Source organism: Streptococcus sp. SP1, assembly GCF_030440005.1.
GTDB classification, from domain to species: Bacteria; Bacillota; Bacilli; order Lactobacillales; family Streptococcaceae; genus Streptococcus; species Streptococcus parasanguinis.
Genome location: NZ_JAQFJJ010000004.1, coordinates 57,672 through 115,342 on the forward strand (window position 1 = coordinate 57,672; position 57,671 = coordinate 115,342).

Sequence of the window (57,671 nt, forward strand, 5' to 3'; positions counted from 1 at the left end):
TTCATGGAATATCGACTCGCTTAATGCTGCATTGACTAGTGATTCAGCACGCGCTAAACTTTCTCAAGAAGTCCTTCAAACCTTGGTCGCTGAGGATGCGGATATCATTGCCATTCAAGAAACCAAGTTATCCGCCAAAGGACCTACCAAAAAACACCTTGAAATCCTTGAGGAACTCTTCCCTGGCTACGAAAACACCTGGCGCTCTTCTCAAGAACCGGCTCGTAAAGGCTACGCTGGAACCATGTTCCTCTATAAAAAAGAGCTCACACCAGTTGTGACTTTCCCAGAAATCGGAGCTCCTTCGACCATGGACTTGGAAGGTCGGATCATTACACTAGAATTTGATCACTTTTTCGTGACTCAGGTCTACACACCAAACGCTGGTGATGGTCTCAAACGTTTGGAAGAACGTCAAGTCTGGGATGTCAAATATGCGAAATACTTGGCTGAACTAGACAAGCAAAAGCCTGTCCTTGCAACCGGTGACTACAACGTTGCTCACAAGGAAATCGACCTTGCTAACCCTGCCAGCAACCGTCGTTCACCAGGTTTCACAGACGAAGAACGCGAAGGATTTACAAATCTTTTGGCCAAAGGATTTACAGATACCTTCCGCCACCTCCACGGCGATGTGCCGGAGCGTTACACTTGGTGGGCGCAACGCAGCAAGACTTCAAAAATCAACAATACAGGCTGGAGAATCGACTATTGGCTCACAAGTAACCGTGTGACAGACAAAATTACCAAGTCAGATATGATCGACTCAGGCGCTCGTCAAGATCATACACCAATTGTATTAGAAATTGATTTGTAAGGATGTTCTTTATGAATTTCAATGCAGTGATTCCTGAGTTTATTGTATCGAATATAGAGCAGTCCCGTTCCTTCTACTGTGATTTACTGGGTTTTACCATCGAATACGGGCGACCAGAAGAGAACTTCCTTTTTCTTTCTCTCGAAGATTGCCAGCTAATGATAGAGGAGGGAACAAAGGAGGAGCTAGCTGAACTGACTTATCCATTTGGTCGTGGAGTCAATATCTCCTTTGGCATAAAAGATGTCCCTAGACTCTATCAAAAATTGCTAGAATCTAACTATCCTATTCATCGTCCATTGACCAAAAGAGAATTTCGTGTTGGTGAACAGTATATCTATCCTCATGAATTTTCAGTTTTAGATCCAGATGGCTATTTTTTAAGATTTAGTGAATAGAATAATCATCACCCGTCTATGAGCTATAACCAAAAATCTATTATTTGGGGTGCAGTTCAATAGCGGGTGATTTATTTATCTTTCATCTTAAAAAATGAGACAGACTGACTTTCGAGACATAAAAAAAAACGGAGCCTTCACATGACGGCTCCGACTTTTTTATCTTCATTGATAGACCAATGATTGATTTTTTTATTTTTTCTTCTCAATGTGATCTTTGAGATCTTCTTGAGCTTTTTTATTGGATTCTGCTTTTTTCTTCAACCATTCTTCTTTGGCCTTGTTAAAGTCTTTGGTTGTGACAACATCTTTGGACATTTCAAGGTATTTGTAGAATGTTCCTGTTCCTTTTGTACCAACCCATGAAGCAGCACGACTGTATGGTACGGTCCGTTGAAGCATTGGAGAACCACCATTTGAAACAGTTGGAAGCGTAATCGCACTATCCGTCAACCAAGCTTGTGCTGCTGCATATTTTTCGTAGCGTTTTGCTTGATCCAACAATTCAGCATCCGCATCTTTTAACATGTTGGCGTATTGGTCCAAACCAACTGCTGCAATGGCTGGGTTGTTTGTTCCCGCATCTATACCAAAATAGTATGAAACTGAACCATTGACTGGGCTGATACTTTCGAGATAAGTGGATGGATCTTGGTAGTCAGGGGCCCAACCACCGCCTGAGATATCGTAATCTCTCGCAGCTGCTGTATCACTGAAATAGGTGATATTTTGGAAATCATCATCCGAAACCTTTTGAAGGTCCACAACGACATTGTCTGCACCAAGCGCTGACTCTACAGATTGTTTGAAGGAGCTAGCTTGTTGGACCATGCTGTTGTCCACTTGGCTGACAATATAGTCCAAATGAATTGGGAATTGAACTCCTTGTTTTTGCAATTCAGCTTTAGCTTTCGCAAATGAAGCCTTGGCTTTTTCTGGGCTGTAAAGGCTTGTTTGACCATCGTCCAGATTCACACCCTTCCATTGGTCTCCATAGGTAACCAATTGTTTTTCAACGACTTTACCAAAATCTTCTCCATTGATTTGGACATAGGTTGGTGGCACCAAGGTACTACGAAGGGTATTTTCAGCCGCATCAGCCCCGGATACTTGTGCTGCATAAGATTTACGGTCAAATGCAAAGTTTACCGCTTGACGGAAATCCTTGTTCAGGATTGCTTTCTTGGTAGAAGCTTTTTGTTCATCCGTTGTTTTGGCAGTGTGGTCATACTTTTGACGGTCCAAGTTGAATCCAAGATAGTAGGATGTTCCTAATTGTAAACCGTAGACAATGTTGTCGCCAAAGTTTTTCTTAACGCTCTTGTAAGTCGAGCTGTTTGGCATAACAGATGCAAAGGAATATTGACCTTTTTCAAAGTTTTTAATGATAGAATCTGGGTTTGATCCATCGTTAAAGGTCAATTTGACATTATCGATATGAACATTTTTCGCATCGTAATAGTCTTTGTTCTTGACCAATTCAATCTCAGATTTTGAAGTCAATGATTTCAAGTAATATGGACCATTGTATAAGATGCTGCTAGGTTTCAAAGAACCAAAATCTTTTCCTTGAGATTTCAAGAAATCCGCATTGACTGGGAAAAGAACACCTGAGGTTGTTTTTGAGTTCCAGAAGCTTTCTGGACGGACCAAAGTATATTGGATGGTGTGGTCGTCTAAGGCTTTGACTCCAACTGTGTTAAAGTCTTTGGTTTCCCCTTTTACATAGGCATCCAAACCTTTGATCGAATTTTGAATCAAGAAGAGACCTTCTGATTTAGACTCAACCGCGTGTTTGATCCCTGTAACAAAGTCTTGAGCCGTTACAGCACCATATTCTTCTCCTTCACTCGTATACCATTTGGCATCCTTACGAAGTTTGTAAGTATAGGTTAATCCATCTTCAGAGACAGTCCAATCTTCTGCTAGACTTGGCACAAAGTTTCCGTATTGGTCGTTTTCAAGAAGACCATCTACAAGGTTACTTGTGACATCTGAAGTTGTTGTACGAGTTGCAGCGATGTAATCCAAGGTATTTGGATCCGCTGAATAGACGAATGAGTAGGTTGCTTGATTGCTACTACCACCACCACACGCTGCTAAGAGAAAGGCACCTGCAACAGAAACTCCTGCAAGAGCTAACAGTTTTTTTGCTTTCATCACTATCTCCTTATGTTAGATTTTCTACCATTATACACTATTTCTTTTAAAAAACCAAATTTATTTTAAAAAAGTTCGTTATTTCTGAATGAATATAATAAGATGTCAAGAAAAAGCATCTTGAAATCAATCTCAAAAAAGCTGGATAGGCGAATCTAGGCACCTACCACCACAGATTTGCAAAACTGAATCTTTCAATCCTTTTAATAAATATACGTTCAGCCTAAAAAAGAACCTCTGCTCGAACGAGCAGAGGAACTGATTCCTAATCAAAATGATAGAGTTGTGGGTACTGGTCACATTCAGGATTTTTAGGATGGCAGATAGCCCGTCCAAAATAAATCATGGCTTGATGGGCAGCTAGCCATTCGCTCTTTGGCAGAACATCCATGACCCGCTTTTCAACTTCCAATGGCGTCGCTGATTTCTTGACAATATCATGGTGCTTGCAGATCCGCTCCACATGGGTATCGACAGCAAAGGCTGGAATACCAAATCCTACACTCATAACGACATTTGCTGTCTTGCGACCTACTCCTGTCAGGCTTTCTAACTCTTCGCGAGTCTGAGGCACTTGACCATCAAAGTTATCTAGCAATTGCTGGGCACATTTTTTGAGAAATTTGGCCTTATTTCGATAGAGGCCTAATTTAGAAATATGCTTGGCGATAGCGGCTTCACTGGCTGCTGCCATAGCTTGTGGGGTTGGAAAAGCCGCAAACAAACCTGGTGTCGCTTTGTTAACAGCCGCGTCTGTCGTCTGAGCTGAGAGCATGACTGCTACTAGTAATTCAAAATGGTTGCGAAAATCCAAACTTGGCTTAGCATCTGGAAAGAGAGCAATAATTTCTTCAATCACATGGCGTGCCCGTTTCTTTGATAAAACCATAATTTCTCCTTTACATTACTAGACTTTATTATAGCATGAAAGCACCCTATTTCTAAAAAAATCAGCTTCAAAAAAAGAAGAGGGACTGGAAATGAAATTGAATCGAACTTCATTATTCGTCCCACTTCTATCATAAGATATTCCTTGGCTCTATTGTTTATTTTACACCAATCTCTTTAAGAAGGTAATCAAGGTTTGAGCAGAGCGTTCGCCAGCCTCCACGATAAATTCATCAAAAGAGATATTGGCTGCGTGATCTGCCGTATCACTCATAGCTCGAATGACCATGAAAGGACGTCCAGCTGCGTGTGCGGCTTGGGCAACGGCTGCCCCTTCCATCTCAACTGCCAAGACTTCTGGGAAATGCTCCCGAATCGCTGCGACTTTTTCTTCACTTGCGATAAAGCTATCTCCTGTTGTAATCAAGCCAACATGCGTGGTTGCAGCTTCTTCTTCCAGAACTTTTTTCATTTCTGATACAAAATAGCGACTGGATTCAAAGTAAAGTGGTTGACCTGCCATTTGACCATACTTATAGCCAAAGGCTGTCACATCCACATCATGATAGGCCAATTTATTCGCAAGAACGATATCTCCAACAGCCATTCCCGGTGCGACTGCTCCTGCAGATCCTGTATTGATAATGGCTTCCACTTTGAAATCATTGGCCAAGACGGCTACACTCATGGCAGACATGACTTTTCCGATGCCACTTTCAACCAAAACGACTTCATGGCGACCAATCGATCCTGTATAGTAGACTTTTCCAAGACGCAGATGCTTTTCCCCATTTTCAAGGGCTTCAACCAGAATCTTTAACTCCTGGGGCATGGCTGCGATAATTCCAATTTTCATATCCATTCTCTCCTTGTGACGACCTTACAGACGCCAAATAGCAATGATCAAGGCAATGAGGAGCACAATGATCCAGAACAAAATCTTATTGAGTTTGGATTGGACCACACTTTGTTTACGCTCTTCAATGCGACGACTCTTGGTCACAGTGGGCTCCACTTGGATCTGCAAGGTATCCTGTGAATAGCTCTCCTGCGGGCGCTCCCTACGGCTTTCTCTCATAGGTCGTTCGTAGCCAAATCCCCTGTGGTCTGTCCGAATAATCTTCGTCTCTTCAGCATCGACCATTTTAGGATCCGAAATGTCCTCACCTCGCCTCGCTCGTTCAATCATTTCATCGGTTAATAAAGGTTTTCCCATCGGATCCTCCTCTATTTATTGATTAAGTCCCAATATTGGATAGCCATGATGGTCTTGGCATCACAGATTTCACCAGACAGGATCAAATCTTTCGCTTCCTTCAAGGTCACTTCTAATAACTCTAAGGTCTCATCCGCATCTTGTGGACGTGGATTTTCCACCTTTTTCAAGTTGGTCGCACCATAAAGTTTGATTCGCTCATTACAAAATCCAATGGCAGAATAAAAATCATACAATAACTCTAGATCCGCTGTATAGCCAATTTCTTCTTCCAACTCACGCAGAGCAGCCGATTTAGGATCTGCATTTTCTCCCTTTTCTAACTTCCCTGCTGGAATCTCCACCGAGGTCCTTTCAATCGCCTTGCGGTACTGCTTGACCAAGATCGTTTTCCCATCTTCTGTGATCGGCAAAACCGCTACTGCTCCGTTATGGAAGATTAAATCACGCTGCGCTTGGCCTTTTCCAGCGGGTAGTTCTACTTGATCAGTGACCACTTGGAAAATTGGCCCCTGATAAATCTCCTTGCGCTCAATGGTTTTTTCTTCAAATTGCATGAGAATCTCCTATTTATTTTTAGGATGGTGTGGCAAGCGAAGGGCATACTCTTCTTTATTCACTTGACGGCCACGACCAATCGCAATCGCATCAGCTGGTACATCCTTGGTAATGGTTGATCCAGCACCGACTAAGGAATTGTCGCCTAATTCAACTGGCGCAATAATCGTCGAATTGGAGCCGACAAAGACATTGTTTCCAATCGTCGTTTTAAACTTATGTTGGCCATCGTAATTCACTGTGATAGTTCCTGCACCAAAGTTAACGTTGCTACCGACTTCACAGTTGCCGATGTAGGTCAAATGACCTGCTTTGGTATTTTCGCCAATAGATGAACCTTTGACTTCGACAAAGTTCCCAATATGGACATCTTTGGCGAGGCTAGAACCTGGACGAATATGAGCGTATGGTCCTACCGTTACGCCATCTGCTACCGTGCTTTCTTCAATCATGGAGTTGGTAATAACGGCACCTGCACCAATTTCACTATCCACAATATAGGTTCCATTGGTTAAGACGGTTTCAGCCCCAATCTTTGTGTGCCCTTTTAGGGTAACATTGGCTTCGATTTGCACTTCTGGTGCGATCTCAACATCGACATCGATATAGGCCGCATCCGGGTTGACAAAGCTCACCCCATTAACCATGTGGGCTTGGTTAATACGACGACGCATGATGCCTTCTGCTGTCGCAAGGGCCACGCGGTCATTGACCCCAAGACTTTCATCAAAGTCTTTAAGCGTATAGGCCCCGACTTTTTCACCTGCTTCTCGGAAAATACCGATCACGTCCGTGATATAGTATTCGCCTTGGGCATTGTTAGTGTTGATATTTTTCAACGCTTCAAAGAGGCGCGCATTGTCAAAGACATAAGTCCCTGTATTGATTTCCTTGATTTGCTTTTCAAAATCTGTCGCATCCTTTTGCTCGACAATTCGAAGCACTTCCGCATTGTCATTACGAACAATCCGACCATAGCCAAATGGATTGGCTGCTTCGGCTGTCAAAATGGTTGCCACATTCTTGTGGTTGATATGAAAGTCGATCAAGTGTTTGAGGCTTTCACCCGTAATCAAAGGTGTATCTCCTGCGATGACAAGAGTATGGCCTTCAAGACCTTCCAAGACTGGCTCTGCCATCATTACCGCATGACCAGTTCCCAATTGTTCGGTTTGTTTAACAAATTCTGTTTGTCCAGCTAGGACTTGCTCCACCAATTCCGCCTTGTGGCCCACAACCGTTACCGTCTTCTCAGGTGAGATGGCTCCAACACTACGGAAGACATGCTCCAACATTGAGATCCCTGCAACCTTGTGAAGAACCTTAGGCAAATCTGACTTCATACGGGTACCTTTCCCCGCTGCTAAAATAATGGCATAATTTGGCATAACATTTCTCTTTTCTGTACAATATCGCTTATATTATACCATTTTTTAGCCCTTTTGGAAAATAAGACCCAAACCAAAAAACTCTCCTATAAGGAAAGCTCGAATGTAGACAAACTATTTTTTAGTAAGATAAGTAACGTTACTCTACAAATCAGTAATAATAGTTTTAATTTTAAAAATTAATCAAAAATATACTAAAACTTTCCGCTGTGAGAAAAGTGCTTGAAATACAATCATTTCAAGCACTCGGGAGTTTTGAGAGTAAAACAGTTTGGGAAACTGTTTTAGCCTGAGCCCAGAAATTAAGGAGCGAAGAGGCTCAAAACTAATTGAACACGGGCTGCGGATTGTGTCAAAAAGATAAGTTCTCCTAGAATCTAAAGATTCTAGGAGAACTTCCTATTTTAACTGTATCCGCAGATGCTCTTTGTATCTTAATAAGTCATGGAACTTCGAGGAAGTTCGCTGACGTCCGTACTCACCTAAGGAAAGTTTTCAAATTGATTTTGTCTTCAATAATGACTCTCCTAAAAGGAGAGCGTATCTATAATGGATAAACCTTACGAAATTCTTCTAAAACCACCTTGCTGTCAGGGGTAAAAGTCAGTCCGGCCTCGCTCATCCACTCGGTGAAAACCTCCTCATGAACCTGACGCCAATAGGCTAGAGATTTGTCTCCTTCACCTTCCTTATAGGCATGGTCGGCTGAAACCTGATGAAAAGGCTGAACGGAAACCTTTGTAATTTCAATAATGCAGACAGCTTGATCCTTACTGTCTAAAACAACATCAAAAGTTCCTTCTTGTGGAAGGGGTTCGTCCTCTACTGCATAGAGATCGTAGGCTGAGGCTGTTGCTGTTTTTTCGCCTTTAAAGACCAGTTCCGCTAAAAGGTCTGGTTCCACTCCAAAAGCCCAGGCATCTATCTCATCTCCGATAGAGGGGTTGATTTGCTTGTAGGTATTCCACATTTCTTGAGGTGTCATTTCTTCTCCTTCTTTTCTTTTACCTTCCAATTTCTATAGCTTGTCAGTTCTAATTCTGGAAATCCTCGTAACTCTGCCTTCACCTTTAATACTAAGGGTGAGACATTTTCTTCGGTAATTTCTTCCCAATTCAACCAAATGGCATTGGCTGAATCATTGCTTCCATCAAGAACCTCCTGAGGAAGGGATTGTTGAGAGCTCTCGAAATCGAGTACGATATCATAAAAGGCCATGATATGATGTACAGCAAAATCTTTCCCATCTTCTTGAACCAGCACGTCATAAATCCTAGGATTTGAATAATGACTTAGCGTATAACCTGTCTCTTCCAAAACTTCTCTCTTGAGGGTTTCAGTCAACCCTTCACCTGCTTCCTGACTACCACCCGGTAGATCAAAACGATGTTGATAAGGGCCTCTTGTTTTTTCAATGCAGAGCAGTTTCCCGTCTTGAAGACAGACTCCGTATACACCAAAGTGATTTTTAATTTCCATATTCTACTCTTTCTAAAAGTTAAAGATTGCTAGCTCACTTTATCCCTTAAAAGGAAAGAGGCTATAGATTTCATGCTCCTTGATATACTTCTTCAGTATCTCCGTATTCTCTTCGATTTTTGCCTGGATATCTGTCTTTTCACAAGTTAACTCAGTAATAAAGAGGTAAATTTTCAATAAATCTGTCAAGTATAGCAGACGGCGTTCCATTTCTGATTCAAGACTTAAAGAGTGCTCGATTTTTGCAAGCTTTTGATCCAAGCTATCACCATTCAAAAATCTCTGATGAACTCTCCTTCTTATTTTTTGAGTTGATTCTTCCCCCTGTTCTAATGGAGATAAAAGGATTTTTTTATAGTCGAATACTTTATTTTCTGCCTCTCTTTCCAGATAGGCCAATAAAACCAGAGAGCTATCAACAAAAGTCCAAGTGTTATAATTCCCTTCAAATGGAACTTGTATGATACTATCTAATAATTCCTTAGCTATTTCCTCTTGACCATTCAGATAAAGTAAATAGGCCAGATGATTTAGCGATTCGAGATAGCTAGCTTGGGTTTTCTTATTCTTTTTTAAAATTTTATCTAAATAGAGATGTAGGTCTGGATGTTTTTCCAGTTGTTCAACTATTTCCGATAGCTTCATCTGAAATCCTTTCTATTCTTTTTTAAAATTTAAAGAGATTTTAGTCAACTAATCCAACTCTGCTCGGCTAAACAAGTCTTTCATAGTGTTGGTATCATCACAAACTCTTTCAATCCAAGTGCAAATCTAGCTAAGGCGTCTACCTTGGAAGAATAAGCACAAAACATACTTCCTTCTGGATCAAAGTCGATAGCTTTACTTAATTCAGGCATTTTTTCTCCAAATCCAGAGATGCCAAATCGTAGCTATTTCCTTCAAATCCCTCCTCTTCTCGAGTGTCAAACAATTCTAGTCTGTATTCTACATCACGGTAATAAATGAGCGACCCTCGAACATTTTGAGGATTCTCATCATAAACATGCAAGTTAAAAGGGGCAATTATTCATTTATGTTTTCGCATCCCTTCTCCTTTTTAATCTCACTCTTCAACAAAGGAGTTCAAAAAAACCTCAAAAGATGGCCATTGACCATACACCTCAGCTGTTTCTTCTAAAATATAGAAGTAAACCATACCATAATCTTCTTCCCTTAGAGAAAGAGCATAGTTGCCAGAACCAGGATCATAGGCGAAATGGAGAAGGTCTGTAGCCCTAAATCCTGCAGGCACAGCCTCATCGTCATACCATGTAAGAGACTTCCTCATCTCCTCAAGTGAATCAAAGGAATTAAAAGGAAAGAGATGATGTTCATCGTGGACACCCATTACTTGGGGCTGGCCACCGTTGTGCTTGAGATAAAAATCCATCATAGATTTTGGTAATTTCTTTCCAAGAATCTCCTCAAATTGTAAAAAATCTTCGCTTGAAATAGCTGGATCTGTGTCTGTTAATACTAGCATCTCGTCTCCTTTTGAGTCTCTCTTCCCAAAGGCTTTTTTTATTTGACCTCCATATTACAGGTCCCTTTTAGGCTATCATACCATAAGATTCCTTTTCCATAAAGCTAAAATAGAAAATGAGCCCAGTGGTTTTACTAGACTCATTTTATCCTTATTATTTTACTTTTTCAACCCATATTGACCGCTCAATCAACCGTCTTAGACAGAAGTCTTGCCCTTCTTCTTGAACCAGCACGTCATAACCCCTAGGATTTGAGTAACGGCTAAGGGTATAGCCCGTCTCTTCCAGAACTTCTCTCTTGAGGGTTTCTGTCAACCCCTCACCGAGTTCCTGACTACCACCCGGTAGATCAAAACGATGTTGATAGGGGCCTCTAGTTTTTTCAATGCAGAACAGTTTCCCCTCTTGAAGACAGACTCCGTAGACGCCAAAATGATTTTTGATTTCCATCAAATCCTCCTACTTTCATTCAAAGCTCAGTCGATAGTGAAACCAGTATAGCTATTCTTTTTGCAACACCATCTCTTATTGACCCTAATCATTTCTTCTCTATTGATTTAATACCTTTTCAATATCAATTTTAGTAATTTTTCTAGATACCAATAATCCTGCAAAAACTGAAGTGAGTATCCCTATTAATACCGGGAACAACAATCTGGTAAGTTCAATATCTAGTGGTAATCCACTCAAAAAGATGATCAAATAAGAAATAGCAATTCCTATCACCAATCCCGCGCTTGTACCTCTTACTCCCATCATAAAGCTTTCAAATAAATATATTCTTTTTATCTGTCGATCAGATGCACCGATGATTTTAAAAGTTGCGATCTGTTTATGATTCTCCTGAATGGTAATGGCTAGAATATTGATGATATTAATAATCGCTACAATAGAGATAAGAACTATGATTAAGAGGATAAAAAGGTCGATGTAGGAAAACCATCTGGATAGCATATTGATAACATCCTGTTGTGTTGCTACAACAACATCTAATCCTGTTCCTGATAAAGATTGTTTTAAATTTTCATTTTTTAAAACATTCTTTTCTATCTTGTTTGCCACTTCATTTAAATCGGTTCCATTTTTTACAGTAGCATTCAGATAGTAATACTTATTTGATGAAACGCTACTACTATTTACATTGATTGCCATCATTTGATTTATTTCTGTTGGCAAGGTAGAAAATAACTGCGCTTCTTGCTTGTCTATAATGCCAGAAATTACAAACTTTTCATAATGATTATCAATCTTAATAGTCACCGTATCTCCGACATTCATTGATGTAGCCTTGTGTACGGAATCTCCGATTAATATTTCATTGTCCTTCTCTGGAAATTTCCCTTCAGCAATTCTAATATTCAGGTTTTTTAAATACTTTTCTTCTAGACAATGGATAGTATTGGAAACCGATGTTTTGCCATTTTGGAATTTGATATCATCCGTAAATAATAGTTTTACACCAGTAATATTTTTTACTTCATCTATTTTTTTTACTCGATCAATATCTTCATTAGAAAATAAAGGCAAAGCTTTATAATTCAGAGAATTTTCTTTATTACCAAAGGCAACAGTAACAACATTTTTATTTGCTACAGTCATTTCTTTAATCATTTTATTATAGAAAGAATTAGAAATGAGCATCACTAAAACAATTAGCAAAACAGAGATCGCTATTGACAGTCGAACTAATCTATATCTTCGTTTGTTAACTTCTAAATCTCTTTTAGCAATGAATAATATGGAATGATTCATTTTATCATCTCCTTACGTACTCAATTTTGCCATCAACAACTGTGCAAATAGACTGCATACTATTCGCCACCTTATCACTATGAGTTACTGTTATAATCGTGATACCTAACTCCTCATTGATCCGCTTCAACAATTCTATTATATTTTGTTCGTTAGCAGCGTCTAAATTACCAGTAGGTTCATCTGCTATCAATATTTCTGGATTATTAATAAGAGCTCTTGCCAAAGCAACTCTTTGTTTTTCACCTCCACTAATCTTATCAATACTCTTGCTTAACATTTCCTTTGAAAGACCTAAAGTGTTACAAATTTCGTTAATGTTATTCTCTCCATTTTCAAAAAAATATCTTGGAAGTAGAATATTCTCTTCCACCGTGAAACCTGAAATCAAATTAAAGTTTTGGAAGACACAGCCAATATTCCTACGCCTTACCTTACTCAAATTTTTCATATCTAAAATGGAACTACCACAGACTAAGATATCCCCCTCATTTAAACTGGTAATCCCTAATATTAATTTAACAAGAGTAGTTTTTCCTAATCCAGAACGGCCAACTATTGCAGTTGTGCTACCTTTTTTAAATTCAAAATTACAATTTTTGAAAATATATCTGACATCCGATCCATCACTAAAACATTTAGTAACATTCACTAATTTAATCATGATTTCACCTTCATTCCATAATGACTTAGCAAATCAATTGTACTATACGTTTCTTCTAAAACAATCTCTTAAGGTTTCAGATAGCCCATTCAAAAAGTTCTTCTGAACTTACCCTCAGTTATCTTCATAATTGTTATTATCCCTGTCTTTTTTTGGTGAAATAGGCTAGATCTCCATCGTTACCAATCATAAAGAAATCTGATTCATCCTGATCACTCTGGTAGGTTTAATTTCGTTCAGTAAGATCTTCTTTAGCATAGAGGTAAATACCTGTCTCACCACTATCCTAACTTAATTGTTCATCTAGGTTTGATCCTCTTTCAGTAAGGAAAAAACAATTACATTTCTTAGCAAGATTTCAACTCTTGCTTTTTCATCCCCCTACTTCAAGCTCCATCCGCCATCAATGGTCAGGAGTTGTCCCTGCATAGCAGAAGCCTTCCCGCTAGCCAAAAAGAGGCTGACTTCGGCTACTTCTTCTGGTTCTATCCAGCGCTTGATAGGCGTCTCACTGGCTACCCAGTCAGCCAAACCACCTGGTTCAAAGTCAGCTACTGTCATGCCTGTTTTGACGGCTCCTGGCGCGATGCCAAAGACCTGAATCCCAGCTTCTGCATAATCCAGGGCCAACTGCTTGGTAAAGCCCGCTAGAGCATGCTTGGAGGAAGTATAAGCGTGACCGCCTCCACCAGCTAGACTAGATGCAATGGAGCACATATTGATGATGATACCTCGCTTCTTCTCCAACATTTGAGTCAGATAATGCCGTGTCAGCTCCACCGGAGTCACATAGTTAATCTCAAAAATCTCCTGAATCTCCTGAGCACTTTGCTCAAGAAGCGGTTTGTAATCATCCAAAACCCCAGCCGTATTGCACAAGACCTCTACCTCAGGACACCAGTCAAAAATCGGCGTCAAATCAAGAGTTAAGTCCCTCTGCAAGAAATGGAAATCACCTGCTAACTGGGGATCCGCTCCCTGGTCCACCCCATAGACCTGGTAGCCCTTTTCTAGAAAGAGTCGAGCTTGAGCCAGACCAATCCCGGAACTCACGCCTGTAATCAAGACTCTTTTAGTCATGGACTTCCACCCAATCTGTCGCTAAGACATCACAAGGGGTTGGACTCCACATAGAGAAGCCTTCCCCTTCACCAGAAACGTTAATGAGGAAATAAGGCGTCACTTCTAGAGCCACTCCATTTTGCTCGATGGTATCAAAAAGCTGCACATAGTTCTCAGCTCCACCCCAACCTGTACGTACATATTTTTTCTTAGCCTTTAAGCCTGGTAAAATCTCTTCAAATGTCATGATGTTCTCCTTTGTTATCTAGTTAACTTTCTCCCTTTATTATACCAAAAAAAGAGCTTTCTCTATGTAAAAAGCCAGAGTTCTACTACTCTAGCTTTCATCTTTTATTGATTTTCTTCTGAATGGCGATACCCATAACCGAAATAAATTCCAACCCCGATCAAGAGAGCAACTCCGAAGGCCAGCCAGGTCGATAGGGAATACTGGGTCATAAAGGACAGACAGACCACAATCGATAGGATTGGCAAGACTGGAACCAAGGGCGTTTTAAATTCACCAGGTCCAGGGGCCCCGTGTTCCTTACGCAATTTCAAGAGGGCAAAGGCCAACATAACCAGGTAAGCCAAGGTACAGATATTTAAGAAGGAAGCGATACTGGCTAGCGGGAAGACTCCACCAGCAATGGCAGCCATCGAGCCAGCTACTAGTGTTGCATTTTTGGGAATTCTAGTTTTTGGATCGAGCTGTTTCATAGCTTTTGGCAAGAGCCCATCCCGCGCCAAACTGTAAATCATCCGTGAGAGGGCAAAGGTCATGGAAATGCAGACGGTAATCAGGGTCAAAATAGCGACCAGTGATACATAATTCCCAGCCCAGCCGGCTCCTACCTGACGGAGGGCAAAGGCTACTGCATCATCTACATTTAAGTTCTTAAAAGGAACCATACCGGTCAAAACCAGGGTGACCAAAATATAAAGAACCGTTGTGATCAAAAGACTAAGGACAATGCCGCGAGGAACGTTCTTTTGTGGTTCCTTGATTTCGTCGACCGCCATGGAAATGGACTCAAAACCAAGAAAGGCAAAGAACATGAGCGAAGCTCCAGCCATAATCCCTGTCTGACCACCATAGATTTCGCCAAATCCATAAGGGGCAAAGTTTGCCCAGTTGCCAGGGTTTAGATGAAAAATCCCGACAAGGACAAACAAGGCAAGAGCAGAAAACTTGAGTAAGACCAGCAGGGAATTAAAGCGTAAAACCGCTTTTGCATTCATAAGAACTAAGGCTGTGACGAGGACCATGACCAAAATAGGCAAGAGATCCACATAAGTTCCCTTAGCTGGATCAAAAGTCCCGTTTAAAGCCGTCGGCAGGCTCCAGCCAAGATTGGCCAACAAGCCCTTGAAATACGCGGCCCAACCTGAAGCCACCCCTGATACAGCTGTCATAAATTCCATCACGGTCAACCAACCGGCAATCCAGGCTGGAAACTCTCCAAAGATGGCATAGAGGTAACTATAGGCCCCACCAGTTGAAGGGATGCGAGACGCAAATTCAGCAAAGAAAAGGCCAGATAAGCCAACGCAAAAAGCCGCAATCACAATCGAAATGATCAAGGCTGGACCAGCTAAATTCGCGGCTGCAGTCCCAGTAATCGTGAAGATCCCTGTCCCCACCATGGCACCAATTCCTAAAATAATCAAATCCCATAAACGTAAATGGCGATTTAGACCGGGGTGTACTTGCCCAAGTCCCTTTTTTCGAAATAGATTCATGCATATTCTCCCATCTAATGAGTTTATTCTATCATACTTGGACAAGAAAGGGGAGACTCTTTTTCCCCCTTTTCTTACTATTTATCACTTTCCGTCCTATTCTTTTTCAAAGCACGAATCGTAAACCAATAATAAATAACCAACCCAAAGACGATGATCACTGTGGGCAGAAGAACCGTCATACCAAGATTCTGAACTCCTTGTGCCAAGGTCCAGCGATGTAAGAATCCAACCACTAAAAAGGCGACGATAGGAAAGATGAAAGCTCGTCCAAACTCTTCTTTCCATTGCCAAAGAATGAGAGCTCCGCTAGACCCTGTCATGAGAAGAGCATCCCAAGGACTAGGGACTACAAACCATGCAAGAGCTGGCAAGAAACGGACCCCCACTATTTCACCAACAAAATAGAATCCTAGAACTAGAACCAATGCTACATAAATTGCTTTTTTCGCTTTTTCTTCCGCAAAAATGAGGCGACGAAGGAGATAGAAGATTATCCCAACAGCTAGGAGTCCCAAAATGATGTCGGTTAAATAGACTAGTGGCTTGAGCACAAGGACCGCTTGAGAAGCAAAATCACTTAGGAGGCGATAAAAAATCACAATACCTGAAAAGATAGCCCCATATTTCAAAACAGACCGCGTCGATTCTTTGGGCATATTTTCGATGATTTGGTCTGCCATTCCCTTTGGATCAAGGCCAAAATAATCCTTTGCCGTGAGGCCATCTCCGCTTGCTTGCGAAAAGTCAAGTGCTAGATTATAGACCTGCTCTCTTAAGGCTTTCTCCTCATATAAGAAACCTGCAAGATTGAAATAATCCCAGAGATCTTGGAAATAAACTTGATCCTCTTGGCTAAAGGTTTGCATCAAGGCCTGCGTTTCTTCAAAATACATTGCTGATTTCATGCTTCTTCCTTCTTTCTTTGGAGACAAAATACAACAAGGGTCAGGACTAGTCCCATGAGAGGAAGGAGCCAGCCTATTAAATGAGCAGTTTCCTGATTCACAAGACGAATCCAGCATCCAGTAACTAAGAAAGTCAGGCCCATGACTAGTAGACTCGACATCAAACGCTCCCTGCTTCTATAGGCCATAACTGCAAACCCAAGTAAGACTAAGACAGCAAGAGCAATCCCCCAACCATCTGACAAGAGGATACTCCCAATGTGGCCAAAATGGATCGAAAATAGTCGTACGATGTTCAGAAACACCATCAGGCTGATCACACTGATAAACATAGCCCAAGACCACTCCATTTCACCATAGCTCTGTTTGGACCAAAGCCACGTGATGAACTGGCTGAACACCAAGAAATTGAGTAGAATGACAACATAGGTTAAAGGTTCGATTTTCAGTGGTGTCATCCAGGTAAAATCCATTAAATAACGCATGCCAACCAAGATCACTCCAAGTATAAAAACTAGTCCCACATAAGATCCTAAAGAGCGTTTAGGCAAATCTGAAAGAACTTGATCCACCATCGCTCGTGGATCCTTTCCAAAATAATCCACCGCCCGAATGCCTTCTTTTTCAGCAACTTTCAGGTCGCAAACCATATTGTAGAGTTGTTCACCGAGCGCTTCATCATCATAAAAATAGGACTTGGCCCCAATATAGGCCACCATTTTTTTCACATAGACTTGATCCTCTTTGTTTAGATGACTCAATTCATCTGACATTTTTTCTGTATAACTTTCTACCATTCTTCTCCATCCTTCTTGATACGTTCTACTTTTGTGACTAGCTCCTGCCACTGGTCCCAAAATTCCCCTAAGCGCTCTCTTCCAGCATCACTGAGTGAAAAATACTTACGATCAGGACCATCTGGAGACGGCCTCATTTCCCCATGAATAACCCCTTGTTTTTCTAATTTTTGAAGCAGGGGATAAATGGTCCCAGCGACAATCTTATCAAATCCCATCTCTTTGAGACTTTGGATCAATTCATAGCCATAGATAGCCTTTTTAGAAATAATCTCCAGCACACAGCCCTCCAAGACTCCCTTTAGTAATTGGGACTCTTTCATCCTTCTCACCTCTTTCTTCACATTTTTTACTAGTTTGTTTTACATACTAGCTGTTTCACTATCAGTATACTCTTTCCAAGCTAGTATGTAAAGCATAATAGTAAATTTTTCAAAAAAATTTTTATTCCTTAAAAATCCCTTAAAATCAAGGTTTCTCTGTATACTCGTGTGTAAATATACAAAAAAAGTTCAAAAAACACTTTATTTTGTAGATTGATTGGAGTATAATAATTTAAATTATTCAAAAGGAGACACGAATATGAAAAAATCGAAGCTTGCTCTTTTAGCAGGTGTCGCCGCGGCTTCAACGCTTTTCCTTGCTGCATGTGGCTCATCTTCTAATGCGTCAAAAGGGACGACCTACAACTACGTGTATGGTACAGACCCTGATACCTTGAACTATTTGACTTCAAATCGTGCAACTACAAGCGACATTACTACCAACTTGGTCGATGGTTTGTTCGAAAACGACCAATACGGTAACCTAGTGCCTGCTCTTGCAGAAGACTGGTCCGTTTCAAAAGACGGTCTGACTTATACTTACAAGCTTCGAAAAGATGCGAAGTGGTATGATTCAGAAGGAAATAAATACGCTGACGTCACTGCACAAGATTTCGTGACATCTCTAAAATACGTAGCAGATAAAAAATCTGATGCTCTTTACTTGGTTCAAAACTCAGTCAAAGGCTTGGATGACTATGTAAACGGGAAAACAAAAGACTTCTCAACTGTTGGGGTAAAAGCTGTTGATGATCACACTCTTCAATATACTTTGAACCAACCTGAATCTTTCTGGAATTCTAAATTGACCACTGCTACTATGATGCCAGTCAATGAAAAATTCTTGGAATCAGCTGGTAAAGACTTTGGTAGCGTAAAACCAAGTGGTATCCTCTACAACGGTCCATACATTTTGAAATCATTCACTTCAAAATCACAAATTGAGTTGGATAAAAACCCTGAATACTACGACAAGAAAAATGTTCACATCGATACGGTTAAATTGACTTACTTCGATGGATCAGACCAAGACTATCTTGCTCGTAACTTCTCAGACGGTAACTTAACTTCTGCCCGTCTCTTCCCAACGAGTTCAACTTACACTACGATTCAAAAGAAATTCAAGGATAACATCGTTTATTCACCACAAGATGCGGTTGTCTACTATGCTTACTTCAACGTCAACCGTCAAAACTACGGTCATACTAAGAAGACTTCTGACGAACAAAAGAACAGCACCAAGACAGCTCTTCAAAACAAGAACTTCCGTCAAGCCTTGAACTTTGCTTTGGATAGAACCTCATATAGTGCTCAATCAAACGGTAAAGATGGAGCAACTAAAACCCTTCGTACCCTACTAGTTCCACCTACATTTGTGCAAGCCAACGGAAAAGACTTCGGTACGCTCGTTGAAGAAAAACTTGCCGCAACAGGAGATGAGTGGAAAGGTGTGAGCTTTGCCGATGCTCAAGATAGCTTGCACAATGCGGATAAAGCCAAAGCAGAACTTGCAAAAGCAAAATCTGAATTGCAATCACAAGGTGTTCAATTCCCAATCCATATCGACTATGTCGTAGACCAATCTTCTAGCTCACTTGTCCAACAAGCAGACTCCATGAAGAGCTCTATTGAGACAGCTCTTGGTAAAGACAATGTCGTGATCGATGTACAAAAATTGTCTACAGATGATGCAGATAACGCGACTTACTTCGCACAATCAGCAGACCAAAAAGACTTCGACTTGGATATCACTGGTTGGGGACCTGACTTCCAAGACCCATCCACTTACTTGGATATCTTGAACCCAACAGATGGTTCAACCTTGACTGGTATGGGACTTGATCCTAAGAAAGACCAAGCGCTCATCGAAAAAGTTGGTTTGAACCAATACAAAGAATTATTGGATGCTGCTAATGCTGAAAAATTGGATACCAATGCACGTTATGAAAAATACGCTGCTGCTCAAGCATGGTTAACAGAAAATGCAATTGTTCTTCCAATCTACTCTAAGGGTGGAGTTCCATCTATCACGAAGGTAACACCATTCTCAGGCGCTCGTTCTTCAATCGGTATCAAGGGAGATTCAAACTTCTATAAATACCAAAAACTTCAAGATAAGACAGTCACAACTGCTGACTACGAAAAAGCTTATAAGAATTGGTTGAAAGAAAAAGAAGAATCAAACAAAAAAGCGCAAGAAGAACTTGCAAAACACGTGAAATAATCACGAAAGAAAACACCGGGGATAAAATCCTCGGTGTTTTTTGTGCTAACAAAATGTTGTATGTTTCATCTTATTTCTAATCTTTTATAGACTCGAACGCTATCTCACGACAATCTTCCGATAACTTCTAGAAGTCAGAAGAAAGACGAGAACATAAGAGATGAAAAAGACAGCACAGATGGAAAGAGTTGTTTGAAGAACCAAGCCCGCATTTGTCGCTCCTAGGATGGCAACGATTTTTGCAATCATCTTGTAGGCCACTCCTAGGTACAGGAAGGAGAAGAATAACGGAAGGAAAAAGACGGTGAGTATCTGTTTGCGAATCGTGGTGGACGTTTGCTTTTGGTCCAATCCTACTTGTTGCAAGATCACAAAATTATCTCGATCCTCATAGCCCTCTGAAATCTGTTTGTAGTAAACCACGAGAACCGTAGCCAATAGAAAGATCACAGATAGGAAAATCCCGATAAAGAGGAGAGTCCCTGCTGATTCACGCCACTCTTTCTCTATGCTGTATCGTTCATATCCACCAAAAAGAGTCGCACCATATTGACTCATTTTGTCTGTCGAATAAAGTTCTTTGATCAAATCAGAGATAAAATCTTGGTTATCTTTATCTTTTGCGTTAATAGAAAATTCCAAATTTTTATCAACTTTTAGACCCAGTTGGTTCAAGTCAGGAAGAACCAGGTACAAACCCATTTGATGTTGAAACAGTTCGGATTGAGGGATCTTTCCTTGGATAAAATTGGAATCTAATTTTTGTTTAATCGTGAAGGTCTTCCCATTGATTTCTAATTTCGAGTCTAGTCTTCCCGGATACTGATAACCATAGGCTAGGATTTCATTTTCCCCAAGCACAACTTTTTGACCGGTCAGTTGCTCATAAGTCGCCTGATCAAAAAAGTAGACTGTTCCTTCTGACTTCAACTCCTGACCAGTTGATGGAGTGGACTGATCATTCACCTCTAAGATCCTTCCATCAATCTTTCGAATTTCAGCCGACCAGTATGTTGTCTGTGCCACCTGATAATCTGACAGATGTGTCGCATCGGCTGTTTTCTGAATAATAGCTTGAACATCCTTGATAACCGGTTCTGTTTCAGCATCTGAAGGCATATGCCCCACACTAATCATGTAATCAGAAGGGTAAACAGTATCTAGGTAGTTCTTCCCTCCAACAAAGATATTAAGCGACCCTGTTAAGGTGACCAAAACCATGGTGGATAGAATACTAATCGTCGCAAGACCCGCTGCATTTTTTCGCATCCGAGCTATTAAGTTAGAGACGGATATAAAATTCTCTGGCTTGTAATAGTAGGATTTCCGACCTTTGAGAAATCTTAAGAAGGTAATGGAGCCTGCGTTGAATAAGAGATAAGTCGCAAGAATGACCAAAATGACAGCAATAAAGAATCCTTGGACAGCCGCAACCGGACGCTCCGCTGTTAGCGCCAAATAGAAAGCAATTCCTAAGAGCCCTAGACCTAAAAGAGTTTGGACCAGCAAGAATCTTCCCTTCTTCTCTCCTGCTTTCTTTTGCTGCATAAGATGAAGAGAACTGTAGCGCAAGAGGCGGAAAGAATTCAACAAAAGAATGAGTCCAAAAGCTAAGGCTAACCCAAGTAAAGTGTTAAGAACAACCCCTATCTGGAAGGTCGATTGAATGACGACTGGTAGCCCCATACATTTTAGGAGCAGGGCAAAAATCAAGGGATCAAATAAGAGCCCCAAACCCAGTCCCGCGCCAACTGTGAGAATATAGAAGATAAGCAATTCCCATAAGGTCATGACGAGGAGGTGCTTCTTCTCCATTCCCAAAACACTGTAGAGTCCCAGTTCTTTGGAACGATTTTTCATGACATAGCCATTGGCATAAGCCACTAAAATGATGACGACCAGCTGGACGACGAAACAACCAAAACCAAGAACCGTTCTCGCCGTTCTCCCTCCGTAAGAATCCTCTAAATGAGGGGTCGTTGCCAAGGCGATAAAACTATAGAGGATCATGGTCGTTAAAATGACAGCTATAGCAAAAGGGTAATACAACTTGCGATTTTGTTTGAGGTTGGAAAGAGCTAATTTACTTGTTAATTTAAACATCACGATCCTCCTTTCCCGCCATGACCGTCAGGGTATCCGAGATTTCTTGGAACATCTGACGCTCCGGCTTTTCCCCGCGGAAAATCTGGTTGTAAAGGATCCCATCCTTGATAAAGAGCACGCGCTTGGCCCTAGCTGCCGCTGCGGTTGAGTGAGTCACCATGAGAATGGTTTGGCCCATGCTATTGATATCTTCAAAGACATCTAGTAACGCAGCTGAAGACTTGGAATCCAGCGCCCCTGTTGGCTCATCGGCCAGGAGGATTTCAGGGGAGGTGATGATGGCCCGTGCTACGGCTACCCGTTGCTTTTGTCCACCAGAGATTTCGTAAGGGTATTTTTCTAAGAGCTGGTGAATGCCCAACTCCCGACTGACGCTCTCCACCTTGCTCATCATTTCCTTGACTGGTCTGCGAGAAAGGACTAGAGGCAAGAGGATATTGTCCTTGACAGACAAGGTATCAAGCAGATTGAAGTCTTGAAAGACAAAGCCTAGTTTTTCCCGGCGGAAGCTCGATGCGTCCTTGTTTTTGATGGTTGAGGTATCGGTGCCATTGAGGTAGACCCGTCCTTCGGTCGGCTGGTCCAGCATGGCCAGGATATTGAGGAGTGTGGATTTCCCGGATCCTGATTCCCCCATGATGGCGACGTATTCGCCCTTCTCAACGGTAAAATGGATATCCTTTAAGGCTTCAACCTGCGTCCCTTGAAAGCGGGTTTTGTAGATTTTTTTGATATGTTGAACGTCTAGTAGGGTCATGGTCCATTCCTTTCTAGCTCGATAAAAGCTTCAATCGTTTTTTACAAATCTATTGTACTAAAACTGGAACGCTTTCACCATAACATAACCTTACATTTTACCCTTTATTTCTTACATTTTTGTAAGAAAGCAAAAATAGGCTAGGACTTGAGGTCCTAACCTATTTCATTCTTTTATTACTGAGCCGATGTATACGGTGCAACCATTTTATATGCACTTTCAAGAGCTTGTTTCATTGCATCACGAGATGTTTTCACTTGTTGTAAGAAAGTCGTACGTCCTTGTTCAGGAACAGTCGTACTATCAGGACCTACGCTTGAAAGCATCGTATCAAATTGAGTTTTTGATTCATCCAAGGCCTTAATAGCTGGATCCACTTGTTGAGTATACGCATCTCTCTGAGCCTCTGGAATTTGTTGGCTAATATCTTGCGCATATTTCTTATAGCTTTCAACTAATTTGCTATAAAGATTCTTCATATCTCCGATTGTTTTTGCACTGTCAATTTCTTCATCTGTCAACAATACAATTTCAGGGATATTTGTTGATGAAGTTGCTGATTTAGATGATTTTGATGAACTGCTTGATTTGCTTTCTGAAGTAGATGATTTTTCTACCTTACTAGAAGAAGCCTTTGCATCTTTGCTAGATGATTCCGAAGCAGTTTTACCAGAACATGCTGCTAACGTTGCAACTGATAAGAGAGCCACGCCCGCTGTAAGAAGTTTTTTCATAATTTTTTCTCCTATAGATATTGATTAATTATATTTTAAAATGAAATCTTTTTATTGTCAAATATTTTATGCACTCAATCCTTTTTATACCAGCTTTTATCACTAACTCTTAACATATTTTGCCGTCCGATTCACAAAAACCAGAAAATATATTTTTATTCATTCCGCGAATAAAATAAAAGATTAGACAAAACGTCCAATCTTTGATGAATGATTGAAATAACTGAATAAGCCCGTGCTGATCGGTTAAAGAACTGCATCGAGGTATTAAAGTAAGTTTCTAACGTATTTATTTGCCTTTTAACTGCAAAAGTGCACAAAATGCATGAAACAAGATTTCGCTCCTGTTTCTTTTTTTCATTGATGAAGTAATTGATTGAACTCTTCTTGAAGTTCCTTGTTGTCCGTTGGTTTTAGATACATCTTCCCACCATTGGTCGTTGGAGAATGAAAGACAATGGCTTCTCCCGTATCTGTAATGGCAAAGAAATAACTATGCACATCTGGATACTTGTCCCAATTGCTATAGCGTTCCACGATGCAGTATTTTGCATTTTCTTGACCAGTATCTGTATAAATGGCATCCATCTTGCTATTTTCCCCTAGAGTATAGAGGTTGTCTGGTCCTACATCACCGCCAGCGATGCCTTTTTGATAGTTGGGTTGGCCCATCTTTTCGCCCCAGGTCTTCATAAATTCTGCTAATTTTGCTGATTTTTCAGCGTTCCAAGGCGTTTTTTCCTGGCTTTGGCTATTTCCCGCTGATGGTGTGCTGTCAAAAGTTTGCCAGTCAAAACTCTTGAGATCCAATTTTTCCTCATCCGATTTTCCAAAGAGGGCATTCAGATCTGACCCCGGTACTTGGACTTCTTCTTCCTGGACTTTGGTCGCGGCTTGAGGCACCTTTTCTATCCGTGAGAGAACGGCTACACCACGGCCAGTTCCTGACATCCAGCTGACTTCTAAGACTTCTCCTCCCTGATATAGGGTCGTCGCATTGCGCGCTCCACCGTGTCCAGCGACGAAACCTTCAGCTAGTAGAGTCGGTTTTTGGTCCTTGAGGTAATAAACTCCTGTCACAAAGTAGCTTCCATCGGTCTGCTGATTAGCGATGATCATCTCCTCTACCCCATCGTTATTTAAGTCCTTAAAGGCATAGCGAACGGCATCTGGCTGATTGATGATAGTCTCGATCACCCAACTATTGATCATCCGATCTTCTTTGGCTAATGCATCATTCAATTTGGAAATAGCATCTAACTCTTTGGAAGTGGCAAAAATCTTTTGGTAGTCTGAAAAAACAGACTGGTATAATTGTTTGTTATCTGCTTTTTTCGCGTGTTTCTTTGCTGAAGTCTGGCTACTTGCAGCCTCTTTTTTGGGACTGGACTGACGTTGGTATCTCTGGTAACATCCTGTTAACAAGAGCGTACTTGAAGCCACTAAGCCCAATTGCATCCATTGTTTTATTTTCATCTGATCTCCTTTACTCTCCCCTATTTTCATACTAAACTTTATTATACTAAAAAAAGCGTGAGGAAGAAATCCCTTCATCACACTTAGTTTTCTTTATTTGGTTTGGTTCGACGATCCGTTTGACTTTCAATATGCTCTTTCACCAAGGCAACCACCTCATCATTGGTTGGAAGGTCCGAGTGCTGAGCATCTTCCCCCGTCACCGTAATCTCCGTATAGCTAGCTGCTTGGTTTTGGTAGATATATTTCCCAGCGGAAACACTAGCATCCGGGACCAACTCATCTGAATCATAGGTAATGGTCCCTGCTACTGAATACATATGAAGGGTTGTGGGGATGGCTTCTTTTCCCTTGATAAAATCGGCCAACATCTCAGATTTATTTTTGATATTGGTCTCCGTGAAATTATAGGGAGTTCCGATGGTCATAAGGGTCTTGAGATCCACCTCATAATCCCCTAGATAATTTTCAATAAAGGCTGTATAAATCAAGCCACCGTTGGAATGACCCAAGCCCTTAAAATTATTAAAATTGTATTTTTCTTGAATGGCTTCAAAGGCTTGATTAAATAGTTTGGCTTGCTTTTTAATATTGCTATAGCCATCTTTGTTATTTTCAAAACCAACCACAATTACCGGCTCATTGTCCTTGGCATCAATACTACCACTATAGGTGATATGCCCATCATTCCAAACCTTAACCTTAAGTAGACTGTGTTTGGTTCCTTGGCGGTCTTGGTTGAGCTTGGTCACCAAGCCATCAAAGCGGTTCTCTGTCGCAGAGCTTCCCGGGATCATGATGATGGGAGACAATTTTGAATTATAAAATTTCTCGATTTTTGAAACATTCGTCCGAGTCCAGCTATAAGAAGGAATGGCTAAAGCGATCAAGAAAAGACTGACCAAAGTGAGGACGATGGCTGTTTTTTTAGATTGTTTCATCGCTTTCTCCTTTCACTTTTAAATCTTTTCGAATACGATTTCCCATGCGGACAAATGGTAGATAAAGGAGCACATCAACGGTAAAACAAAATATACTGACAGCTAAGGCTCTCAGACTTCCTCCCGTTCCAATAAAGGCATAGAGAAGGCTAGGAGTCCCATCTGGCACCGGATAGACGGCTGCTGGCATCAGCTTGAAGCACAAAGCTACAGCTGCTATTCCCATATTCACCAAAGGGATCAATAAGAAAGGAATCACATAAAGTAGGTTGAGAAGGACCGGTATCCCTACCATGAAAGAAGCCCCATTGTTAAAGAGACTTGGAAACAGACTGAGAAGGCTGACTTTCTTGTCCTTTTGGCTTCGCGAAACCAGCAGGATCGCTACCAATAAGGCTAGAACTGCACCAATTCCAGCTACCATGCCAAAACTGCGGTACAAATTGGTCAAGGTATAGAGATGTGGAATGCCTGCCGTTGTATGATGGGTCACAGCATAGGTCAGATTTTCCAAAGCAAAGCTATCATCCGCGATAGAATTCAAGGCAAAGGCTTGACTATTACCAAACCAAGCAGATAGGCTACTAAAAAGACCCATGCTAAAGGTGGACAAGAGATGATGACTGCTTACCGTTAGAGAAGCCAAGAACTGTCGGATAGTCTGAAAAATATTAAATTGATTTCCAAGAACCAAAAGAAGATTGAGGCTGACCCCTAGAACTAAGGACAAGAAAATGGGACGCACCGTCTTGGGTTGATAGATGAAATCCTTGTCTACAATCTGGTCATCACTGGCCTTGGATAGACGAAAGATCTGCCCAATTAGATAGCCTAAAAAAATCGCTAAGACGATATTGGTCGTCGCGGATAGATGGAGGTGCGTCACTTGCCCTTCATTGAGCGGTCCCACCAACAATTCCTGAGACCCCACTATTAGACTGACCAAAAGAGCTGTCACTCCAGCTGTCCCTGTACTTCTACCATAGTGCCCAGCTGTGTATTTTCCAGCGAAGTAAGTCGCTAAAGGCCCAGCTAGACCTCCTAGAAAGTTGGAAAAATTGATAAGGACTTGACTAATAGCTTGATCCCACGGCAACCAGCTATCCATCGAAAAGAGCTGATGGATATAGCCTCGATCGGAAAAGACTGATAGAGCGATCACCCGAATGATCCCTGAAAATAGGAAAAAAGGAAATAAGGAAACCAGGGTCTTCTGGGAAATTTGAATCAAACTTTTTTCTCGTAACCAGAAAAACTTCTGGACTAAATACTTGGTCATAGGGCCTCCTGTTCGAGTTGATGACTTCTTCACGTTTACTGCTTTCTTCTTATTATACCATACTGGCGAGCCTTTCCTTTCGTTTGTAGAGACGTCATCAGTTGAGAATGCTGTTAAAATTTTCAAAACTTTTCAAAAACTCTTTGACAGGGGTCTTCATTTCCTCTATACTATTTGTTAGCTAACAAAACGATGGATCAGGTTACCGTTGGTCTTGCTATGCTCCTAGCGATTGGAGCTGACGGAAAATCAAATCGTTTCCATGGATTTTCATCCGATTTTATACCATAGTCCATATCTTTAGGAAGATTTAGGAGGAATCAGACACCGATGTCACAAGAAAAAATTTCAGCCAAGGTCCTATACGCTATTTTTGCAACAGGGATCCTTTCCTTTTGCGGGGTGGCTGGAGAAACTGCCATGAATATCACCTTCCCAATATTGATGAAGGAATTTGAAATCAATACCGCAACCGTTCAGTGGGTCACCACCATCTATCTTCTAGTGGTTGCCTGTGTAGTCCCCTTGTCTGCTTATCTCAAACGCTCCTTCAAAATGAAGTCCATCTTTTTAGTTGGAAATCTCTTATCTGTCTTAGGTGTTCTCATTGACTTCTTAGCTCCAAGTTTTGGCTTTGTGGTTCTGGGTCGATTGGTCCAAGGAATGGGGGTTGGTTTTGCCCTCCCTCTGATGTTCAATATCATTTTAGAGCAGGTCCCAAAACGCAAGATCGGTCTCATGATGGGAGTGGGAACCCTGATTACAGCCATCGCTCCCGCCATTGGGCCTACTGTCGGTGGTCTCTTGACAGCCAACTTCGGCTGGCGCTCCATCTTTTTGGTTCAATTCCCGATCCTTCTAGCTTCGCTAGTTGCAGGACTTCGCTCCATTGAACAAATCAGTACAGTCAAGCGAGAAACGCTTGATATCATGAGTCTCCTTGCTATCATTGCCCTTTTCTTAGGGTTGATTCTAGGCATTCACGGTCTCTCTGACCATGCTTTCTTTAGTTTTTCTGTCCTTGGTTGGCTGGTGATTGGGTTCTTGGGACTGGTTCTCTTGGTCTGGCGGTCCAATCAGTTAGAGACTCCCATTATCAACCTTGCCATCTTAAAGAACCATCTCCTCACTGGCCATGTTCTTGCCTTTTTCACCTTCCAATTAGGTTCTCTGGCCATGAGTTTCCTCTTGCCCAATTATGTCCAATTGGTCAACCACTCGAGTACCACGCTTGCAGCTTTGATGCTGCTTCCAGGAGCCATCATTGGGGCTGGTTTTGCTCCCTTCTCTGGTCTCATTCTAGATAAGTTGGGTGCCCGCAAACCGATTCTCCTTGGAGCTACTTTAATTCTTCTGGCCCATTTCCACTTTACCCTCTTTGGCCTTAAGCTGACAAATGGCTTGATTCTCATCTTTTACATGATCTTCATGACCGGTATGGGACTGGCCTTTGGCAATATCATGACCAACGGACAAAAACAACTCTCTCTGGAAGAGCAACCCGATGCGAACGCGATTTTTAACACCTTGCAACAATTTGCAGGCGCTGTCGGAACAACCCTGGCTTCGCTGATCGTTGCCATGAGCCAAGCCAATCAAAAGATGGACTTCACCCAAGCCACTGCTAAAGGAAGCCGCAACGGTTTTATGGTCTTATTTGCCTTAGGCATCTTCCAACTCCTTCTCTTATTTTGGGTTGTTGGGAAAGAACAAGATACGAATTAATTTTTCTCATCAGAAAACAGCAATTTGCTGTTTTTTTGTTATCCTTTTCTGACCCGTGTGACAATGCCATCAGGATCTTCAAAAATTATGCCACTTCTGCTAAATAAATCTTGCTTGGATAGGTGTATACCCTATTCTTTCTCTTTTGCTTGTAATGCCAAAGATTATAACTTAAATTTCATTAAATTGTCGAACTTTTATCATTTGAGTTAAAATCCTTGCTTTCTTTTTGTCTTTTATTTATAATCATTCTAAACAAGATAAAGGAGACATTGTATGACTGAAATGAAACATGGAGTAGATGAATCATTTAACGACCGATTGAATATCTTGAGAGCCGCTGTTCTCGGGGCCAATGATGGGATTATTTCTATTGCTGGGGTGGTGATTGGGGTAGCCAGTGCCACCTCAAACATCTGGATCATTTTCCTTTCTGGCTTATCAGCGATTCTGGCAGGTGCCTTTTCGATGGCGGGCGGTGAATATGTCTCAGTTTCCACTCAAAAAGACACGGAAGAAGCCGCTGTTAACCGCGAACAAGCCTTGTTGGGTCGCGATCCAAAGTTAGCTAGAGAATCTCTCTACCACGCTTATCTTCAAAATGGAGAATGCGAAACTTCCGCAAAGATTTTGACAGAGCGGGCCTTTCTGAAACATCCCCTCAAAGCCTTGGTCGAAGAGAAATACGGCATTGAATACGAAGAATTTACCAATCCTTGGCATGCTGCTGCATCTAGCTTCCTTGCTTTTTCGGTTGGTTCCCTTCCTCCAATGCTCTCTATCATTCTCTTTCCAGCTGCCTATCGCATTCCAGTGACAGTCTTCGTTGTTGGACTATCCTTGATCTTCACTGGCTATACCAGTGCAAAACTGGGAAAAGCACCAACCAAGCAAGCCATGCTTCGCAACCTGATCATTGGCCTTCTCACCATGGGTGTGACTTACTTCTTCGGACAACTCTTTAGTATCTAAAAAAGCTGAGACTTCTGTCTCAGCTTTTTCTTATGCTTCTAATAAGGCTTGTGCTTGTTTTTCCAGTCCTGCGACCGCTTCATCTGTCAAGACTAATTCACCTGTTCCCCAAGCTTCTGGGTTAACGGTTGTTCCAGTGAACTCTCCAACTACTTGAGTTCGAACGAATGGCATGAGCGCTTGGTATGCCGCAAACATTGGTTCGTGTCCGGCATTGGCTACTGAAGAAACCGTTACGATCTTGTCTTGAAGGGCAGATGGACCACGAGTTTCTGACAGGTCAAGGGCACGGCTAAGCCAGTCGATCAGGTTTTTCACTACACCTGGAATAGCAAAGTTATAGACTGGCGAGAAGATCCAGATAGCATCCGCAGCAAGGACCGCATCACGTGCTGCTTGCACTGCTGGCAAGGTTGGTGTTTCCAAATCTTGGTTCATCATTGGAATGTCCTTGTAGTCCAAGTAAGTCACCGTTGCTTTTCCTTCCAGAAGGCTTTCTGCTTTCTTAGCCATTTGGTGGTTAAAAGATCCTTGACGAAGAGATCCGACGATAAATAAAATGTTTTTCATAGTTGTTTCCTCTTTCTGTTGTAAGATTATTTATTACAATAGCTATTATACAGGATCACAATGTAATGTCAAGGATTACAACTCGGTCATTTTATACTTTTATTCCATTTCACTAAGGATGGGCCAAGAAGAATGAGAAAAAAGGTTGGACAAAAGTCTCCAACCTTCAATAAATCACAACCGTATAAATCTGTAGAGGATTAACATCCAAGAAAAACGACTCCCAGAGATCTTTACAATCCATTTTAGAACTATTTTTTTCTCAGCAAGGTAATTCTCAATCCCAAAATTCTGTTCTCGCTACTACTCCTCGTTAGACAAATCCGTAGCCAACATTTTTTTGATGGATTCGCTGGATAAATCCGTCATTTCAGCAATCATCTCGATACTCATCCCCTTCAAAGATAGTTTCTGAATCAGAGACTGCTGACCAGCTTGAACTCCCAACTCCATGCCTTCTTGTCTGCCTTGTTCCAATCCCTGTTCGAGACCACGCTCGAGACCTTGTTCAAGACCACGCTCGAGTCCACGCTCAAGACCTTGTTCGAGTCCCTGTTCAAGACCTTTTTTCAACCCTTTCTGAAAACCGGCTTCCAGTTGTTCTTTCCGAAAGGTATCCATGCTCATTTCCCAATTTTCTCTGATACGAATCCGTTCATCAATCATTTCTTTTTCCTCCCTTGTCCAATTTGATGGGATCAGGAGTGATTCTGCCTGCTCGATCACTTGATCTGGTTGATGACTGAATGGGCGATTGCCAAAAAATTCAAGCCATTGTCTCCAGTGAGCATTCAACTCCGTATCTCTACTTTCATTATACTTATCCAACTCTAAAAAGGCAACCTTTAACATATTATGAGCTACCCCATTCTTGCGAGAACTATAAAGAGGTGTCCCATCTACCGTATGGCGCATTTCATAGACATTGACAGGTGAATCTAAATGAGGAAAAATACTTCGCTCCAAGATAGCGATCCCATAGACCGGCTCCAGCTCCTGGTACATAGAATGGGTCGCTCCTTTCTTTCGCTTGCGTTGGACATTTTCTACCAGTTGATTGGCTAAATAATAGTGGAAACGATTCAGGAAATACTCTTGCTTCAAAACTTGAATCTCAATGATCACTTCAAGCCCACTATCTAGTCTTGCTCTCACATCAACGGATGTTTCAAAAGGAAGATCTCCTAAAAACCCTTGCTCATGGATTTGGTCTCCTTCTAAAATCTCAACGGACTCTACTGGCAGATCCAATACTTCGCGGATAAATTTGGCTGTCACATCCGGCAGACTAAAAATCTTTTTCGCCATTAAATCCAAGGTGGGCGATACATACTCGTGTCGTTTCTTCATAGCAACCTCCAATGATTTCGTATAGGGAATCCCCTCACTTATACCATTCGAAAAAATTGCAGAAAATGAGAGTGGGACAGAAATCGGTAATTCGTTAGAATTTGATTTCGTCGTCCCACCTCCGCACAGTTGAGTAGAGCTGTAAAAGCTGATGAAATCAGCGTAGTAGAGCCCACTCAACCACTGCGTCTTGCTCGACAATCCAAAAATAATTGAGAGGCTAGGACTTTTGTCCCAGCCTCTTGCTTTTATGCATGCTCCAATCCTTTTCGTGTATTTTCCTTGATGGTTTCAGCTGAATGGAGTAATTTTTCTTTTTCTTCTTCTGTCAAATGCAAGTCCAATCGTTCAAGAATTCCTTTTCGACCTACGATCGCTGGATAGCCAAGATAGGTTCCATATTCTGGACGATAGTTAGACACTGGCATTTCCTCGTGGCTATCATTGATCACAGCTTCTGCCAGGCGTTGGGCTGCTGCTACAATCCCAAAGTTAGTATAGAATTTACCAAAGAAGACCGTGTGACCACCGCGCAAGGACTCGTAGTTGATGGCGTCAAGCTCTTCTTGAGAGAAGAGATCGGTAATAGCGTGTCCCTTGACACGGACCTGACTCCAAGCAACAAATTGAGAATTTCCGTGCTCACCGAGGTTGTAACCTGATACACTAGCAGGAGAAACCTGCAAACGATCAGCGACTGCACGCTTCATCCGAGCTGTATCCAGTAACGTCCCTGTCCCAATCACCTGCTCTTTTGGAAGGCCAGTATATTGTTGATAGAGTTGAGTGACGGCATCGACCGGATTGGTCACTACTAATAAGACCCCGCTAAAGCCAGAAGCCTTCAGATCACGCGCTACTTGCACCACTTGCTTACTGGTAAAGGGAAGCTCCGCAAAACGGTCATCAGTGTTATTAGCCTGCAACTCAATATTTCCAAGAGTCGACACCACGACATCCGCATCTTTTAAAGCCGCGTAGTCATTGACCGTGATATGCACCGGATAACCTGTATTGGCAACCGTATCACAGAAATCCAAGGCATCAGCCTTGACCTTTTTCTCATTGGTATCAATCAAGACCAAATGATCACAGGTGTGTTTCAAAATCATGCTGTGGGCCAAGGTCGCACCCACATGCCCCAAACCAATAATACCAATTTTTCTTGTCATCAGAATCCTCTTTTCTAGTATCGATCACACTGTTGGTGAGGATAGCTCTTTGTTGACTCTATTCTACCACAATTCTAGAAAGGCGGATTGAAAAAATGGGAAAATTTTCAAGTTTTTTCAAAAAAGAAAAGAGGCACTGCCTCTTTTAACGACTCAGGAAAGAAGAGTCTCAATCTCTTCAAGCGACAAACCTGTCATCTCTGATATCAGATCAGGCGTCATTCCTCGTGAGACCATTTTGCGGATTAACTGCAGACGTTCTTCATTACGACCTTGTTCCAGACCTTGTTCCAATCCTTGTTCTAAACCTTCTTCGCGCGCTTCGTCTATCGCTGTCTCCAGGGTCATATCATAATTTTCTTGAATACGAATACGCTCGTCTATCATGGTCTTCTCCTCCTTGGTCCAGCTAGATGAATCTAATAATGAATCTGCGTGGGCAACAGCCTGACTGGGAGCTTTTGTAAAGGGAAGATTCCCAAAAAACTCCAACCACTGTCTGCCTGCATCTGTCAGGTTCTCATCTTTATTATACTTGTCTAGCTCTAAAAAGGCAACCTGCAGTAGATTTTGGTGCTTGCCATTTTTATAATAGGCCTTAAGTTGCTTGCCGGACCGGCTATTGGTCAGCCAGTATTTATTGATGGCGGCCTCTTCGTCTAGCAAGAGCGACTTCTCCAAAATCGCAATCCCATAGACTGGCTCCATCTGCTCGTACATCTTATGTGTCTGGCCTTGCTGGCGCAGTTTTTGCACATTCTCCACCAGCTGATTGGCCAAATAGTAATGGAACCGATTCAAGAAATACTGCTGCTTGCGAATCTGGATCTCGATGATCACCTCGGTCCCGTCATGGAGCTTGGCTCTCACATCCACCGCAGTGGAGAACAAGTCATCCTCCTCATAGGCCATGCTGTGGGGTTGGCTTCCTTCCACAATCTGAGCGTCCGCTACATCCAGCTCCAAAATATCTCGAATAAATGCTGCCGTCACCTCCGGCAAACTAAAAATCTTCTTGGCCATGATGTCCAAGGTCGGCGATACATGCGCGTGTCTCTTTTGCATCCCTGCTCCTTTTCGATAAAAAATAGAGGGAAGGTCCCTCTACTTCTATAATTCGAAAAAAATTTGGGAAACAGTTGAAAGTTAACCTCTACTGTTTTTTCAATCCACTTATTAATAATATCCTTCATTATTAAAGCCAAACTTTGTTAGTAATGAAACGAACTTTATCTTAGGTAATTATTCATAGTTTCATGATCAAATACCTGAGTATACTTCTACTAATGTTTGAATCTGATGTAGAACTTCTTGTTTCTTACGTTCACGAGCTCCATGTCTACGAGAAGTCGGTGGAATAATCGAATCCAAATCAGCTCCACTATTCTCAGCATAACCACGTTGAATAGATCTATCAATGAATAATTGATAATCTTTAACAAGATTTTCAGATTCTGCTAATTCACGAATAGCGACTGCTTTACGTTCTTTACCATAAGCATAGAATGCATTGATAATCTCATCATGGTCTTTCAGACTCGCTAAATCAGTATCATTGATAAATCCAATCACCAACTCTTCCTTAGCACGAATATCAATACTTGACCGAATAACACGACTAACTTCTGCTTTCATTGCTTCTTTAGATTCAGAGTTCTTCGATTTTTCAACAATTAATGCGAGGATATAGTCTAGATTAATCTCATCTGTTTTTAATAGCTCAATCTCAAATTCAATATCTGAAAGGTCAACACCTAGGTCTCTCGTTCTTTCATAGTTTTTAAGGTTTAAGAATTCATCTCGAATTTCCACGTAAGAACTTCTTAAATCTTGGAGATATCCTTCCGAGATAGGCTTATCGATTTCCTGAAACTCATCATAATTTCGGAGCACGTTATCAAGTTTCAGAAACTCACCAAATAACTTAACAAACTCTTTTTTATCATGTTCTGTTTCTATTTCTTGTGGATTAGGGAATCTTTCGAGAATTTCCTGACAGACTTCTGTATAACCTTTAACCTTGATACCCGTTATCTGATCCACGAAACCATCCATGTATTCGCTAAAACTTTTTTCTAAGATAATATCAAGTTTATTAGTATCCCCAAAGGTTTTAATAGCTTCTTGAGTAGCTTTTTCTAAATCACGGAAACATACGATATTTCCAAAAGGTTTAACCTTGTTAAAAATTCGATTGGTTCTAGAAAAAGCCTGAATCAAACCATGATAACGTAGGTTTTTATCGACAAAGAGAGTATTCATGGTCGGCGCATCAAAACCTGTCAAGAACATACCCACTACAATCAGCAAATCCACTTCCTTGGACTTAACTCGTTTAGAAAGGTCACGATAGTAATTTTGAAACTCTTTCCCATCAGTCGAAAAGTTGGTCTTGAACATTTGATTATAGTCATAGATTGCTTTAGAAAGAAACTCTTTAGATGAAAGAGGCATAGCTGTATCTTGAGGTTCTAGCTCTTCATCTTGAATTTCTCCATAAGCTGACTGTTCTTCGTTAGGCGCAAAGCTAAAGATAGTTGCGACCTTCAAACGCTTAGCTTCTGGTAATGATGCTTGTTGTCGCTGAAGTTCTTCATAGTATAATTTCGCAGCTTCAATGCTTTGTACTGCCAGCATGGCATTAAATCCAGACAGTTGTTTTTGTTTATGAGTATAGTGTTGATTTCGGTGCGTCTTATCATTATAAACTCTCAACAGATACTCTGTGATGGTTGCAATCCGTTCTGGATGTAAAAGGAGTTCCTTCTCCATCTTTTTGAGTTTCTTTTCATCAAGCTCTCGGCCGACTGCCTTTTCCGCTTCTCTATACTTATTGATTTCAGGCTTGATATAGTTATAGTCAACCTTGAACTTCAGCACTTTTTTATCTCGAATAGCATCTGTGATAACGTAGTTATGAAGTTGCTCTCCAAAAACCTCTTGTGTTGTTTCTCCAGTCAAGCTATTTTCTGGAAAAATTGGGGTCCCTGTAAATCCAAATAAAGCATACTGCTTAAAGGCTTTTTTGATACGTTTTTGAGCCTTTCCAAACTGGGAACGGTGGCATTCATCAAAGATTAGAACACATTTTTTACTATAGATTTCATGGTTTGGATTTGCTGTTATAAATTTATTTAACTTTTGAATCGTTGTGACAACAATTCGATCATCATTTTCTTCAATACTACGTTGGAGTTCTTTTGTATTGTTGCTACCATTGACTGAATTCGGTTGGAATTTTTGATATTCCTTCATGGTTTGATAGTCTAGGTCTTTTCTATCAACCACAAAAATCACTTTGTCAATATAGTCCAACTCTGTTGCTAAACGAGCAGTCTTAAAACTAGTTAAAGTTTTCCCAGAACCAGTAGTGTGCCAGATATAGCCACAGGCATTGATCGTACCGAAATTCTTCATTTCATTTGTGGAATGAATCTTTCGTAAAATACTCTCTGTTGCAGCTATCTGATATGGGCGCATGATGAGTAATGTATTATCAGCATCAAAGACACAATACTTGGTTAAAACTTCTAAAAGAACTCGTTTACTCAAAAAGGTAATGGTAAAGTCCTCCAGGTCGTGAATCGTTTTATTTTTTCGGTCTGCCCATTCACAGGTGAACTCATAATGATTTTTATTTTGAGCTGTCGTATTGGCAAAGTAGCGTGTATAAGTCCCATTAGAAATGACAAAAATTTGAATGTATTTGTATAAAGAATTTTCTCTATTGAAGCTTTCCTTGCTATATCTATGGATTTGCTCAAAAGCTTCTTTAAGACTAACCCCTCGTCTCTTTAATTCAATCTGAACTAAAGGAAGTCCATTTACCAAGATGGTGACATCATAACGGTTGGTATGACTACCCACTTGGGTCACCTGGTTGATGACTTGCATGCTGTTGTTGTGAATGTTTTTCTTATCAAGAATGAAAATATTTTTAATCCGTCCATCATCAAAGACAAAATCATAGATATAATTCTCTTGGATTTTTCGAGTTTTTTCAACTAATCCTTCATTGGGGCAGTCTAAATACTCTACTACAAATCGATTCCACTCAGCATTCGTAAACGTTACCTTATTAAGTTTTTCAATTTGCACCTTAGCATTTGCTAAGAGCTCTTCAGGTGTATGAATATTTAAGCGTTCATAGTTGAGATGATTTACCAAATCAGAAATCAACTGATTTTCTAAATCAGCCTCTGACTGATACTCCCTATCTGTACGATACTCTGGTTGATACTCAGCCAAGAGAATCCCTTCATTTGTTTCCGCAATTACTTCATGTATTTTTGAATAATCAACCATTTTTATTTTCCTCTTTTGGGTTAAATTTATAATTCTTCTCAAAACTATTGAATAATTCTATTAAGGTATTTTTTTCTCGTTCTTGCAATTCTCTAAACTCCAAGTCCGATTGACGATTATGAGTGAATAAATCAAACCTTTGAGCATAAAGTTCTACATTTTCTTTGGTAATCTCCTCACCTGCCACCTCTAATCCTAATAAAACATCTTCCCATCTACTATAACCTAAAAATGTGGCTGTTTTCTCTGACAGATTCCTAAACAAAGCATAATGAAATTTTTCTACTCGTCCATTGTCTACAGCTTTACGTAACTCTTCTCTTACCTTTAGGTGGTATCCGAAGGGAGAATCTTTCTCAACGTCAGTTAAAATATATCTAACTTTATCCTCCTTATCAACCTCTTTTTTCATAACATAAAAGGACTTTTTTTTATTTGGTATTTTTCTGTCAAATCGTATTTCATTGTACAAAACATTATAAAAAAGTGGTTGGTGAGAAGAAATAATAAACTTTAAATCAGTGCGTTTGGATTTGTCAATAATTTCCTTTAAAAAAATAGCGGAATCAATAGTATTGTTATCATCTAACGAAGAAATTGGATCGTCAATATAAATATACTTAAAGTCCTGAAAATCAGAGTCAATTTCTGAGTCGCTCAATTCTTCAATAACAAGTTCTAAGAGAGTAGTGAATATAGACCAAACAAAAATTCTTTCCTCTCCCCTAGAAATTTTAACCGTTTCACCATCTAAAGTAAAACGAATACTTTTGAAGTTCCTCTCTAATCTTGGTATACGCTGTTCACCAATAATATCAATAATTGGAATACCAAAATCATCAACAGCCTGTTCTTCAATATCCTCAAAAATAGGAACTATTAAATCACCGACAAATTTCTGAAAAGTTATAATAACCTGATCAAATTGTTGCTGATTCTCCAAAAAGTTACCAAAATAGGTACGTTTATCATATTTGAGGTAACGATCTTCATCATTTTCTAAATCATTTTCCCAAGTAAAAAGATCTTCTGTAAAAGCGTTAAAATAAAGTATTTTCTTTACTTTTGACTCCTCATCATTTCCCGAGATATTTAATTTATCCTTTAAAATTGTAGACAGCCTTGTTTTCCCTGTAGCATTAAAAGCATAAATTAAATGCAACTTCTTATTACTTAAAATGAGTTCATCTGCAATCTCTTCTAACGTATTAAATACTTTATCATCTGCCATAATTTACTGTTTCCTTATACATGAAAATGAAGTAATTCATCTATCCAGTATTCATACTGTTTCTTTCTTAGTTCGATTTCTTTTGGGAGGCCCTCAGAAAGAGAGTTGGTTAAGGTGTTGAAATGGTCAAGAATGGAGACGATTCTTTCTTGTTCGAAAAGGGGTGGTAATATAATCTTAATTTTTGCAAGATTTTTAGGGTAAAGTTCAATTACTTTTGTACCAAGTACTCTTTTTTCTTTTTGAATTTGGAAAAATCTAGTTCTAAAAAGATAGGCTAAAAATTTAGTATTTTGCTCAGTTCTGATTATACATGAATGCCCACCTATACAAACTTCCTCTTTCCCTAACCAAACCAAAGATTTACCAACATCCTCAACATTTTCAGACGTCGTCGCGACAATCAAATCACTAGTTTTAGCTTTTTGAAGTTTTCTTGCTAACTCTGAATTTATAAATGATTTTGTTCTCTCAGTCTCAATTCCATAATATGTATATATCTGTCCATAATGAATGCACGGAACACCGACATCCTGGAAATCTTTCTTCTGTAGCCCATTACCTCGAATAATATCTCCCAAAGCTCCCAACTCCACTCGGATTGGACCAAATACCCAATTTAAGAGCCTAATGATGTCTTGTCTGTACTGTACTGTACTGTCAGTGTACTCGCCTTCGGCGACGAATGTCAAGAGTTTTTCTCGGAAATATTCGTACTGTTTTTGACGCAGTTCAATCTCCTTGGGCAGTCCGATGTTTAGGTCATTACAAACCATGTCAAAGTTGTCTAGAACTTGAACAATTCGAGACTGGATTTCGAGAGATGGGACCGGAATTCTTATATTCTTCAGACTATTCGCATTAAACTGAGGCTGACCAGCCTTTGAAACTAAATTATTAGCTTGTTTCCAATACAATGTGCTCTTTGAAAAGTGCCAATAGTATCTTGAATTCAACTTCTCTGACGGAGTAATCTTTATTAAGAATGATGCATAGGCGCTGGCTTCATCTGTATCAATAAATAGAGTTTTACCATAAGTAGCACCCGTTCTAGCCATCAATAAGTCACCATGTCTTACTAGATAGTTTCTAGATTCTTCTGTTAAGGAAATATATTTTTTATCATTTGATTTAAGATAACCATTTTCATCAATATCAGTAATTCGAATAAATCTAATATCTCCCGTATCTTTCGCTTTATCAGTATAGCCATAATTAAATTTAGCTACTTCCTCCAACGTCTTCCACTCAACCTGATATACCTCATCCTCAAAGGACAAAAGTTTATCTCTATAATAAGAATATTGCTTTTTACGTGAGGTCAATTCTGAGGTCAATTCTGTAACATACTCAGTCATTTTGTCAAGTATCTGCACGATTTTTTCTTGAATTTCTAGGGGAAGAATGGGGATTTTAATTTTCCCCATAACATTAGACATCAGTTTTGGATTTCCCATTCCAGATGAAACATATTTTTTAGTTGAAATCGTTAAATAATAATAAACAAACTTTGTAAGGAGTTGGTTACTATTAATCTCTACTAATCCACAGACATTTGTGATACTAAATTTTCCTTTGCGATAAAAAACTGTTCCTGCGTTTGCCCCATCAGTTGTCCAAGTTATATACTCTCCATCGTATTCAAAACTTGAAATTCTTCCGATTTCTCCATTGTTAACTGTTTGGGAAGAATATACTGGAAACTCCCCTTTATTCTCTTCTAAAAACTGTTTTGACATTACTTTGCCACGAGATAATTTCGCTACATTTTTATCCCCCAACTCTTTCCACTCAACGGGGCAGTTCTGGATTTCTTCTAGGATATTCATGATTTACCTCCTTCCTTGGCTAGATTTTCAATACTTTTGATTTCCTTGAGGTAATCTTTTTCAACTTGGCTGAGGGTCTTGGCTTGGTAGCTCTTATATTCCTTATCTACCTTCTGCTTCATCTGTTCCCGAGAGATAGAGCCACTGTTATCAAGTAAGTCTTCACCAGTAGCCTGAAAGAGGCGGTCTACATGTGTCACCCAGTCTGCCATGGTCATGACTTCTTCTCGCTCTGCCTGTCTTTCAGCAAAGTCTAGATATCCTGATACAAGCTGATTAAGCCCACGGAGTTCCTTCTCTGTCAGATAGTTCTTAGCAACTTTTGCTTCAGATAAAGTAGGGAGGTCTCCCTTAAAAGTAGTCAAGCCCATAAATTCCTTTTCGCTATCGACACGGTTATAAATGAGTTCGCTGGCAGTATTGTGGTGAATGGCGTAATGCATCTTGTTTTGAACCGTAGCAAAAAATTTCTTTGCCTCTGGTGATTGGGCATCGTAGTCACTAGATGTCGCGAAAAGATCCAAAACCTGACGGTAAAAGACTTTTTCACTCGAGCGAATATCTCGGATTCTTTCAAGAAGTTCTTTAAAGTAAGAGCCACCACCCAAATTTTTCAAGCGCTCATCATCCATGGCAAACCCCTTGATCAGATACTCTTTCAAGACTGTCGAAGCACAATGTCTAAACTGGATTCCACGAGGAGAGCGAACTCGATAGCCAATCGCCAAAATCATATCGAGATTATAGTAAGCAACATTCCGCTGAACACTTCTACTCCCCTCATTTTGAACTGTCAACTTATAGTTGACAGTTGCCCCCTCCGATAATTCACCATCTTCAAAGATCGCCTTGATATGTTTACTAATATTTTGCTTGGAAGTTTGAAAAAGCTCAGCTAGTTCCTGTTGGGTCAGCCAGACTGTTCCATTATCCAAATGTAGCTCAATAGCTGACTCGCCATCATCTGTTCTATAGAGAATCACATCATTTGTCATAGCTTAATTCCTCTACAATCTTGTCTATCTCTGAACGCAAGTGATCAATCTTAGCAACAGTCTCAGCGATTTCTTTATTGAGAACATCAATATCAATCTTCTCACGTGTATCTTCTTGTTCGACATAGGTTGAGACAGAAAGGTTGTAATCCTGTTCTGAACCAATCACTTCATTATCAACGAGAGTTGCTTTATAGTCTACACTTTGATAATTAGTGAATAATTCAACGATATGGTCGATATTGTCATCCGTCAAGACATTGTTATTGGTCTCTTTTTTGAATTCCTTACTCGCATCGATAAAGAGAGTTTTATTTTCTAGTTTATTCTTCGCTAACACTAAAATAGTGGTTGCGATAGAAGTCCCAAAGAAGAGATTATCAGGTAGAGCAATCACTGCTTCAACAAAGTTATTATCTACTAGATACTGACGAATAGTTTTTTCAGCACCTCCACGATAGAAAATCCCTGGAAAACATACAATGGCTGCTCGACCTCTGTTAGACAAGTGGTTGAGACTATGCATGATAAAGGCAAAGTCAGCTTTTGACTTAGGAGCTAATTTACCAGCTGGCGCAAAACGGTCATCGTTTATAAGAGTTGGGTCTCCATCTCCCACCCATTTGACTGAGTATGGAGGGTTAGAAACAATAGCATCAAAAGGTTTTTCATCCAAATGCTGTGGATTTAAAAGGGTATCTCCTCGCTTGATATCAAAGTTATTGTAGTTGATATTGTGTAAGAACATATTCATACGAGCCAAGTTATAGTTGGTCATATTGATTTCTTGACCAAAGAAACCATCTTCTAGAATATGGTCTTCGTATTGTTTTTTCATCTGAAGCAAAAGTGAACCCGAACCACATGTTGGGTCATAGACTTTGTTAATCTTGTCCTTACCAACCATTACTAAACGGGCTAGTAATTTAGAAACTGTCTGAGGTGTGAAAAATTCACCTCCGCTTTTTCCTGCATTGCTCGCATAGTTGGAAATTAAGAACTCATAGGCATCCCCAAAAGCATCAATATCATTTTCCTCAAAGTTGCCAAAGTTAATGCTATTGATACCATTGAGGATATCAGAGAGACGTTTATTTTTTTCTGGAACAGTGCCACCAAGTATGTTGCTTCGTGTGTCCAAGTTATCAAACAAACCTTTGATATCATCCTCTGATTTGAACCCAATTGCTGATTTTTCAATGTTTTGGAAAATATTGGCTAAATCTTCGTTTAAATTTTCATTTTGTGACGCGTTCTTGACGACATTTTCAAATAATTGACTTGGAAGAATAAAGAAACCTTTATCCTCAACTGTCCCTGGTTTGAAATCTTGCTCAGCTTCTTGGTCACTCAAATCAGCATAACGGAATTCTAAATCCCCAGCCTCATGCTCAGCACGGTCAAAATAGTCAGCCATATGCTCAGAAATAAAGCGATAAAATAGTATTCCCAGTATGTACTGCTTGAAATCCCAACCGTCTACAGCCCCACGAACGTCATCGGCAATCGCCCAAATTTTACGGTGAAGTTCCTTGCGCTCTGCACTTTCTTTATTTGCCATTTTTACTTTCCTTAATTAATGTATTATCCTTTCTATTTTACCATATTTTAGATACTAAAAACCATTCGTAATAATTGATTACGAATGGTTTAGCTTATATTTTTACTTAATCAATGATTTGTCCAGTTGAATCCCCTTTTCTGCTAGATTATCCAAGCATTCTTGGAGGTAAGTGTCCTGATGCTCAGGATAGATAAGGGTGGACAAGGCTTCCTCTTCCAGCTCTATGTATGCTGGGCAGGTCTTGCCTCGGTAAGTTGGCTCCCACCACTCTGGGCTGACCTTATAGCCACGTGCAGTCATCTCCTCCATGATCAGGCGGTGATAGGCATAGAGGCGATAAGGCGAGTAGTCAAAGACATAGTTGACCGTCGCGTGCTTCTTGCCCCAACCATTGCCTCGAAGGGCGCAACATTCCCGGTGTTGGCCCAGGAGCTGGGGACGAGGGAGTTTTGAGATCAAATCTTGGTGCCACAGTCTCATCTATTGACCTCCTAGTAGTGTCGAGTCTTGCAAGTAGCGATTAGGATAGCGCTCTAGGAGCGTTTGGATCCCCTTGATGAGATCCTCTTGGCTAGCTTGGCCATGCTGGTACTTTTCAAGTAACAACATGAAGTCGGCCTTTTCTTCAGGAGTCGCCTGCTTTTTGAAATAGCCCCAGATATGCTGGAAGGCATTGGAGACCTGGCCACGATTTTCTGGCAAGGCCAGCGCTTGCTGGATCAAGCCTTCGACGTGGCTGACCTCCACCTGGTCTTGCTTGAGGTATTCCCGGATCTCCTTGTAAATGTTGCTGGAATGACTGAGCACCAGGTATTTATTTTTCGCCCATAGGACTTGGCAGTGATGTTTTTGATCCACTCGTGTCTCCTTTTGATCTTCTCTATCAATAGTCCTCCCATTATACCATGGAAATGAGTGAAGTTATAAAAAAGAGGCTGGGACAAAAGTCCTGGCCTCTCAATTGTCTTTAGATTGTCGAGCAAGACGCAGTGGTTGAGTGGGCTCTACTACGCTGATTTCGTCAGCTTTTACAGCCCTACTCAACTGTGCGGAGGTGGGACGACGAAATCGAATTCTAACGAATTACCAATTTCTGTCCCACTCTCTCTTTCATTGATTACAAGGCTGTGATAGCTGTGATCAAACCAAAGATGATCCCTGGTGCATTGGCTGCAGCAAGTGGAATATCGCGTTCTTTTTTGAAGAGTCCGTAGTAAACCCAAAGGCTACAGTTGATGGCTGCGACAAGGGGTTGAACAAAGTTTCCTTTGTGACCTGCGAGGTTATCCATGATTTGTGGGAAGTAAGACACATACATCATCACAGACATAAAGGTCGCAACCCAACCAAGAATTTTCATTTGTTTATCATTCATTTTGAAACTACCATTTCCTTTTCTTTTTTAAGTATGCACTATTCTACCTTTTGTCCTTTACAAATTCAAGTCTTTTTTTCAAATGTTACCGAACTGTAAAGTGTCACAATCTTGTGATTTTGCAGGAAGATGGATTTCTTCTCAAGGGGATCTTCTCTCTAGTTTCCATTTTTTGACACATTGTCTAATTTTGTGCGAATGTAATCATTTTCATCTTGCATAGCATGCAAATTAATTGCATTATCTTCCTACTTATGCTATTTTGATACACAGAGGTGAAATTTATGAATAAACAAAAAATCAACCAAATCGTTGGCTCGATCGGTGCCTTTATTGGGATTATCGTTTTCATTGCCTACATCCCACAAATTATTGCCAATTTACAGGGAAACAAAGCCCAACCTTTCCAACCCTTGTCAGCAGCTATTTCTTGCTTAATCTGGGTTATCTATGGTTGGACCAAGGAACCTAAAAAAGACTGGATTTTGATCATCCCAAATTCAGCAGGTGTCATCCTAGGTGGATTGACTTTCCTAACATCACTTTAATCGAAAGCGAACAAAGACTGAACTCTACTGGTTCAGTCTTTTTTGTGTATCTCTTTGAAAAACACAAACAATCGCTGTCGGTTTTCACACAAAAAGCCCGCCATGAGCGAGCTTAAAAATTGACGATTCTTTTCTTTGAATAACCTTAGCTGGACTATTGTGCAAAAATATCCAAATGATTTCTAATTATTATTTAGAGTATATTGAAACTTTCTGCTGTGAGAAAAGTGCCTGAAATAATCATGTTTCAGGCACTCGGAATTATTGAGACCTTTGGCTCAATAATTAGTCATGGAACTTCTTCGAAGTTCGCTGACGTCCGTACTCACCTAAGGAAAGTTTCTAATTTGATTCGAGCTTCTTTTTCCTTATATCTGCACAATCTTACGATAGCTCCGAGAGGTGATCCAAAAGACGATCAGGTAGGTGATGAGAAAGACAGCACAGACACTGAGGGTCACGACGAGGACTTGGCCACTATTGATGACACCGAGGACTTTAAGAATGAGGCGGATCATATGGTAGGCAAAGGCCAGGTGGACAAAGGCAAATATGAGGGGAAGGAAGAAGACAGTCCGCACTTGACGGTTGATGGTCCGTTTGACCTCATCTTCATCAAGCCCTACCTTTTGGAGGATGACGAAGCGGTCACGGTCTTCATAGCCTTCTGAGATTTGCTTGTAGTAGATGACGATGACCGTTCCGACCATAAAGATCAGTGACAAGAAAATTCCGATAAAGAAGATGCCACCAAAGAGGCTATTCAACTCTGCCACATCATTGGCTCGGTTACCTCCATAGATAAATGTTCCTTGACCCTGTTGGCTGCTCAATTCATCGATCATCTTGTCATAACTAGCTGCTAGCTTGAGTTGCTGGTCTTCATCGACATTGACATTGAAACCACCATAGATTTGGGTAACGACAGCAAGGTTCGGAAACTTGGCAACAAAGGCTGAAAGGTCAGGTACGATCAGGTAATTGAAATCCTCCGTCAGCATGTTATACATGTTGGGCACGTGATCGGTGATAAAATCCTTGCTCACTTCTTTCTTAACTTGGAAGTCTTGCCCATTGATAGTGAACTGCTTTTGTCCTTTAAGAGCTTTGTTATGGGCAAAGAGGATAACTTGGTTGCCAGTCAGATCGACCTCTTCTCCTGTCATCTGCTCATAGCTGGCTACATCAAAGACCAGAAAGACTGTTCTCGGTCTGACATCGCTCTCATCGTCAGGATAGACGGTGAAGTCTGTGCCCTTTTGTGATTCGACTCCAAAGGTAGCATAGGACATCAGGTCACGATTCTTGATCTCGAGATGGTGCTCTGAGGCAAATTCATCAAATTTCTGATTGATTTGCTCCAAATCCACGCCTTTTCCTTGAATGGAAAAATCATGTGGATTCATGATTTTCTTGACCATTTCGCTACCGACATAGATGTTGGTTGCTGCAGAAATGGTCACCAGCACCATGGTCGAGAGGATGGCAATGGTCGCAAGCCCCACTGCATTTTTCTTCATACGATAGATGAGGTTAGAGACCGAGATCATATTGTTGGGTTGGTAATAGTAACTCTTCTTTTTCTTAAGCAGGTGCAAGAAGACGGTGATCCCCGCATTAAAGAGCAGGTAGGTCCCGATCATGACCAGGATAACGGCTAGAAAGAAGGTCACAAGCGCAATGATGGGGTCTTTGACAGACAAAGCCAGGTAGTAGCCAAAACCGAGAGAGGCTAAGCCCAGGATGGTTTGGGGCCACAAGAAGCGAGCTTTCTTTTCACCACTAGCCTTCTCACGTGTCAGTTGCAGAGCATTCAATCGGAGAATGCGCCAAGCGTTGAGAAGAACCAAGAGGGCAAAGATAAGGCCAAAGATGACAAAGACCAAGACCACAATCCCAGGTTGGAAGGTGGATACCAGCTGGACCTTCATCTTCATGAGTTTCAAGAGAAAGGCAAAGATCAACTTGTCAAAAAGAGCTCCGATCAAGATACCGGCTGAGATGGTTAGAAAGCCAAAAAGCAAGAGTTCCTTGAAGATCATGCTGATGAGATGGCGTTTTTCAAGGCCGAGCATACTGTAGATGCCCAGCTCCTTGGAGCGATTTTTCATGACGAAGCTATTGGCATAAAGCACAATGATGGCTCCCGCAACATTGACCACGAAGAATCCCAAGCTGAGAGTGAACACTATAGAAGATCCTCCCCGAAGCTCGGAAATGCGGGGATTAAAGGTCAGGGAGTCAAAGAGGTAAGCGATGGTCACTGCGAGAATGACCGCAATCGCAAAGGGATAATAGAGCTTGCGGTTCTTGATGAGATTAGAGCAAGCTAATTTAGTAGTTAATCGAAACATCTACTCCACCTCACTTGCCATGATCGTCAGAGTATCTGAAATTTCTTGGAACATCTGACGCTCTGTCTTTTCCCCGCGGAAGATCTGGTTGTAAAGAATCCCGTCCTTGATGAAGAGCACGCGCTTGGCACGCGCTGCTGCTGCGGTTGAGTGGGTCACCATGAGAATGGTTTGGCCCATGGTATTGATATCTTCAAAGACGTCCAGTAACGCAGCTGAAGACTTGGAATCCAGCGCCCCTGTTGGCTCATCCGCAAGGAGGATTTCAGGTGAGGTGATGATAGCCCGCGCTACGGCCACCCGTTGCTTTTGCCCACCAGAGATTTCGTAGGGGTATTTTTCAAGAAGTTGGTGAATACCCAATTCCCGACTGACGCTATCGACCTTGCTCATCATTTCTTTGACTGGCCTGCGTGAGAGAACTAGAGGGAGAAGGATATTGTCTTTGACGGACAAGGTATCCAGCAAGTTAAAATCTTGAAAGACAAAACCTAGTTTTTCGCGACGGAAGCTCGATGCGTCTTTGTTCTTGATGGTTGAGGTGTCCGTGCCATTGAGGTAGACCCGTCCTTCGGTTGGTTGGTCCAGCATGGCTAGGATATTGAGAAGGGTCGATTTCCCGGATCCTGATTCCCCCATAATAGCCACGTACTCACCCTTTTCAACAGTGAAGTGAATATCCTTTAAGGCTTCAACCTGCGTTCCTTGAAAGCGAGTTTTGTAGATTTTTTTGATATGTTGAACATCTAGTAATGACATACTTTTCTCCTTTTACTAGTAGATCAAGAAAAATTCTTGGGTTTGTTGCAGGACTTGGAGACCAAATTCCGTCTTTTCCAGATCGGTTTGGTTATTTGGTTTCTTAATCTTTTTGGGTTGTTTCATCCATTTCAAGAGTTTCATTTTCTTGACCTCCTTCATTTGATGAGACTATTGTATAAAAAATAAAAGGCGGCTACCATAACCTAACCTTTCATTTTGCCGTTTATTTCTTACATTTTTGTAAGATGGGGAATCTTAATCCATGACCAACTTCTTCTCTTCAAAGCGAATGGCAACGGTCGTGCCTTGGCCGACCTCTGAATGGAGGGTGATCCTGTGGCCCAATTGCTCTGCGATTTTCTTAGATAGATAGAGCCCCAGCCCTGAGGATTGCTGGGTCAGGTGGCCATTGTAGCCAGAGAAGCCCCGCTCAAAGACGCGGAGGACATCGCTATTTTTGATCCCAATCCCGCTATCTTTTATATAGAGAGTCTGGTCTTTAAAATAGATTTCAATCCCACCGGTGCTGGTGTACTTGAGGCTATTGGATAAGAGCTGCTCGATGATGACTAGGAGCCACTTGCGATCGGTGATGACCTCCTGCTCCAAATCATGCAGGTCCACTGTCAAGTTCTTTTGGATAAAAAAGAGGGCATACTTGCGGACCACTTCCTTGACTAAATCTTCTACCGACACGCGCTTTAAGACTAGATCATCATGAAAACTCTCCAGTCGCAGATACTGCAAAACCAGATTGGCATAGGAGTCAATCTTAAAGAGCTCCTGCTCCATCTGCTGCTTGACAATGGGCGTCTCGACATCTTGCACCAAGAGCTGACTAGCCGCAATGGGCGTCTTAATCTGGTGAACCCAGAGGGTATAGTAATCCATCAGGTCATTAAACTTAGCCTGGGCTGTCTTCCCTTCCTCCAAGCGCGCCTGCTGTTCTTCCGTGTATTTTTCATAAAGGAGGTGTTCCAGTGGTGAGGTAACCTCAACTTCCTCATAAAGTGCGGCTTTGCGGTAGTCCCGAAAGGTCATGGCGAAATCCCAGATCAAGACACAGAAGGCAAAAAAGCCTAGCACTAGGGTCGCATAGAGGAAAACCGTCCCTGTCTCTGGAAAGAGATAGGCAAAGACCAAATCGACGATCAAAAAGATGACCAATAGATAGAGTAGGCGCCTGCGGGATACCACATACTGCCAGAAGATCGTTCCAAATTTATTCATGGGTCAACCCGTATCCGATGCCTTTCTTGGTTTCGATGAAGTTTGACAAGCCAGCCTCTTCTAATTTCTTACGAAGGCGGGCCACATTGACAGACAAGGTATTGTCATCAATAAAGAAGTCGCTATTCCAGAGCTCCTTCATCATGTCATCGCGTGCTACGATACTGCCTGCATGCTCAAACAGGACGCGCAGGATCTGAAATTCATTCTTGGTCAGCTTGATGACTTCCCCTTCATACATCAAGTCCGTAGACTTGAGATTGAGGATGGCTCCCCGGTGCTCCAGCAGATTTTGATCCGTGCCAAATTCGTAAGAGCGGCGCAAGAGCCCTTGGACCTTGGCAAGGAGGACATTTTGGTCAAAAGGCTTGGTGACAAAGTCGTCTCCACCCATATTGATGGCCATGACAATATCCATGGCTTGATCCCGTGAAGAAAGAAACATGATCGGAACCTTTGAAACCTTGCGAATCTCCTGGCACCAGTGGTAGCCATTGTAGAGAGGCAGGCCAATATCCATGAGGATCAAGTGGGGGTCACTTTCGACAAAGATCCCGAGGACATCCATAAAGTCCTCTACTGCGACCACTTCATAGCCCCATTGTTCCAATAATTGTTTGACCTGTTGGCGAATAATTTCATCGTCTTCCACTAAGAGAATTTTATGCATGGCTTTCTTTCCTTCTTATTTTCTTCTTCCTATTATAACAGATTAAACAGTAGAGAAAAAGGCTGTTTCAGAGGGAAAGAAAAGCTGAGTCCTACTTTCTTGATAGGAGGCGCTTTTTCTACATCCATTTTTGTGCTATACTGAAAGAAATAAGACACGGGAGGCACAGATGTCGACTATTTTTGATTACCTAAAAGAAGTGACCTACGATTCCATTTATGACCGCCCCTTCAAGGAGCTGGATGTCCTCGCCTTGACAGAGCTGACCTATCTGCCCTTTGGACACATTGTGCCTCAAGGAGATACAACAGGGATTCCAGTGCGCCTGTCTGATGCGATGGAACTGATCGACCGGACAACCGATTTCATCGTGAGTAACCAGCACCTCCAATTAGTCGATGAATTAGCTAGTTCAAAGCGCTTTAAGAACATCAAACTCCTTAACTATGTCGATGAGTACGATCCCGATGTACAAAAACAGTTTGCGGCCATGACCTATCGGCTTAGTCTGGATACGTATTTGGTCGTTTTCAGAGGGACGGATGACACCTTGATCGGCTGGAAGGAAGACTTCCACATGACCTATATGGACCATGTTCCAGCTCAGAAGCGCGCAGCCAGCTACCTGCAACATGTCATGAAAGAATTTCCTAAAGGACATTTCTTGGTGGCTGGTCACTCCAAAGGGGGCAACCTTGCGACCTATGCTTGCTCGTATCTAGCTGATTCCTTATTTGAACGTGTCGACGCGATCTACAGCTACGATGCTCCAGGACTCAACAAGGCCATTATCGAAACTGAAGGCTACCAGCGGACGTCCCCCAAAATTCGTCGCTTTGTCCCTCAGGGATCCATCGTTGGCATGATGTTGGAAGTGCCAGAACTGACGACCATTGTCAAAAGTCGCGCATTTGGTGGCTTTGCCCAGCACGACGCCTTCACTTGGGAAATCAAGGACTACAGCTTTGTGACCGTTTCTGAAACCAGTCCAGATAGCCAGCAGACCGATCTCACCTTGAAGCAATGGGTTCGCGAAACATCGGCAGAGGAGCGCAAGAAGTTTTTTGACACCTTTTTTGGCATTTTTCTGGATGCCGGCATCACTTCGATCAATGACCTAACCGATCTCAAACAGCTAGCTAAGGCCAAAGAAATCCTCCAAAATGCCCAAGATTTGGATCCAACCGAGCGGGAAATGCTAGAACGATTGGCCAAGCAGCTCATCGACACCCGCTTTCAAGCCTGGAAAAAATGGCAGACGGTCCCCCGTATCCTGGTTCAAATGGCCGCATTTTTCAAGCGAAAACAAGCAGTCGAAACCACCTCACCACTGCGTCTTGAGCACAAGGAGTGAGGTTCAACTACTGACCTCTTCTATTCACTAGAACGCAAAAAGAGGCTGGGACAAAAGTCCTAGCCTCTCAATTATTTTTGGATTATCGAGCAAGACGCAGTGGTTGAGTGGGCTCTACTACGCTGATTTTATCAGCTTTTACAGCCCTACTCAACTGTGCGGAGGTGGGACGACGAAATCGAATTCTAACGAATGACCGATTTCTGTCCCACTCTCTTTTCTATTTTCTATTGGTTCTGAGGAGATGGAGTATCTGGCGTGCTTGCTTCTGTTACAGCTGCGCTTGCAGGCTCTGTTTCTGTCTCAGTTGTGGCAGGCTTACTTCCTTCTGAAGCTGCTGCTTCTTTTTCCACCGGAGTTTCTGTAGGGACAGGCGTTTCAGCTGTGGTAGCTGCTTTGCCCGCTTCGCTTGCAGATGGCATTGCTGCTAACTCTGCCTGGAAGGCTTGGATAGCCTGTAGTAAGGCTGCTTTGTCACTCTTTGGATTAGCCAATTGGTCAAAGAGAGCTTCCAAGCGATCAAATACCGCATCACTAGCTCCCTTGTCCTGCAATTGTTGGTGCAAGGCCATCAATTGGTTATAGAGCTGTTGATAAAGAGCGACATCCCCAATCTGAGGCTCTTCGCTTTGCTTTTGTTTTTGCTTTTCAATGCTATCACTGATTTCGCGTAACAGAGCTTGTCCACTTGCAATAGCCTTGTCTGGATCCGTCTCATTTCCTAGCTGAACCAAACTTGCTTCAAAGGCAGTTCGTTTGGCCTGGTCTTCGACTTGTGGCAAGAGCGACTGGATTTGCTCTGTGAGGGCTTTCAGGATGCTGGTTCGTTGACGGGATTCTGTCGCCTTGTCCAACTCTCCATATAAGCCCTTGAGGAAATCATAGACCGCTAAGTTATAAGATGGAGCCTGACTTCCTTTTTGATCCAAAACTGTTTTTTCAATAGGATAGGTTTGGCCTTTTTCTTGAGAGAAAAGCTGGTCAATTGCCTGCTTGGTTTGGTAGAGTTCCATAAAGTGAGTCTTAGCATCCCAGGCTTCTTCAAAGGCTTGGGCCCGATAGAGTTTCAAAGCTAGATCTGCCGCCTTGGTGCGCAGTTCTGGTGTCAAGCGCGCATCGCTCAAGCTTTGATAGAAGTACTTGAGATAGTCGACCGATGTCACACCCGTCCGATCTTGCATCTCCTGAACAGCTTCTAATAACTTCCCTTCCTGCTCTAAACGCTTGCTGTCCTTGGCAGCATAGGCTTCCTGCAGTTGTGAGACCAACCCTTCCTTCTTCAGTTGGAAAGCTTCTGTGTCTAGCAAGCGCACTTGTTCCAGCAATTCCTGGTATCGACGATCGAGGGCTGTCTCTTCTTTTGGTTTGATCGCTTGAGTCGCATGGATGTACTGTTCATCAACCTGCTTAAGACTGGCAAGATAGCCCTCTGTTGAGTTACTTGGGAAACTCTTGACATTTTCCAAGAAGTGGCCCAAGATGAGCTCAATCCGTCGTTGTTGCAATGGATCAGAAGCGTAAAGAGTCCGGCTTTCTGCTAAAAGTTGGTTGACCCTGTCCTCCACTGCTTTTTTATCCAAGTCTCCTTTTTTGAAAGGCGATTGGATGGTAGGAAGACGGTGGGCTAAGTAGTCTGCTAGTCCTGCTGAACGCACCTTGATGTAGTGGTTGTGATCGCCGTGCGGGATGACAAACTGACCATTTTCAATCTGAAGGCTATAAGGAGAAATTCCTGAACGAAGCGCTGTTGCATAGAGCTCATTGATAAAGTCTAGTTCAGGATTGCCCGTCTCAAGCGGAATCCGAACGTGTTCCTTACGAACGGCATAAGGGTGGATGTGGGTCGGATCGTATTCTTGGTCTGGATTGTTAAAGACAAAGAAACCATTGGAAATTTTAATGGCCTCACGAGGGACACCATAGGTCTTGCTGATGTACTGGATCTTTTCCTCATCTGAGGCATCGCGAGAATAGCTGGCAACGTCATCTGTCAGTGGCTGTCCCTTGTCCTCTTCCTTCTTACCAGCTAATACTGCCTCTGCAGCAGCGATTTCTTGAGGTGAGAGGTCCTTTTTATAGAAATAATGGGCATGGTTGCCATGAGCCACCATGTAGCCGTCCTCGTCCTTACTGATGACCATGTCTGCGTGGAAGCCATGATCGTGCTCCTCTTCGTGCTCGTGATCATGACTGTCCCCATGTTCATGCTCGTGACTATCCCCATGATTATCCCCATGTTCATGCTCGTGCTCATGGTCAACTGGTTTTGTACTTGGACTTGAAGGCCGATTTGGACTTATTTCAGCAGGTGTAGTAGCACCTTGAGCCCGAAGCAGTTGGAATTGCCGTGCCAGCTCACGCTCTAAAGGAGATAGAGAGCTGTAAGGGATAAAGTGGAAATGATCCCCATGAGGGTAGACAATCCCTTGATCGGTCCACTTGGTAATCTTACTTGGATCAAAGACAGAACCGTCAGACTCTACATGACGAGAAGACAGAGGTGTTTTCTGCAATTCTTCCATCAGATTGCTCAGGTTTGGACTCGGTTTCGATGTAGACGGTTTAGAAGTCGTTGGTGTCACATGGGAATTGGTTGGACTTGGTGACACCTGGTTGCTCGCTTGTTTTCCTAGGCTTGGGGAAGCTTGATTTGGAGTCCCTTGATTCTTACCTGCTTCTACACTTGGGCTAGCTAAGTACGAGTTTCCAGCCTGGTGGCCACTTTGACCGCCTAGGACAGAGAGGGCCGCTGCTAACTCGCCAGCAGATAAGGCACTCTTTGGAATATAATGGTAATGTCCACCATGGGGCACAATGAAGCCATCCCCTGTATCTGAAATGACATCTCCAGGGCTAAAGACATAACCATCGTCCGTACGATAGCCTCCTCCTGAATGGTTTTTAGCAGTCAGCGTTTCAAGGGTCTTACCCTCTTTTAGCGCTTGACTTGGCTGACGAAAATCTCGAGTTTTAACCCCTTTATGCGAGGAACTCGCCTGTAACGATCCCGTTTCCCCTTCTTCTTTAGCGCCTCCTTTTTGTTGTTGGGCAATCTCTTCGATCGAGCGTACATTGACCGTATGCTGAGCATCCTTTAAGTAGAGATAGTATTTCCCAGCGCGTTTAATGATATAGCCATCCTTGACCTTGCTCACGATGTCAGCTTCCTGCAACTGATAAGTTGGATCTCGCAAAATCAACTCCTCACTAAAGATGGCATCAAATGGGACCTTACCACTATAGTAATGAAAATGATCTCCATGAGAAGTGACAAAGCCTTCATCCGTAATTTTGATGACAATCTGCTCCGCCTGAGTCTTTTCCTTGGCATTGACTGCTTCGATGCTGTCTTCCTTTTTGCTGGAGGCAGTCGATGACGCTTTCTTTTCTGCCTGTAGATACTGAATCTGATTCTTTTTCTCTTCCTTAGCTTGTGGTTGCTGACTGAGCGCATAGGCACATAGCCCTATTCCCAAAGTTGCTACAATTCCAATCGTTCCCTTTTTCTTCATCCTTGATTTACTCCTCTAATTCCTTGGCTAAACTCGCCATATTTTCTTCTAAATTTGCTAATAGATCCTTATCGTTTTGCGGATCAGCTTCCAGTGGATCCAATACCTTGACACGCGCCCCTGTTGCCTTGGCGATACTATCGGCCACCTTTGACGACGTGTGCTTCTCTACGAAGATCGTTTTCACCTGATAATCTTTGACAAACTGCTGGATCTCCGCCAATTGCCGGGCGGTTGGTTCCTGCTCAGGGGAAATCCCAGCAATCCCCAACTGCTTGAGACCAAAGCGTTTGGCCAGATAAGAAAAGGCCGTATGCTGGGTCACAAAGGTCTTTTGCTTAGCCTTGTCAAAGACAGGCTGGTAGCGGGCTACTAGTTCCTCACAGCGCTTTTCAAGCTTTTGGGCATTGGCCTGATAGAGCTTCCTATTCTTTGGATCGATCTCTCCCAAGCGCTGGGCGATAATCTTTCCTTCCTCTGCGATTTTTACAGGATCCAACCAGGTATGCGGGTCATACAGGTGCTTGGCTTCTTTTCCTTGCCCAGCCTCGACATCCTCTAAGCCAGCCACCTTATCAAGTGTCATTCCTTGACTACCTTCGATCACCTGTAACTTAGAACCTTGTAGGTTAGGATCTAAGCGACCGGCCCAAGATTCCAGGGTCTGAGAATGATAGACAAATACATCCGCATCATAGATCTGAGCCACTTCCTTGGTGGAAGGTTCATAATCATGGATCCCTGCACCTGACTGAACCATCCAGATGTCATTTTGATCCCCAGAGATTTCCTTGACCAGGGCATAGATGGGATAAAAACTCGTGACAATTTTGAGACCTTTTCTAGAAGGGGGCTTGCCTGCATTTCCTTGACTACCACAAGCTGCAAGCAGAAAAAAACTGAGGAACAAGAGTCCCAGCACCTTCATTTTTCTCCTTTTCATCCTTCACCTCTTTTTTCATTTTTATTAACCAGTTTATTAATCGGTTAATTAACTAGTTAATAATACTGCTATTTGTTTGCTTTGTCAAGCCTTTTTTACATTTTTTTCCTTTTAATGCTAGAGACTAACAATTTCCTAGACCCCACGAGCCTTTCTTACAGTAAAAAAAGAGGCTGGAACAAAAGTCCTAGTCTCTCAATTGTCTTTGGATTGTCGAGCAAGACGCAGTGGTTGAGTGGGCTCTACTACGCTGATTTCATCAGCTTTTACAGCCCTACTCAACTGTGCGGAGGTGGGACGACGAAATCGAATTCTAACGAATGACCGATTTCTGTCCCACTCTCTTTTATTGACGGTAAAAATATTGATCAGCTGGATAGTTGCCTGCAGATTGAGTGACCACTAGACGTGGCTTGCTGGTATCAGACTGGTCTCCATCTGGATTTTGGAAGCCAATTTTCAGCAGTCCAATCGCAGCACCAGTCTCACCCATCTTCATTTCAACATAAGGGATCTTGCTCTTCTTATCTGAGTCCGCAACGGCCTTGAGGCTACCTTGGCCCTTGACTTTCCCATCTGCTTGGATGACGATCTCAGCACCTTTGCCATTGCGCCAGGTTCCAGCTAGGCTTGAGAAATCGCCTCCGTTAATGGCCGCAATATCCAAGTCTTTCTCTTTTTTCGGTTGCGGGTAGGCTTTCCACCACTCTAGATGGTAATCCCGAAAGGCCACATCCCCAAAGAAAATCCGACGTTCTTGGGAAACCACTCCATCAGGACCTGTCACACCTGCTGGGATCAAGTACAAGGTTTGCTCTTGCCCTTGGATCGCAGTCGCATTGGCTCCAGTGAAATAAACTTCATAATAGCCTTTTCGTTTCTTAGGCTCTTTTTCTTTATTGAGCAGGTAACTTGCCCGAGTGCCTCCGCTCCAGAAAGTCCAGCCGGTCTCACCATTTACAATGCTTGGAAAGGCATTTGTCTTGTTTTGGTAATACTCTTCTGGAGTATAGCCATAAAGTTTAAAACCGGAAGATGCGATTTCCTTTTCATAGGCATCATTGGAATAAGCACCTTCAAACGGTGAAAGATTGCCATCAAGGACAACATCATTTGGATCTGTCGATTTGAAAAAATCCTCCCGGTTGGCAAAGACCATCTCGTGGTCGGGATTTTTATCAGACATGGTGACCGTGATCAAAGGCTTCTTATCTGTCTTGTATTTGAAGACGCGAACAGTGACGGTAAAGTCTGTATTGCCATCGGACTTTTTCATCTTGCCTGTCGAAACCTTGTTAGACCCTTCGACCTTCCAATCCGTGCTAAATTCAGCAGCTACCTTGCCGTCAGCTGTTTGGTAATCGATCTTCCAGGCCTTGCCCTTTTTCTCGATTTTGGCTTCATCCCGTTCATTAGAGACATAGTCACCACTCAAGTCAATGGCTTTTTCTTTTGGCTTGGTGACCTTCTTGCTGGTCTGGTTAAATTCCTTTTGATGGTCTGGTTGGATGTTGGAGCTAGAGTAGAGATAGACTCCACCGATCAGAACAGTTGCTCCGACCAGCCCCAAAATCGGTCCCAGGTATTTTTTCTTCCACTTAAGATTCATTTTACTACCTCCATGGAATAAGATCTTTACACTAGTATACCCTAAATTGAAAGTATAGTAAAATTCCCCTCTATGTAGTGGTTTTACCTCTCCACCATATCAGCTAGAAACTAGAATTTATCGTTTTTATAGAACACTTTAATGAACCCAGCTAGCATTATGAAGACCATTCCAGTAATAATTGCCAAGAGAGACGGATTAGAACCTGTATTTGGTAACAATTTCGAATGACCTTGTTTTTGTGAATCAAAGTTGGGTTCTTCTACTTCCATCACCTTAGAAACTGTACTTTTTTCATCTGCCACCGTCCCTTTAGAGACTTGGCTTTGACTATCCGTCTCCTCTTTCTTAGATGTGATCGGGCTTTGAGTCGCTCCTTTGAAATCAGATTGTCCTTTCTCATCGGTTGGCTTCGCTTGTGTCTCTATAGGATCTCCTTCAGGGCTG

The 57,671-nt window shown here is 41.8% G+C and carries 53 protein-coding genes and 1 pseudogene (2 of these 54 cut by a window edge); 7 read left to right on the forward strand and 47 right to left on the reverse strand.

The genetic code is table 11. From position 1 onward, the window contains the following. Both PCY07_RS03155 and PCY07_RS03160 read left to right on the forward strand, forming a co-directional pair. On the forward strand, positions 1 to 817 hold the 3' portion of the coding sequence (locus PCY07_RS03155; protein WP_049489062.1) for an exodeoxyribonuclease III. The gene continues 11 nt to the left of window position 1, outside the view; the window shows 817 of its 828 coding nt (coding positions 12-828); the start codon falls outside the window, past its left edge; the stop codon is at positions 815 to 817. Between the two features lie 11 nt (positions 818 to 828). Next, on the forward strand, positions 829 to 1,215 hold the full coding sequence (locus PCY07_RS03160; protein ID WP_041826259.1) for a VOC family protein: 387 nt from the start codon (positions 829 to 831) through the stop codon (positions 1,213 to 1,215). 192 nt (positions 1,216 to 1,407) lie between these two features. On the opposite strand, the gene PCY07_RS03165 is transcribed toward PCY07_RS03160, so the two are convergent. The 20 genes and pseudogenes from PCY07_RS03165 to PCY07_RS03260 form a co-directional block, all read right to left on the reverse strand. Further along, on the reverse strand, positions 1,408 to 3,375 hold the full coding sequence (locus PCY07_RS03165) for a peptide ABC transporter substrate-binding protein (protein ID WP_013903283.1): 1,968 nt from the start codon (positions 3,373 to 3,375) through the stop codon (positions 1,408 to 1,410). 265 nt (positions 3,376 to 3,640) lie between these two features. After that, the gene (gene nth, locus PCY07_RS03170) at positions 3,641 to 4,264 is read right to left on the reverse strand and encodes an endonuclease III (RefSeq protein WP_014713051.1); all 624 of its coding nucleotides are present in this window, start codon (positions 4,262 to 4,264) and stop codon (positions 3,641 to 3,643) included. A 162-nt stretch (positions 4,265 to 4,426) separates the two neighbouring features. Then, complete coding sequence (locus PCY07_RS03175) at positions 4,427 to 5,119, reverse strand: 5'-methylthioadenosine/adenosylhomocysteine nucleosidase (protein ID WP_037616522.1); 693 nt, start codon at positions 5,117 to 5,119, stop codon at positions 4,427 to 4,429. Between the two features lie 24 nt (positions 5,120 to 5,143). After that, a complete protein-coding gene (gene macP, locus PCY07_RS03180; RefSeq protein ID WP_003014399.1) occupies positions 5,144 to 5,479 on the reverse strand; it encodes a cell wall synthase accessory phosphoprotein MacP in 336 nt (111 codons plus the stop codon). Between the two features lie 11 nt (positions 5,480 to 5,490). Continuing rightward, the gene (locus PCY07_RS03185) at positions 5,491 to 6,036 is read right to left on the reverse strand and encodes an NUDIX hydrolase (protein WP_003014414.1); all 546 of its coding nucleotides are present in this window, start codon (positions 6,034 to 6,036) and stop codon (positions 5,491 to 5,493) included. Between the two features lie 9 nt (positions 6,037 to 6,045). Further along, positions 6,046 to 7,425, reverse strand: a complete 1,380-nt coding sequence (glmU, locus tag PCY07_RS03190) for a bifunctional UDP-N-acetylglucosamine diphosphorylase/glucosamine-1-phosphate N-acetyltransferase GlmU (RefSeq protein WP_195915418.1) — start codon at positions 7,423 to 7,425, stop codon at positions 6,046 to 6,048. A 544-nt stretch (positions 7,426 to 7,969) separates the two neighbouring features. Then, positions 7,970 to 8,410, reverse strand: coding sequence for an ASCH domain-containing protein (locus PCY07_RS03195; RefSeq protein WP_195915417.1), 441 nt, complete (start codon positions 8,408 to 8,410; stop codon positions 7,970 to 7,972). Next, positions 8,407 to 8,904, reverse strand: coding sequence for an NUDIX hydrolase (locus PCY07_RS03200; RefSeq protein WP_195915416.1), 498 nt, complete (start codon positions 8,902 to 8,904; stop codon positions 8,407 to 8,409). The genes PCY07_RS03195 and PCY07_RS03200 overlap by 4 nt, the downstream gene beginning before the upstream one ends. Before the next feature lie 39 nt (positions 8,905 to 8,943). After that, positions 8,944 to 9,549 (reverse strand): DUF6707 family protein, encoded by a 606-nt coding sequence (locus PCY07_RS03205; protein WP_301355239.1) that lies wholly within the window; start codon positions 9,547 to 9,549, stop codon positions 8,944 to 8,946. Between the two features lie 80 nt (positions 9,550 to 9,629). Beyond that, positions 9,630 to 9,761, reverse strand: a complete 132-nt coding sequence (locus PCY07_RS03210) for an Imm51 family immunity protein (protein WP_003016726.1) — start codon at positions 9,759 to 9,761, stop codon at positions 9,630 to 9,632. Between the two features lie 206 nt (positions 9,762 to 9,967). Continuing rightward, a complete protein-coding gene (locus PCY07_RS03215; RefSeq protein WP_195915414.1) occupies positions 9,968 to 10,387 on the reverse strand; it encodes an SMI1/KNR4 family protein in 420 nt (139 codons plus the stop codon). 205 nt (positions 10,388 to 10,592) lie between these two features. Next, positions 10,593 to 10,838, reverse strand: a pseudogene (locus tag PCY07_RS03220) (NUDIX domain-containing protein); the annotation flags it as partial. Positions 10,839 to 10,937: 99 nt separating this feature from the next. Beyond that, the gene (locus tag PCY07_RS03225) at positions 10,938 to 12,140 is read right to left on the reverse strand and encodes an FtsX-like permease family protein (RefSeq protein WP_156671543.1); all 1,203 of its coding nucleotides are present in this window, start codon (positions 12,138 to 12,140) and stop codon (positions 10,938 to 10,940) included. 4 nt (positions 12,141 to 12,144) lie between these two features. Next, positions 12,145 to 12,804: an ABC transporter ATP-binding protein gene (locus PCY07_RS03230; protein ID WP_301355235.1), complete on the reverse strand. Its 660-nt coding sequence runs from the start codon at positions 12,802 to 12,804 to the stop codon at positions 12,145 to 12,147. Between the two features lie 381 nt (positions 12,805 to 13,185). Continuing rightward, entirely contained in the window at positions 13,186 to 13,884 is a 699-nt protein-coding gene (locus tag PCY07_RS03235) for a 3-oxoacyl-ACP reductase (RefSeq protein ID WP_301355233.1), read from the reverse strand. After that, the gene (locus PCY07_RS03240) at positions 13,877 to 14,113 is read right to left on the reverse strand and encodes a DUF2829 domain-containing protein (RefSeq protein ID WP_000141913.1); all 237 of its coding nucleotides are present in this window, start codon (positions 14,111 to 14,113) and stop codon (positions 13,877 to 13,879) included. Before PCY07_RS03240 ends, PCY07_RS03235 begins: the two co-directional genes overlap by 8 nt. A gap of 104 nt (positions 14,114 to 14,217) precedes the next feature. Further along, on the reverse strand, positions 14,218 to 15,609 hold the full coding sequence (locus tag PCY07_RS03245) for an APC family permease (protein ID WP_301355213.1): 1,392 nt from the start codon (positions 15,607 to 15,609) through the stop codon (positions 14,218 to 14,220). 77 nt (positions 15,610 to 15,686) lie between these two features. Then, on the reverse strand, positions 15,687 to 16,517 hold the full coding sequence (locus PCY07_RS03250; protein ID WP_301355211.1) for a hypothetical protein: 831 nt from the start codon (positions 16,515 to 16,517) through the stop codon (positions 15,687 to 15,689). Then, complete coding sequence (locus tag PCY07_RS03255; protein WP_301355210.1) at positions 16,514 to 17,314, reverse strand: hypothetical protein; 801 nt, start codon at positions 17,312 to 17,314, stop codon at positions 16,514 to 16,516. Before PCY07_RS03255 ends, PCY07_RS03250 begins: the two co-directional genes overlap by 4 nt. Further along, positions 17,308 to 17,637, reverse strand: a complete 330-nt coding sequence (locus PCY07_RS03260) for a PadR family transcriptional regulator (protein WP_003016719.1) — start codon at positions 17,635 to 17,637, stop codon at positions 17,308 to 17,310. Before PCY07_RS03260 ends, PCY07_RS03255 begins: the two co-directional genes overlap by 7 nt. 259 nt (positions 17,638 to 17,896) lie before the next feature. On the opposite strand from PCY07_RS03260, the gene PCY07_RS03265 reads away from it, so the two are divergent. Further along, positions 17,897 to 19,861, forward strand: a complete 1,965-nt coding sequence (locus tag PCY07_RS03265; RefSeq protein WP_301355209.1) for a peptide ABC transporter substrate-binding protein — start codon at positions 17,897 to 17,899, stop codon at positions 19,859 to 19,861. A 99-nt stretch (positions 19,862 to 19,960) separates the two neighbouring features. Here PCY07_RS03265 and PCY07_RS03270 read toward each other — a convergent pair whose 3' ends face one another. The 6 genes from PCY07_RS03270 to PCY07_RS03295 all read right to left on the reverse strand — a co-directional run bounded on the left by PCY07_RS03270 (position 19,961) and on the right by PCY07_RS03295 (position 27,154). Next, positions 19,961 to 21,964: an FtsX-like permease family protein gene (locus tag PCY07_RS03270; protein ID WP_301355207.1), complete on the reverse strand. Its 2,004-nt coding sequence runs from the start codon at positions 21,962 to 21,964 to the stop codon at positions 19,961 to 19,963. Continuing rightward, positions 21,957 to 22,724 (reverse strand): ABC transporter ATP-binding protein, encoded by a 768-nt coding sequence (locus PCY07_RS03275; RefSeq protein WP_301355204.1) that lies wholly within the window; start codon positions 22,722 to 22,724, stop codon positions 21,957 to 21,959. The genes PCY07_RS03270 and PCY07_RS03275 overlap by 8 nt, the downstream gene beginning before the upstream one ends. Before the next feature lie 176 nt (positions 22,725 to 22,900). Next, complete coding sequence (locus tag PCY07_RS03280; RefSeq protein WP_301355202.1) at positions 22,901 to 23,458, reverse strand: hypothetical protein; 558 nt, start codon at positions 23,456 to 23,458, stop codon at positions 22,901 to 22,903. 357 nt (positions 23,459 to 23,815) lie between these two features. Next, complete coding sequence (locus PCY07_RS03285) at positions 23,816 to 24,934, reverse strand: DUF4767 domain-containing protein (protein ID WP_301355201.1); 1,119 nt, start codon at positions 24,932 to 24,934, stop codon at positions 23,816 to 23,818. 83 nt (positions 24,935 to 25,017) lie between these two features. Next, positions 25,018 to 25,875 carry an alpha/beta hydrolase gene (locus PCY07_RS03290; protein WP_301355199.1) on the reverse strand — a complete coding sequence of 286 codons (858 nt, stop codon included), beginning with the start codon at positions 25,873 to 25,875 and terminating at the stop codon, positions 25,018 to 25,020. Continuing rightward, positions 25,862 to 27,154, reverse strand: coding sequence for a PTS transporter subunit EIIC (locus PCY07_RS03295; RefSeq protein WP_301355197.1), 1,293 nt, complete (start codon positions 27,152 to 27,154; stop codon positions 25,862 to 25,864). Before PCY07_RS03295 ends, PCY07_RS03290 begins: the two co-directional genes overlap by 14 nt. A gap of 330 nt (positions 27,155 to 27,484) precedes the next feature. Between PCY07_RS03295 and PCY07_RS03300 the strand changes: the two genes are divergently transcribed. Together PCY07_RS03300 and PCY07_RS03305 are read left to right on the forward strand one after the other, a co-directional pair. Further along, positions 27,485 to 28,879 (forward strand): MFS transporter, encoded by a 1,395-nt coding sequence (locus tag PCY07_RS03300; protein WP_301355195.1) that lies wholly within the window; start codon positions 27,485 to 27,487, stop codon positions 28,877 to 28,879. Positions 28,880 to 29,155: 276 nt separating this feature from the next. Next, on the forward strand, positions 29,156 to 29,851 hold the full coding sequence (locus PCY07_RS03305; protein WP_155198966.1) for a VIT family protein: 696 nt from the start codon (positions 29,156 to 29,158) through the stop codon (positions 29,849 to 29,851). A 30-nt stretch (positions 29,852 to 29,881) separates the two neighbouring features. Here PCY07_RS03305 and PCY07_RS03310 read toward each other — a convergent pair whose 3' ends face one another. The 12 genes from PCY07_RS03310 to PCY07_RS03365 all read right to left on the reverse strand — a co-directional run bounded on the left by PCY07_RS03310 (position 29,882) and on the right by PCY07_RS03365 (position 44,242). Further along, positions 29,882 to 30,421, reverse strand: coding sequence for an NADPH-dependent FMN reductase (locus PCY07_RS03310; protein WP_301355191.1), 540 nt, complete (start codon positions 30,419 to 30,421; stop codon positions 29,882 to 29,884). Between the two features lie 303 nt (positions 30,422 to 30,724). Continuing rightward, positions 30,725 to 31,771: an Rpn family recombination-promoting nuclease/putative transposase gene (locus tag PCY07_RS03315; RefSeq protein ID WP_301355189.1), complete on the reverse strand. Its 1,047-nt coding sequence runs from the start codon at positions 31,769 to 31,771 to the stop codon at positions 30,725 to 30,727. 248 nt (positions 31,772 to 32,019) lie between these two features. Beyond that, positions 32,020 to 32,943 (reverse strand): L-lactate dehydrogenase, encoded by a 924-nt coding sequence (locus tag PCY07_RS03320; RefSeq protein WP_301355187.1) that lies wholly within the window; start codon positions 32,941 to 32,943, stop codon positions 32,020 to 32,022. Between the two features lie 153 nt (positions 32,944 to 33,096). Next, positions 33,097 to 34,008: an Rpn family recombination-promoting nuclease/putative transposase gene (locus PCY07_RS03325; RefSeq protein ID WP_155198962.1), complete on the reverse strand. Its 912-nt coding sequence runs from the start codon at positions 34,006 to 34,008 to the stop codon at positions 33,097 to 33,099. A 195-nt stretch (positions 34,009 to 34,203) separates the two neighbouring features. Continuing rightward, entirely contained in the window at positions 34,204 to 37,248 is a 3,045-nt protein-coding gene (locus tag PCY07_RS03330) for a type I restriction endonuclease subunit R (protein WP_301355185.1), read from the reverse strand. Further along, positions 37,241 to 38,479, reverse strand: a complete 1,239-nt coding sequence (locus PCY07_RS03335; RefSeq protein ID WP_301355183.1) for an anticodon nuclease — start codon at positions 38,477 to 38,479, stop codon at positions 37,241 to 37,243. The genes PCY07_RS03330 and PCY07_RS03335 overlap by 8 nt, the downstream gene beginning before the upstream one ends. A gap of 14 nt (positions 38,480 to 38,493) precedes the next feature. Next, positions 38,494 to 40,308 (reverse strand): restriction endonuclease subunit S, encoded by a 1,815-nt coding sequence (locus PCY07_RS03340; protein ID WP_301355181.1) that lies wholly within the window; start codon positions 40,306 to 40,308, stop codon positions 38,494 to 38,496. Continuing rightward, the gene (locus tag PCY07_RS03345) at positions 40,305 to 41,303 is read right to left on the reverse strand and encodes a virulence RhuM family protein (protein WP_301355180.1); all 999 of its coding nucleotides are present in this window, start codon (positions 41,301 to 41,303) and stop codon (positions 40,305 to 40,307) included. Before PCY07_RS03345 ends, PCY07_RS03340 begins: the two co-directional genes overlap by 4 nt. Then, complete coding sequence (locus tag PCY07_RS03350; RefSeq protein WP_301355178.1) at positions 41,293 to 42,864, reverse strand: type I restriction-modification system subunit M; 1,572 nt, start codon at positions 42,862 to 42,864, stop codon at positions 41,293 to 41,295. The genes PCY07_RS03345 and PCY07_RS03350 overlap by 11 nt, the downstream gene beginning before the upstream one ends. A 102-nt stretch (positions 42,865 to 42,966) precedes the next feature. Further along, complete coding sequence (locus PCY07_RS03355) at positions 42,967 to 43,347, reverse strand: TIGR02328 family protein (RefSeq protein WP_301355177.1); 381 nt, start codon at positions 43,345 to 43,347, stop codon at positions 42,967 to 42,969. Beyond that, positions 43,348 to 43,725, reverse strand: coding sequence for a YbgA family protein (locus PCY07_RS03360; protein ID WP_254729436.1), 378 nt, complete (start codon positions 43,723 to 43,725; stop codon positions 43,348 to 43,350). 259 nt (positions 43,726 to 43,984) lie between these two features. Further along, the gene (locus PCY07_RS03365; RefSeq protein WP_254729438.1) at positions 43,985 to 44,242 is read right to left on the reverse strand and encodes an SWEET family sugar transporter; all 258 of its coding nucleotides are present in this window, start codon (positions 44,240 to 44,242) and stop codon (positions 43,985 to 43,987) included. 284 nt (positions 44,243 to 44,526) lie between these two features. Here PCY07_RS03365 and PCY07_RS03370 point away from each other — a divergent pair, with 284 nt between their 5' ends. After that, positions 44,527 to 44,790, forward strand: a complete 264-nt coding sequence (locus PCY07_RS03370) for a SemiSWEET family transporter (RefSeq protein WP_003012241.1) — start codon at positions 44,527 to 44,529, stop codon at positions 44,788 to 44,790. A 368-nt stretch (positions 44,791 to 45,158) separates the two neighbouring features. On the opposite strand, the gene PCY07_RS03375 is transcribed toward PCY07_RS03370, so the two are convergent. The 5 genes from PCY07_RS03375 to PCY07_RS03395 form a co-directional block, all read right to left on the reverse strand. Continuing rightward, positions 45,159 to 47,144, reverse strand: a complete 1,986-nt coding sequence (locus PCY07_RS03375) for an FtsX-like permease family protein (RefSeq protein WP_301355173.1) — start codon at positions 47,142 to 47,144, stop codon at positions 45,159 to 45,161. Next, complete coding sequence (locus tag PCY07_RS03380; RefSeq protein WP_061563696.1) at positions 47,145 to 47,903, reverse strand: ABC transporter ATP-binding protein; 759 nt, start codon at positions 47,901 to 47,903, stop codon at positions 47,145 to 47,147. Between the two features lie 15 nt (positions 47,904 to 47,918). Further along, positions 47,919 to 48,047, reverse strand: a complete 129-nt coding sequence (locus PCY07_RS03385) for a hypothetical protein (protein ID WP_256263169.1) — start codon at positions 48,045 to 48,047, stop codon at positions 47,919 to 47,921. Positions 48,048 to 48,161: 114 nt separating this feature from the next. Next, positions 48,162 to 49,136: a sensor histidine kinase gene (locus tag PCY07_RS03390; protein WP_301355172.1), complete on the reverse strand. Its 975-nt coding sequence runs from the start codon at positions 49,134 to 49,136 to the stop codon at positions 48,162 to 48,164. Beyond that, the gene (locus PCY07_RS03395; RefSeq protein ID WP_049505925.1) at positions 49,129 to 49,806 is read right to left on the reverse strand and encodes a response regulator transcription factor; all 678 of its coding nucleotides are present in this window, start codon (positions 49,804 to 49,806) and stop codon (positions 49,129 to 49,131) included. Before PCY07_RS03395 ends, PCY07_RS03390 begins: the two co-directional genes overlap by 8 nt. A gap of 169 nt (positions 49,807 to 49,975) precedes the next feature. Between PCY07_RS03395 and PCY07_RS03400 the strand changes: the two genes are divergently transcribed. Beyond that, a complete protein-coding gene (locus tag PCY07_RS03400; RefSeq protein WP_301355170.1) occupies positions 49,976 to 51,160 on the forward strand; it encodes a DUF2974 domain-containing protein in 1,185 nt (394 codons plus the stop codon). A 227-nt stretch (positions 51,161 to 51,387) separates the two neighbouring features. Here the strand turns inward: PCY07_RS03400 and PCY07_RS03405 are convergent, their stop codons facing one another. From PCY07_RS03405 to PCY07_RS03420, 4 genes are all read right to left on the reverse strand, one after another. Continuing rightward, the gene (locus tag PCY07_RS03405) at positions 51,388 to 54,672 is read right to left on the reverse strand and encodes a pneumococcal-type histidine triad protein (protein WP_301355169.1); all 3,285 of its coding nucleotides are present in this window, start codon (positions 54,670 to 54,672) and stop codon (positions 51,388 to 51,390) included. 7 nt (positions 54,673 to 54,679) lie between these two features. Further along, on the reverse strand, positions 54,680 to 55,615 hold the full coding sequence (locus PCY07_RS03410; protein WP_301355168.1) for a zinc ABC transporter substrate-binding protein: 936 nt from the start codon (positions 55,613 to 55,615) through the stop codon (positions 54,680 to 54,682). 346 nt (positions 55,616 to 55,961) lie between these two features. Continuing rightward, complete coding sequence (locus tag PCY07_RS03415) at positions 55,962 to 57,224, reverse strand: DUF6287 domain-containing protein (protein ID WP_301355166.1); 1,263 nt, start codon at positions 57,222 to 57,224, stop codon at positions 55,962 to 55,964. 110 nt (positions 57,225 to 57,334) lie between these two features. Then, positions 57,335 to 57,671, reverse strand: the 3' end of a protein-coding gene (locus PCY07_RS03420; protein ID WP_301355164.1) for a glycosyl hydrolase. It continues 2,720 nt past the right edge of the window; 337 of the gene's 3,057 nt are visible here — the last part of the coding sequence; the start codon falls outside the window, past its right edge — the gene reads right to left on this strand; it ends in the stop codon at positions 57,335 to 57,337.

Coding starts and splice junctions, on each gene's coding strand:
- PCY07_RS03230 (WP_301355235.1), bottom strand. CDS start 12,804: ATGATTAAATTAGTGAATGTTACTAAATGTTTTAGTGATGGATCGGAT.
- PCY07_RS03355 (WP_301355177.1), bottom strand. CDS start 43,347: ATGAGACTGTGGCACCAAGATTTGATCTCAAAACTCCCTCGTCCCCAG.
- PCY07_RS03245 (WP_301355213.1), bottom strand. CDS start 15,609: ATGAATCTATTTCGAAAAAAGGGACTTGGGCAAGTACACCCCGGTCTA.
- macP (WP_003014399.1), bottom strand. CDS start 5,479: ATGGGAAAACCTTTATTAACCGATGAAATGATTGAACGAGCGAGGCGA.
- PCY07_RS03240 (WP_000141913.1), bottom strand. CDS start 14,113: ATGACATTTGAAGAGATTTTACCAGGCTTAAAGGCTAAGAAAAAATAT.
- PCY07_RS03280 (WP_301355202.1), bottom strand. CDS start 23,458: ATGAAAAAACTTCTTACAGCGGGCGTGGCTCTCTTATCAGTTGCAACG.
- PCY07_RS03320 (WP_301355187.1), bottom strand. CDS start 32,943: ATGACAAGAAAAATTGGTATTATTGGTTTGGGGCATGTGGGTGCGACC.
- PCY07_RS03195 (WP_195915417.1), bottom strand. CDS start 8,410: ATGACACCTCAAGAAATGTGGAATACCTACAAGCAAATCAACCCCTCT.
- PCY07_RS03340 (WP_301355181.1), bottom strand. CDS start 40,308: ATGAATATCCTAGAAGAAATCCAGAACTGCCCCGTTGAGTGGAAAGAG.
- PCY07_RS03305 (WP_155198966.1), top strand. CDS start 29,156: ATGACTGAAATGAAACATGGAGTAGATGAATCATTTAACGACCGATTG.
- PCY07_RS03215 (WP_195915414.1), bottom strand. CDS start 10,387: ATGCTAGTATTAACAGACACAGATCCAGCTATTTCAAGCGAAGATTTT.
- PCY07_RS03395 (WP_049505925.1), bottom strand. CDS start 49,806: ATGCATAAAATTCTCTTAGTGGAAGACGATGAAATTATTCGCCAACAG.
- PCY07_RS03350 (WP_301355178.1), bottom strand. CDS start 42,864: ATGGCAAATAAAGAAAGTGCAGAGCGCAAGGAACTTCACCGTAAAATT.
- PCY07_RS03265 (WP_301355209.1), top strand. CDS start 17,897: ATGAAAAAATCGAAGCTTGCTCTTTTAGCAGGTGTCGCCGCGGCTTCA.
- PCY07_RS03345 (WP_301355180.1), bottom strand. CDS start 41,303: ATGACAAATGATGTGATTCTCTATAGAACAGATGATGGCGAGTCAGCT.
- PCY07_RS03330 (WP_301355185.1), bottom strand. CDS start 37,248: ATGGTTGATTATTCAAAAATACATGAAGTAATTGCGGAAACAAATGAA.
- PCY07_RS03285 (WP_301355201.1), bottom strand. CDS start 24,934: ATGAAAATAAAACAATGGATGCAATTGGGCTTAGTGGCTTCAAGTACG.
- PCY07_RS03415 (WP_301355166.1), bottom strand. CDS start 57,224: ATGAATCTTAAGTGGAAGAAAAAATACCTGGGACCGATTTTGGGGCTG.
- PCY07_RS03365 (WP_254729438.1), bottom strand. CDS start 44,242: ATGAATGATAAACAAATGAAAATTCTTGGTTGGGTTGCGACCTTTATG.
- PCY07_RS03295 (WP_301355197.1), bottom strand. CDS start 27,154: ATGACCAAGTATTTAGTCCAGAAGTTTTTCTGGTTACGAGAAAAAAGT.
- PCY07_RS03325 (WP_155198962.1), bottom strand. CDS start 34,008: ATGCAAAAGAGACACGCGCATGTATCGCCGACCTTGGACATCATGGCC.
- PCY07_RS03210 (WP_003016726.1), bottom strand. CDS start 9,761: ATGCCTGAATTAAGTAAAGCTATCGACTTTGATCCAGAAGGAAGTATG.
- PCY07_RS03275 (WP_301355204.1), bottom strand. CDS start 22,724: ATGACCCTACTAGACGTTCAACATATCAAAAAAATCTACAAAACCCGC.
- PCY07_RS03200 (WP_195915416.1), bottom strand. CDS start 8,904: ATGGAAATTAAAAATCACTTTGGTGTATACGGAGTCTGTCTTCAAGAC.
- PCY07_RS03165 (WP_013903283.1), bottom strand. CDS start 3,375: ATGAAAGCAAAAAAACTGTTAGCTCTTGCAGGAGTTTCTGTTGCAGGT.
- PCY07_RS03260 (WP_003016719.1), bottom strand. CDS start 17,637: ATGAAAGAGTCCCAATTACTAAAGGGAGTCTTGGAGGGCTGTGTGCTG.
- PCY07_RS03335 (WP_301355183.1), bottom strand. CDS start 38,479: ATGGCAGATGATAAAGTATTTAATACGTTAGAAGAGATTGCAGATGAA.
- PCY07_RS03375 (WP_301355173.1), bottom strand. CDS start 47,144: ATGTTTCGATTAACTACTAAATTAGCTTGCTCTAATCTCATCAAGAAC.
- glmU (WP_195915418.1), bottom strand. CDS start 7,425: ATGCCAAATTATGCCATTATTTTAGCAGCGGGGAAAGGTACCCGTATG.
- PCY07_RS03160 (WP_041826259.1), top strand. CDS start 829: ATGAATTTCAATGCAGTGATTCCTGAGTTTATTGTATCGAATATAGAG.
- PCY07_RS03175 (WP_037616522.1), bottom strand. CDS start 5,119: ATGAAAATTGGAATTATCGCAGCCATGCCCCAGGAGTTAAAGATTCTG.
- PCY07_RS03235 (WP_301355233.1), bottom strand. CDS start 13,884: ATGACTAAAAGAGTCTTGATTACAGGCGTGAGTTCCGGGATTGGTCTG.
- PCY07_RS03380 (WP_061563696.1), bottom strand. CDS start 47,903: ATGTCATTACTAGATGTTCAACATATCAAAAAAATCTACAAAACTCGC.
- PCY07_RS03255 (WP_301355210.1), bottom strand. CDS start 17,314: ATGGTAGAAAGTTATACAGAAAAAATGTCAGATGAATTGAGTCATCTA.
- PCY07_RS03205 (WP_301355239.1), bottom strand. CDS start 9,549: ATGAAGCTATCGGAAATAGTTGAACAACTGGAAAAACATCCAGACCTA.
- nth (WP_014713051.1), bottom strand. CDS start 4,264: ATGGTTTTATCAAAGAAACGGGCACGCCATGTGATTGAAGAAATTATT.
- PCY07_RS03390 (WP_301355172.1), bottom strand. CDS start 49,136: ATGAATAAATTTGGAACGATCTTCTGGCAGTATGTGGTATCCCGCAGG.
- PCY07_RS03225 (WP_156671543.1), bottom strand. CDS start 12,140: ATGAATCATTCCATATTATTCATTGCTAAAAGAGATTTAGAAGTTAAC.
- PCY07_RS03315 (WP_301355189.1), bottom strand. CDS start 31,771: ATGAAGAAACGACACGAGTATGTATCGCCCACCTTGGATTTAATGGCG.
- PCY07_RS03300 (WP_301355195.1), top strand. CDS start 27,485: ATGTCACAAGAAAAAATTTCAGCCAAGGTCCTATACGCTATTTTTGCA.
- PCY07_RS03405 (WP_301355169.1), bottom strand. CDS start 54,672: ATGAAGAAAAAGGGAACGATTGGAATTGTAGCAACTTTGGGAATAGGG.
- PCY07_RS03185 (WP_003014414.1), bottom strand. CDS start 6,036: ATGCAATTTGAAGAAAAAACCATTGAGCGCAAGGAGATTTATCAGGGG.
- PCY07_RS03310 (WP_301355191.1), bottom strand. CDS start 30,421: ATGAAAAACATTTTATTTATCGTCGGATCTCTTCGTCAAGGATCTTTT.
- PCY07_RS03410 (WP_301355168.1), bottom strand. CDS start 55,615: ATGAAAAGGAGAAAAATGAAGGTGCTGGGACTCTTGTTCCTCAGTTTT.
- PCY07_RS03370 (WP_003012241.1), top strand. CDS start 44,527: ATGAATAAACAAAAAATCAACCAAATCGTTGGCTCGATCGGTGCCTTT.
- PCY07_RS03290 (WP_301355199.1), bottom strand. CDS start 25,875: ATGAAACAATCTAAAAAAACAGCCATCGTCCTCACTTTGGTCAGTCTT.
- PCY07_RS03400 (WP_301355170.1), top strand. CDS start 49,976: ATGTCGACTATTTTTGATTACCTAAAAGAAGTGACCTACGATTCCATT.
- PCY07_RS03250 (WP_301355211.1), bottom strand. CDS start 16,517: ATGAAATCAGCAATGTATTTTGAAGAAACGCAGGCCTTGATGCAAACC.
- PCY07_RS03270 (WP_301355207.1), bottom strand. CDS start 21,964: ATGTTTAAATTAACAAGTAAATTAGCTCTTTCCAACCTCAAACAAAAT.
- PCY07_RS03385 (WP_256263169.1), bottom strand. CDS start 48,047: ATGAAACTCTTGAAATGGATGAAACAACCCAAAAAGATTAAGAAACCA.